59 protein-coding genes and 6 pseudogenes (2 of these 65 cut by a window edge) are annotated in these 54,683 nt (G+C 63.2%); 24 read left to right on the top strand and 41 right to left on the bottom strand.

Annotated features, from left to right (window positions below; all coding sequences use genetic code 11):
- From ACZ1G0_RS12165 to ACZ1G0_RS12185, 5 genes are all read right to left on the bottom strand, one after another.
- A protein-coding gene (locus ACZ1G0_RS12165) for a type I glyceraldehyde-3-phosphate dehydrogenase (protein WP_472737177.1) crosses the window boundary here: on the bottom strand, positions 1-328 show its 5' end (the start). The gene continues 671 nt to the left of window position 1, outside the view; only the first 328 of its 999 coding nucleotides appear in the window; the start codon lies at positions 326-328; its stop codon lies beyond the left edge, outside the window.
- A gap of 3 nt (positions 329-331) precedes the next feature.
- Complete coding sequence (locus tag ACZ1G0_RS12170) at positions 332-1,015, bottom strand: nitroreductase family protein (protein WP_472737178.1); 684 nt, start codon at positions 1,013-1,015, stop codon at positions 332-334.
- A gap of 61 nt (positions 1,016-1,076) precedes the next feature.
- Positions 1,077-1,241 carry a hypothetical protein gene (locus ACZ1G0_RS12175; RefSeq protein WP_472737179.1) on the bottom strand — a complete coding sequence of 55 codons (165 nt, stop codon included), beginning with the start codon at positions 1,239-1,241 and terminating at the stop codon, positions 1,077-1,079.
- Positions 1,242-1,313: 72 nt separating this feature from the next.
- On the bottom strand, positions 1,314-1,565 hold the full coding sequence (locus ACZ1G0_RS12180; RefSeq protein WP_472737180.1) for a hypothetical protein: 252 nt from the start codon (positions 1,563-1,565) through the stop codon (positions 1,314-1,316).
- Positions 1,566-1,636: 71 nt separating this feature from the next.
- A complete protein-coding gene (locus ACZ1G0_RS12185) occupies positions 1,637-2,413 on the bottom strand; it encodes an SDR family oxidoreductase (protein WP_472737181.1) in 777 nt (258 codons plus the stop codon).
- Positions 2,414-2,555: 142 nt separating this feature from the next.
- Between ACZ1G0_RS12185 and ACZ1G0_RS12190 the strand changes: the two genes are divergently transcribed.
- From ACZ1G0_RS12190 to ACZ1G0_RS12235, 10 genes and pseudogenes are all read left to right on the top strand, one after another.
- Complete coding sequence (locus ACZ1G0_RS12190; RefSeq protein ID WP_472737182.1) at positions 2,556-2,936, top strand: hypothetical protein; 381 nt, start codon at positions 2,556-2,558, stop codon at positions 2,934-2,936.
- Positions 2,909-3,559 carry a Hint domain-containing protein gene (locus ACZ1G0_RS12195; RefSeq protein ID WP_472737183.1) on the top strand — a complete coding sequence of 217 codons (651 nt, stop codon included), beginning with the start codon at positions 2,909-2,911 and terminating at the stop codon, positions 3,557-3,559. Before ACZ1G0_RS12190 ends, ACZ1G0_RS12195 begins: the two co-directional genes overlap by 28 nt.
- A gap of 75 nt (positions 3,560-3,634) precedes the next feature.
- Positions 3,635-4,246: a hypothetical protein gene (locus tag ACZ1G0_RS12200; protein WP_472737184.1), complete on the top strand. Its 612-nt coding sequence runs from the start codon at positions 3,635-3,637 to the stop codon at positions 4,244-4,246.
- A 12-nt stretch (positions 4,247-4,258) separates the two neighbouring features.
- Positions 4,259-4,900, top strand: a complete 642-nt coding sequence (locus ACZ1G0_RS12205; RefSeq protein ID WP_472737185.1) for a hypothetical protein — start codon at positions 4,259-4,261, stop codon at positions 4,898-4,900.
- A gap of 23 nt (positions 4,901-4,923) precedes the next feature.
- Positions 4,924-5,529, top strand: a complete 606-nt coding sequence (locus ACZ1G0_RS12210) for a hypothetical protein (RefSeq protein ID WP_472737186.1) — start codon at positions 4,924-4,926, stop codon at positions 5,527-5,529.
- Between the two features lie 35 nt (positions 5,530-5,564).
- Positions 5,565-5,699 (top strand): hypothetical protein, encoded by a 135-nt coding sequence (locus ACZ1G0_RS12215; protein ID WP_472737187.1) that lies wholly within the window; start codon positions 5,565-5,567, stop codon positions 5,697-5,699.
- A 321-nt stretch (positions 5,700-6,020) separates the two neighbouring features.
- Positions 6,021-7,630, top strand: a pseudogene (locus ACZ1G0_RS12220) (peptide chain release factor 3).
- Entirely contained in the window at positions 7,627-7,794 is a 168-nt protein-coding gene (locus tag ACZ1G0_RS12225; protein WP_472737188.1) for a hypothetical protein, read from the top strand. Before ACZ1G0_RS12220 ends, ACZ1G0_RS12225 begins: the two are co-directional and overlap by 4 nt.
- Positions 7,795-7,871: 77 nt before the next feature.
- The gene (locus ACZ1G0_RS12230; RefSeq protein ID WP_472737189.1) at positions 7,872-8,312 is read left to right on the top strand and encodes a hypothetical protein; all 441 of its coding nucleotides are present in this window, start codon (positions 7,872-7,874) and stop codon (positions 8,310-8,312) included.
- 153 nt (positions 8,313-8,465) lie between these two features.
- Entirely contained in the window at positions 8,466-9,917 is a 1,452-nt protein-coding gene (locus tag ACZ1G0_RS12235) for a DEAD/DEAH box helicase (RefSeq protein ID WP_472737190.1), read from the top strand.
- A 114-nt stretch (positions 9,918-10,031) separates the two neighbouring features.
- Here the strand turns inward: ACZ1G0_RS12235 and ACZ1G0_RS12240 are convergent, their stop codons facing one another.
- The 25 genes and pseudogenes from ACZ1G0_RS12240 to ACZ1G0_RS12360 all read right to left on the bottom strand — a co-directional run bounded on the left by ACZ1G0_RS12240 (position 10,032) and on the right by ACZ1G0_RS12360 (position 31,546).
- Positions 10,032-11,705 (bottom strand): ribonuclease J, encoded by a 1,674-nt coding sequence (locus ACZ1G0_RS12240; RefSeq protein ID WP_472737191.1) that lies wholly within the window; start codon positions 11,703-11,705, stop codon positions 10,032-10,034.
- Complete coding sequence (locus ACZ1G0_RS12245) at positions 11,705-12,481, bottom strand: type III pantothenate kinase (RefSeq protein WP_472737192.1); 777 nt, start codon at positions 12,479-12,481, stop codon at positions 11,705-11,707. Before ACZ1G0_RS12245 ends, ACZ1G0_RS12240 begins: the two co-directional genes overlap by 1 nt.
- Before the next feature lie 11 nt (positions 12,482-12,492).
- Positions 12,493-13,227: a biotin--[acetyl-CoA-carboxylase] ligase gene (locus ACZ1G0_RS12250; RefSeq protein ID WP_472737193.1), complete on the bottom strand. Its 735-nt coding sequence runs from the start codon at positions 13,225-13,227 to the stop codon at positions 12,493-12,495.
- Entirely contained in the window at positions 13,228-14,664 is a 1,437-nt protein-coding gene (gene nuoN, locus ACZ1G0_RS12255) for an NADH-quinone oxidoreductase subunit NuoN (RefSeq protein ID WP_472737194.1), read from the bottom strand.
- A 12-nt stretch (positions 14,665-14,676) separates the two neighbouring features.
- Positions 14,677-16,221: an NADH-quinone oxidoreductase subunit M gene (locus ACZ1G0_RS12260; RefSeq protein ID WP_472737195.1), complete on the bottom strand. Its 1,545-nt coding sequence runs from the start codon at positions 16,219-16,221 to the stop codon at positions 14,677-14,679.
- Positions 16,221-18,307 (bottom strand): annotated as a pseudogene (gene nuoL, locus ACZ1G0_RS12265) (NADH-quinone oxidoreductase subunit L). The gene ACZ1G0_RS12260 and the pseudogene nuoL overlap by 1 nt, the downstream one beginning before the upstream one ends.
- Before the next feature lie 4 nt (positions 18,308-18,311).
- On the bottom strand, positions 18,312-18,617 hold the full coding sequence (gene nuoK / locus ACZ1G0_RS12270; RefSeq protein WP_472737196.1) for an NADH-quinone oxidoreductase subunit NuoK: 306 nt from the start codon (positions 18,615-18,617) through the stop codon (positions 18,312-18,314).
- A 96-nt stretch (positions 18,618-18,713) separates the two neighbouring features.
- Positions 18,714-19,169, bottom strand: a complete 456-nt coding sequence (locus ACZ1G0_RS12275; RefSeq protein ID WP_472737197.1) for a hypothetical protein — start codon at positions 19,167-19,169, stop codon at positions 18,714-18,716.
- Between the two features lie 2 nt (positions 19,170-19,171).
- Positions 19,172-19,786: an NADH-quinone oxidoreductase subunit J gene (locus ACZ1G0_RS12280; protein WP_472737198.1), complete on the bottom strand. Its 615-nt coding sequence runs from the start codon at positions 19,784-19,786 to the stop codon at positions 19,172-19,174.
- Positions 19,783-20,190 carry a carboxymuconolactone decarboxylase family protein gene (locus ACZ1G0_RS12285; RefSeq protein WP_472737199.1) on the bottom strand — a complete coding sequence of 136 codons (408 nt, stop codon included), beginning with the start codon at positions 20,188-20,190 and terminating at the stop codon, positions 19,783-19,785. The genes ACZ1G0_RS12280 and ACZ1G0_RS12285 overlap by 4 nt, the downstream gene beginning before the upstream one ends.
- Positions 20,187-20,681 (bottom strand): NADH-quinone oxidoreductase subunit NuoI, encoded by a 495-nt coding sequence (gene nuoI, locus ACZ1G0_RS12290; RefSeq protein WP_472737200.1) that lies wholly within the window; start codon positions 20,679-20,681, stop codon positions 20,187-20,189. Before nuoI ends, ACZ1G0_RS12285 begins: the two co-directional genes overlap by 4 nt.
- 1 nt (position 20,682) lies before the next feature.
- Positions 20,683-21,719 (bottom strand): annotated as a pseudogene (gene nuoH, locus ACZ1G0_RS12295) (NADH-quinone oxidoreductase subunit NuoH).
- Between the two features lie 15 nt (positions 21,720-21,734).
- Positions 21,735-22,133, bottom strand: coding sequence for a hypothetical protein (locus ACZ1G0_RS12300; RefSeq protein ID WP_472737201.1), 399 nt, complete (start codon positions 22,131-22,133; stop codon positions 21,735-21,737).
- A gap of 3 nt (positions 22,134-22,136) precedes the next feature.
- Positions 22,137-24,116, bottom strand: coding sequence for an NADH-quinone oxidoreductase subunit NuoG (gene nuoG / locus ACZ1G0_RS12305; protein WP_472737810.1), 1,980 nt, complete (start codon positions 24,114-24,116; stop codon positions 22,137-22,139).
- 65 nt (positions 24,117-24,181) lie between these two features.
- Positions 24,182-24,553: a hypothetical protein gene (locus tag ACZ1G0_RS12310; protein WP_472737202.1), complete on the bottom strand. Its 372-nt coding sequence runs from the start codon at positions 24,551-24,553 to the stop codon at positions 24,182-24,184.
- The gene (locus ACZ1G0_RS12315; protein WP_472737203.1) at positions 24,550-24,957 is read right to left on the bottom strand and encodes a DUF5333 family protein; all 408 of its coding nucleotides are present in this window, start codon (positions 24,955-24,957) and stop codon (positions 24,550-24,552) included. The genes ACZ1G0_RS12310 and ACZ1G0_RS12315 overlap by 4 nt, the downstream gene beginning before the upstream one ends.
- The gene (locus tag ACZ1G0_RS12320) at positions 24,954-25,364 is read right to left on the bottom strand and encodes an MAPEG family protein (RefSeq protein ID WP_472737204.1); all 411 of its coding nucleotides are present in this window, start codon (positions 25,362-25,364) and stop codon (positions 24,954-24,956) included. Before ACZ1G0_RS12320 ends, ACZ1G0_RS12315 begins: the two co-directional genes overlap by 4 nt.
- The gene (gene nuoF, locus ACZ1G0_RS12325; RefSeq protein ID WP_472737205.1) at positions 25,361-26,659 is read right to left on the bottom strand and encodes an NADH-quinone oxidoreductase subunit NuoF; all 1,299 of its coding nucleotides are present in this window, start codon (positions 26,657-26,659) and stop codon (positions 25,361-25,363) included. Before nuoF ends, ACZ1G0_RS12320 begins: the two co-directional genes overlap by 4 nt.
- A gap of 6 nt (positions 26,660-26,665) precedes the next feature.
- Positions 26,666-26,890, bottom strand: a complete 225-nt coding sequence (locus ACZ1G0_RS12330; protein WP_472737206.1) for a DUF5337 family protein — start codon at positions 26,888-26,890, stop codon at positions 26,666-26,668.
- Entirely contained in the window at positions 26,890-27,588 is a 699-nt protein-coding gene (locus ACZ1G0_RS12335) for an NADH:ubiquinone oxidoreductase (RefSeq protein WP_472737207.1), read from the bottom strand. Before ACZ1G0_RS12335 ends, ACZ1G0_RS12330 begins: the two co-directional genes overlap by 1 nt.
- Positions 27,589-27,618: 30 nt before the next feature.
- Entirely contained in the window at positions 27,619-28,716 is a 1,098-nt protein-coding gene (gene nuoE / locus ACZ1G0_RS12340; RefSeq protein WP_472737208.1) for an NADH-quinone oxidoreductase subunit NuoE, read from the bottom strand.
- A 65-nt stretch (positions 28,717-28,781) separates the two neighbouring features.
- Positions 28,782-29,993: an NADH-quinone oxidoreductase subunit D gene (locus tag ACZ1G0_RS12345; RefSeq protein ID WP_472737209.1), complete on the bottom strand. Its 1,212-nt coding sequence runs from the start codon at positions 29,991-29,993 to the stop codon at positions 28,782-28,784.
- A gap of 58 nt (positions 29,994-30,051) precedes the next feature.
- Complete coding sequence (locus ACZ1G0_RS12350) at positions 30,052-30,660, bottom strand: NADH-quinone oxidoreductase subunit C (protein ID WP_472737210.1); 609 nt, start codon at positions 30,658-30,660, stop codon at positions 30,052-30,054.
- Positions 30,657-31,190, bottom strand: a complete 534-nt coding sequence (locus tag ACZ1G0_RS12355; protein ID WP_472737211.1) for a NuoB/complex I 20 kDa subunit family protein — start codon at positions 31,188-31,190, stop codon at positions 30,657-30,659. The genes ACZ1G0_RS12350 and ACZ1G0_RS12355 overlap by 4 nt, the downstream gene beginning before the upstream one ends.
- Entirely contained in the window at positions 31,181-31,546 is a 366-nt protein-coding gene (locus ACZ1G0_RS12360; RefSeq protein WP_472737212.1) for an NADH-quinone oxidoreductase subunit A, read from the bottom strand. The genes ACZ1G0_RS12355 and ACZ1G0_RS12360 overlap by 10 nt, the downstream gene beginning before the upstream one ends.
- Before the next feature lie 279 nt (positions 31,547-31,825).
- Between ACZ1G0_RS12360 and ACZ1G0_RS12365 the strand changes: the two genes are divergently transcribed.
- Entirely contained in the window at positions 31,826-32,422 is a 597-nt protein-coding gene (locus tag ACZ1G0_RS12365) for a hypothetical protein (protein WP_472737213.1), read from the top strand.
- A 293-nt stretch (positions 32,423-32,715) separates the two neighbouring features.
- On the opposite strand, the gene ACZ1G0_RS12370 is transcribed toward ACZ1G0_RS12365, so the two are convergent.
- The 9 genes and pseudogenes from ACZ1G0_RS12370 to ACZ1G0_RS12410 form a co-directional block, all read right to left on the bottom strand.
- Positions 32,716-33,501, bottom strand: coding sequence for a crotonase/enoyl-CoA hydratase family protein (locus ACZ1G0_RS12370; protein ID WP_472737214.1), 786 nt, complete (start codon positions 33,499-33,501; stop codon positions 32,716-32,718).
- Positions 33,494-34,141 (bottom strand): glutathione S-transferase family protein, encoded by a 648-nt coding sequence (locus ACZ1G0_RS12375; RefSeq protein WP_472737215.1) that lies wholly within the window; start codon positions 34,139-34,141, stop codon positions 33,494-33,496. Before ACZ1G0_RS12375 ends, ACZ1G0_RS12370 begins: the two co-directional genes overlap by 8 nt.
- Positions 34,138-36,042 (bottom strand): acetyl/propionyl/methylcrotonyl-CoA carboxylase subunit alpha, encoded by a 1,905-nt coding sequence (locus tag ACZ1G0_RS12380; protein WP_472737216.1) that lies wholly within the window; start codon positions 36,040-36,042, stop codon positions 34,138-34,140. Before ACZ1G0_RS12380 ends, ACZ1G0_RS12375 begins: the two co-directional genes overlap by 4 nt.
- 71 nt (positions 36,043-36,113) lie before the next feature.
- A pseudogene (locus ACZ1G0_RS12385) lies at positions 36,114-37,721 on the bottom strand (carboxyl transferase domain-containing protein).
- Positions 37,699-38,022 carry a hypothetical protein gene (locus ACZ1G0_RS12390; RefSeq protein WP_472737217.1) on the bottom strand — a complete coding sequence of 108 codons (324 nt, stop codon included), beginning with the start codon at positions 38,020-38,022 and terminating at the stop codon, positions 37,699-37,701. The pseudogene ACZ1G0_RS12385 and the gene ACZ1G0_RS12390 overlap by 23 nt, the downstream one beginning before the upstream one ends.
- The gene (locus ACZ1G0_RS12395) at positions 38,023-38,541 is read right to left on the bottom strand and encodes a hypothetical protein (RefSeq protein ID WP_472737218.1); all 519 of its coding nucleotides are present in this window, start codon (positions 38,539-38,541) and stop codon (positions 38,023-38,025) included. It lies immediately after the preceding gene.
- A gap of 87 nt (positions 38,542-38,628) precedes the next feature.
- The gene (locus tag ACZ1G0_RS12400) at positions 38,629-39,792 is read right to left on the bottom strand and encodes an isovaleryl-CoA dehydrogenase (protein ID WP_472737219.1); all 1,164 of its coding nucleotides are present in this window, start codon (positions 39,790-39,792) and stop codon (positions 38,629-38,631) included.
- Positions 39,793-39,846: 54 nt separating this feature from the next.
- Positions 39,847-41,051 (bottom strand): annotated as a pseudogene (locus ACZ1G0_RS12405) (DegT/DnrJ/EryC1/StrS family aminotransferase).
- Between the two features lie 54 nt (positions 41,052-41,105).
- Positions 41,106-41,771: an HAD-IA family hydrolase gene (locus tag ACZ1G0_RS12410; RefSeq protein ID WP_472737220.1), complete on the bottom strand. Its 666-nt coding sequence runs from the start codon at positions 41,769-41,771 to the stop codon at positions 41,106-41,108.
- A 136-nt stretch (positions 41,772-41,907) separates the two neighbouring features.
- Between ACZ1G0_RS12410 and glmU the strand changes: the two genes are divergently transcribed.
- The 10 genes and pseudogenes from glmU (at position 41,908) to ACZ1G0_RS12460 (ending at position 49,899) form a co-directional block, all read left to right on the top strand.
- Positions 41,908-43,254, top strand: coding sequence for a bifunctional UDP-N-acetylglucosamine diphosphorylase/glucosamine-1-phosphate N-acetyltransferase GlmU (gene glmU, locus ACZ1G0_RS12415; RefSeq protein ID WP_472737221.1), 1,347 nt, complete (start codon positions 41,908-41,910; stop codon positions 43,252-43,254).
- 2 nt (positions 43,255-43,256) lie between these two features.
- Positions 43,257-45,071 (top strand): glutamine--fructose-6-phosphate transaminase (isomerizing), encoded by a 1,815-nt coding sequence (glmS, locus tag ACZ1G0_RS12420; protein WP_472737222.1) that lies wholly within the window; start codon positions 43,257-43,259, stop codon positions 45,069-45,071.
- The gene (locus ACZ1G0_RS12425) at positions 45,068-45,805 is read left to right on the top strand and encodes a DNA alkylation repair protein (protein WP_472737223.1); all 738 of its coding nucleotides are present in this window, start codon (positions 45,068-45,070) and stop codon (positions 45,803-45,805) included. The genes glmS and ACZ1G0_RS12425 overlap by 4 nt, the downstream gene beginning before the upstream one ends.
- A 75-nt stretch (positions 45,806-45,880) precedes the next feature.
- Entirely contained in the window at positions 45,881-46,333 is a 453-nt protein-coding gene (locus ACZ1G0_RS12430; RefSeq protein WP_472737224.1) for a hypothetical protein, read from the top strand.
- 5 nt (positions 46,334-46,338) lie between these two features.
- Entirely contained in the window at positions 46,339-46,806 is a 468-nt protein-coding gene (locus ACZ1G0_RS12435; protein ID WP_472737225.1) for a hypothetical protein, read from the top strand.
- A 5-nt stretch (positions 46,807-46,811) separates the two neighbouring features.
- Entirely contained in the window at positions 46,812-47,297 is a 486-nt protein-coding gene (locus ACZ1G0_RS12440; protein WP_472737226.1) for a hypothetical protein, read from the top strand.
- Positions 47,298-47,303: 6 nt separating this feature from the next.
- On the top strand, positions 47,304-47,741 hold the full coding sequence (locus tag ACZ1G0_RS12445) for a hypothetical protein (RefSeq protein WP_472737227.1): 438 nt from the start codon (positions 47,304-47,306) through the stop codon (positions 47,739-47,741).
- The gene (locus ACZ1G0_RS12450) at positions 47,738-47,971 is read left to right on the top strand and encodes a hypothetical protein (RefSeq protein ID WP_472737228.1); all 234 of its coding nucleotides are present in this window, start codon (positions 47,738-47,740) and stop codon (positions 47,969-47,971) included. Before ACZ1G0_RS12445 ends, ACZ1G0_RS12450 begins: the two co-directional genes overlap by 4 nt.
- Positions 47,972-48,107: 136 nt before the next feature.
- On the top strand, positions 48,108-48,542 hold the full coding sequence (locus tag ACZ1G0_RS12455; RefSeq protein ID WP_472737229.1) for a hypothetical protein: 435 nt from the start codon (positions 48,108-48,110) through the stop codon (positions 48,540-48,542).
- A gap of 119 nt (positions 48,543-48,661) precedes the next feature.
- Positions 48,662-49,899, top strand: a pseudogene (locus ACZ1G0_RS12460) (aspartate kinase).
- Positions 49,900-50,027: 128 nt separating this feature from the next.
- Here the strand turns inward: ACZ1G0_RS12460 and ACZ1G0_RS12465 are convergent.
- Both ACZ1G0_RS12465 and ACZ1G0_RS12470 read right to left on the bottom strand, forming a co-directional pair.
- A complete protein-coding gene (locus ACZ1G0_RS12465; RefSeq protein WP_472737230.1) occupies positions 50,028-50,435 on the bottom strand; it encodes an EamA family transporter in 408 nt (135 codons plus the stop codon).
- Positions 50,408-50,884 carry an EamA family transporter gene (locus ACZ1G0_RS12470; RefSeq protein WP_472737231.1) on the bottom strand — a complete coding sequence of 159 codons (477 nt, stop codon included), beginning with the start codon at positions 50,882-50,884 and terminating at the stop codon, positions 50,408-50,410. The genes ACZ1G0_RS12465 and ACZ1G0_RS12470 overlap by 28 nt, the downstream gene beginning before the upstream one ends.
- Positions 50,885-50,959: 75 nt before the next feature.
- Here ACZ1G0_RS12470 and ptsP point away from each other — a divergent pair, with 75 nt between their 5' ends.
- The 3 genes from ptsP to ACZ1G0_RS12485 form a co-directional block, all read left to right on the top strand.
- Complete coding sequence (gene ptsP, locus ACZ1G0_RS12475) at positions 50,960-53,203, top strand: phosphoenolpyruvate--protein phosphotransferase (RefSeq protein ID WP_472737232.1); 2,244 nt, start codon at positions 50,960-50,962, stop codon at positions 53,201-53,203.
- Positions 53,204-53,429: 226 nt separating this feature from the next.
- Positions 53,430-54,293 carry an MBL fold metallo-hydrolase gene (locus ACZ1G0_RS12480; protein ID WP_472737233.1) on the top strand — a complete coding sequence of 288 codons (864 nt, stop codon included), beginning with the start codon at positions 53,430-53,432 and terminating at the stop codon, positions 54,291-54,293.
- A gap of 11 nt (positions 54,294-54,304) precedes the next feature.
- Positions 54,305-54,683: the 5' portion of a YeeE/YedE family protein gene (locus tag ACZ1G0_RS12485; protein WP_472737234.1), read on the top strand. It continues 44 nt past the right edge of the window; the window shows 379 of its 423 coding nt (coding positions 1-379); it begins with the start codon at positions 54,305-54,307; its stop codon lies off the right edge, out of view.

Below are 54,683 nucleotides of genomic sequence, written 5' to 3' on the forward strand. Positions count from 1 at the left end.
CCACCTCGCCCCGGGTGTCGGCGCGGCCGGTACACTCCATCACCAGATCCACACCGCCCAGACGCAAGGTGCGGATATCGGGGGTGCGGTGGAAGGGGATGGACACGCCGTCCACGATCAAGACCCCCTCGCCAACCTCGACCGTGCCGGGCCACGGGCCAAAGACGCTGTCGAATTCGAACAGATAGGCGCAGGTGTCCAAGGGGGCGATGTCGTTGATGCCCGCGATCTGCAAGGCCGCGCCCCGGCGCAGCATGGCGCGCAGGATCGACCGGCCAATGCGGCCAAACCCATTGATAAAGACGCGCGCGGGCACCGGATCAGCCATGGGTCAATCCAGGACTGTCATGATCTCGGACAGGGGTTTTTTCATCTTGGCCACCTTGGGCACCTGGGCGTCTTTGGCCGCGTGGCCCGTGGCGACGATCATGATCGGCTTTTCGTGATCGGGCCTGCCGCAAATCTCGGTCAGGAATTTCATCGGGTTGGGCGTATGGGTCAGGGTCGCCAGCCCCGCGTGATGCAGCGCCGCGATCAAGAAGCCCGAGGCGATGCCGACGCTTTCGGGCACGTAGTAGTTCTTGTAGCGACTGCCGTCCGCGTTCACCCCGTAGCGTTGGGCGAAGACCACGATCAGCCACGGCGCATCCTCCAGGTGCGGTTTGTCGGCGTCGGTGCCAAGGGGGGCCAGCGCATCCAGCCATTCCTGATTGCCGCCGTCGTAGAACTTACGCTCCTCCTCCTCGGCGGCGGCGCGGATGCGGGCCTTAAGGTCGGCGCTGGAGATGGCGGTGAAGTGCCACGGCTGGTGGTTCGCACCAGAGGGCGCGCGACCGGCGGTGGCAATGGCGTGTTCGATCACCTCGACCGGGATCGGGGCCGTGTCGAATTCGCGGATCGTGCGGCGGGTCTTCATCCGCTCGAAAAAGGCCGCCGCTTGGGCCTGCATTTCCGCATCGCTCAGGGTCGGGGTTTCTGCCCCGCCGTCATATTCCAGCTTTTCGTGTGCGAACATGGCGCCCCCCTTGAAACGTGTTACGCCATGGTGCCGGGGCCTGCGCCCCGGTTCAAGGCGCTTAGCGCAGATACAGGATCATCAGCACGGGGATGATCATCGCCGCCCAAAGGGAAAAGAACATCGCCGCCTTGGCCGCCCGGGGGGCCAGACCGCCCGCACCGGGGTCATCTTGGCCGGATTCGCTGGCGGGGACGATGCCCGCCGCCAGTTTCATTTGTGTCATAAGATCAGGATAAACCATTGTGCCCTCGTGCTGGATGCTGCTGCCCCTAACATGGCACAAAATGTCGCACCGTCAACGCAGATAGAACACCATGACCACCGGGGCCACCATGGCGAACCAGATGGTGAACCACTTGGCCGCGCGCGAGACCTTGCCGAACATGCCGTTGCCCAAGGCCCCCTCGCCATAGTTCATGGCCGCTGCCATCACGGCATATCCTTGCGCTTCGCGGCGGCGCTGCTCCGCCTCGTAGGCGGCGCGGGCTTGGGACACGCGGGTGTCGGTTGCGGTGTCTGCGAGGGTTGTGTGGCCTTGGTCGTACATGGTCGTTCTCCCGTTGAATACAGGCGTAAGGTGGGGCGCTGTGACGATCCGTCCAGTGCGCCCCAACTTGGTCAGATTGTCGCGTTTGTCGCACCCCCATCCAGAAGCACGTTTTGACCCACCATAAAGCCCGCGTGTTGCGAACAGATGAACGCGCAGGTGGCCCCGAATTCGGCCGCCGTGCCGTAGCGGCGGGCGGGGATCGTGGCCTCGCGCTGTGCCTTGGCCTCCTCCATGGAGATGCCTTGGGCCTGTGTCACGCCCGTATCCAAGGCCACCGCCCGGTCCGTGGCGTGGATACCCGGCAGCAGGTTGTTGATCGTCACACCATGGGGGGCGACCTGTCGCGCCGTGCCCGCCACGTACCCCGTCAGCCCCGTGCGCGCGGCGTTGGACAGGCCCAGCACCGGGATCGGCGCCTTGACCGATTGACTGGTGATGTTGACCACCCGGCCCCATCCCCGGTCCATCATCCCGGGCAGCAGCGCCTTCATCAAGGCAATCGGCGTCAGCATGTTGGCATCAAGCGCGGCGATGAAATCATCGCGGGTCCAGTCCGACCACATACCCGGGGGCGGCCCACCTGCGTTGGTGACCAGAATGTCCACCTCGCCTGCGGCGGCCAGCACCGCTGCGCGCCCCTCTTCGGTGGTGATGTCGGCCACAACGGCCGTGACGTTCACACCATGGGCCCGCAGGGCGGTGGCCGTCTCCTCCAAGGCCTCGGCCCCGCGCCCGTTGATCACCAGATCCACACCCGCCTGTGCCAACGCCTCGGCGCAGCCGCGCCCCAACCCCTTGGAGCTGGCGCACACCAGCGCCCGCTTGCCTTTTATCCCCAGATCCATGTCACTCTCCCATGTTATTTCCCAAGACCTAGCAAACCTGACCGGGGCGGCAATGGCCCGCGCGCGGAAGGATCGAAACAATGCCACGTATTTTTTCCCGATTGGCCGTGATTTCGCCACGAAGGAGTGCCATATACGACCCATGACCGATGCGGGCGCACATTCCCTGACACAGCAATGCCAGATTTTTCGGGCCGACCATTTCTGTGTCGAGGTCGGGGCCTATATCGGCGACCCCCTTGGCCTGCCCGATCAGGTCAACACCGGCGATCTGTTCACCCTGTCGCGCAGCGCCGTGGCGATGGATCTGATCCTGACCCCCAACCCCAAGCAGGGCACCCCCCGCCGTGTCAGCCCCGCCAGCAGCTTTGGCACACCGGGCGCGCCCGTGCAGATCATCGCACGCCACACGCTCATGGGCGACCGGGGCAGCAGCGTCGAGGTGCTGGTCCTGCAAGTCGGGGGGAACGGGCGATCCTGCCCCTTGGCCCCTTGGTGCGCGGCGATGAATACACCCTTCTGACCTCGGCCCTGGTCGAGGATACGGGCGTTCTGGCCAACGTCACATCCGTCAGTTTCACGCGCGGCACCCATGTGACCATGGGCAACGGGTTGCAGGTCCCGGTGGAGCAGCTGACCGTGGGCGACAAACTGTTGACCCGGGACCACGGCCCCCAGCCCATCCGCTGGATCGGTTGCCAGACCGTGCGCGCCGAGGGGCACCGCGCGCCCGTCGTCATCACCAAGGGCGCGCTGAACAACGCCGGCGATCTGGTGCTGTCGCCGGATCACCGCCTGTTTATCTATCAACGCCACGATGCCATCGGCGCAGGCCGGGCCGAGGTGCTGGTCCGCGCCCGCCACCTTGTGAACGACGAAACGATCTTTGTGCGCGAGGGCGGGCATGTGGATTATTTCCACCTGCTGTTTGACCATCACGAGATTATTTATGTCGAGGGGATACAGGCCGAAAGCCTGCTGGTCAGCCCCGACGTGGTGGCCGGGTTTGACGAGGATCTGGCCCATGACCTGACGCGCTCTGCCGCCGATCTGAACCAGACACCGACGCGCGGTGCCGAACCCTCCGCCCGCGACCTTGCGGGGCTGGACGCCGCCGAACTGCTCAAACGCGCCTCCAGCCGTTAGATCTTCTCACTTCCGCCCCAAAAAAGGCAAATTCTTTCGACAATCTTGCGGTGACAAGTGAACCGCGAGGCGACCATGACACGTTTTCTAGAATCGGACTCGGGCGCGGTGACCGTTGACTGGGTCGTTCTGACCGGCGCTCTCGTGGGCCTTGGTCTGGCTACGATGTCCGTCGTGTCGGGCGGTGTGGAAGACGCGGCCAATGACGTCGATGGCCAATTGCGGGACAACACCATCATTCGGGCAAGCTTTGCCAAAGCCCCCAGCATGGAGGCGGCCATCACCGCTTATCGCGCGCATCAGGGGCTTGCGACAGAGCCAGCGCACTACAACAAGCATCTGGACACCATTCAGGCGAACATCGACACGTTAGATGATGCGGCACTTGGCGCAGAATACGAGCGTTACAGCACTTCGCGCACCAGTGCGCAGGCGATCAGTGCCGCCATGGACGCCCTCGCCCTAGACCCGAACATGACCTACGCCGACCTGTCCCAAGCCATCACAGACGCAGGCGGGACCGACATCATCGGCGAGGCCTATTTCAACGCACGCGTCGCCCAATACGGGGGCGATATGGAACAAGTGCGTGGACACTACGACCACTACGCGCCCGTCATGGACGCCTTTGCCTATCGCTATGAAGACGAACTGAAACGCCGCGGCATCCTTCCGCCCGGCCAATAAGGGGAGAACCCCATGAGCAGTACGTTTGTGAAATCTGAAACAGGTGCCGTCACCGTGGACTGGGTCGTACTGACCGGCGCCCTCGTGGGCCTTGACCTGGCCACCACGTCCGTTGTCTCGGGCGGTGTGGCCACGCTTTCACGCACGATGGACAACCGCATGGAAGGCGGCGCGATCATTCAGACCAATTTCAACCCCGCCCGCGCGATTGACCAGGCATTTGAAAGCCTTGCTGGCATTGGCGCCTATAACCACTCCACCACGGCCACCTCGGTCCGGGTGGGCAATGACCTGGGCAGCATCAGCGGCGACAGCGCCCTGCTGATCGACCTGGGCGAGACCTCCTGGCACTGGGGCCCCGGCAACCACGGCGGGGCGACTATGCTGCTCGATACCGCAGAGCTTGAGGTCGGCGGCACCTACAAAGTCAGCTATTGGGCCCGCAGCGATGGCGCAGAGGTTGACATGGCGCTGAACAATTGGGGCTCGGGTGGCCCCACCAGCCTCAATCACACCGTCACCCTTACAGGCGAGTGGCAGTATTTCACCCATGAGGCAGAGCTGGATGTGGTCCGTGACCGCGTCTTCCTCCAAGGCCTAGAGGGCGGCGCGACCGTGGCCTTCGATGACCTCCAAATCGAACGGGTCGACTGACCCGCTGTTGAAAGGACGAGCAAATGTCATTCTTAAATTCAGATACGGGCGCGGTCACTGTCGACTGGGTCGTGCTGACCGCCGCCCTTGTGGGCCTGGGCCTGGCCACCATGTCCGTGGTGTCCAGCGGGGTCGAAGACCTCGCCGGCGACACCCGGGCCGAGCTAACCACCAGCTTTGTACCAACAAGCTTTGCCCAGCGCACACACACTGATCAATTCCGCAGCGTGATGGGCGCGATGGAGGCTGGCTACACCTGGCGCAGCGGGCGGAGCTACCACGAAACCCTGGACATGTGGGCCCGGATGCGCAGCGAAGACACCCTTGCTGACTTGGAAAGCCTCCATGCTGGACAGGCTCCCGCCGTGCTTGATGCCGAAAACCGCCTTGCAGCGCTCCAGGCGCTCGATCCAAATACAGTGACAACAGCTGAACTGGCGTCTGCGATGAAATGGGGCCAAACCGCAGAAGACATGCAAGCCATCATCGACAATCGCTCTTTCGGTGGCCTCGCCGAAGTGGACTCGACACCCGCGGCCTACCACCATTGGGCGCAAGAGCAGGCGAAACTACTTATCGCCCGCAACGAGATCACCGAACATTACCTGGAAAGGGCGCGCGCGGAATGACCACATTCATCAAATCCTAATCCGGCGCCGTCACCGTGGACTGGGTGGTCTTGACCGCCGCTGTCGTGGGCCTTGGCCTTGCGGCCATGTCTGTTATGTCCAACGGGGTGGAGGACTTGAGCACGGATATCGACACCCAGTTGTCGAAGGACGGTTTGATCCTGACCTAGGCAATTACGAAGTCTTCGCCTATGCGGGATCGAACTACGCCAATGCACAACAAGCGTCTTGGAATCTAGATACCGAAGAAAAGCGTAACGCACTGTCGCAACAATTGGCCACCGCAGCTCTGACCCAAACAGTCACCCTCGCGTAGGCTCAGGACGAAGCCAATCAGCGCGGGCTTAGCTACTGACGCAAACGCACAGCGCAGACGCACGCGAAACGGCGACCTGCTCCAATTCATGCACGGGTCGCGGCCGTTTCGTGCGGGAACATGCACGAGTCGTGCCCCGCTTGTCTGACCCCATTTTGCAGCCTATACGGCGGTTATGTTAGACAACGCGCCTGTATTGCCCCCCGAAATCGACCGCCGCCGGACCTTTGCGATCATCTCGCACCCGGATGCCGGTAAGACCACACTTACGGAAAAGTTCCTGCTGTACGGGGGCGCGATCCAAATGGCCGGTCAAGTGCGCGCCAAGGGCGAGGCGCGGCGCACCCGGTCGGACTTTATGAAGATGGAGCAGGACCGGGGTATTTCGGTTTCCGCCTCGGCCATGTCATTTGATTTTTCCAATGGTTCCAGAGACTTCCGGTTCAATCTGGTGGACACGCCGGGCCACTCCGACTTCTCCGAAGATACCTATCGCACCCTGACGGCGGTGGACGCGGCGGTCATGGTGATCGACGGGGCCAAGGGGGTCGAGAGCCAGACCCAAAAGCTGTTCGAGGTGTGCCGCCTGCGCGACCTGCCGATCCTGACCTTTTGTAACAAGATGGACCGCGAAAGCCGCGATACCTTTGAGATCATTGACGAAATCCAGGAAAACCTGGCGATTGACGTGACCCCGGCCTCCTGGCCCATCGGGCGGGGGCGGGACTTCATCGGCTGCTACGACATCCTGCGCGATCGGCTGGACCTGATGGACCGCGCCGATCGGAACACGATTGCGGAAACCATTGAGATCAATGGCTTGGATGATCCGAAACTGGCCGAACACGTGCCCGCCGACCTGCTGGAGGTCTTTCTGGAAGAAATCGAGATGGCGCGCGAATTGCTGCCAAAACTGGACCCGCAAGCGCTCCTGGATGGGACCATGACCCCCATCTGGTTCGGGTCTGCGATCAACTCCTTCGGGGTGCGCGAACTGATGAAGGGCATCGCCGAATACGGCCCCCACCTCAACCCCAGGCCGCCAGCCCCCGGCAAATCTCGCCGGATGAGAAGAAGGTTTCTGGCTTTGTTTTCAAGGTTCAAGCCAACATGGACCCCAAGCACCGCGACCGCGTGGCGTTTGTCCGGCTGGCTTCGGGACACTTTCACAGGGGCATGAAGCTGACCCATGTGCGGTCGAAAAAACCCATGGCGATTTCCAACCCCGTTCTGTTTCTGGCCGCCGACCGCGAGCTGGCCGAAGAGGCCTGGGCCGGCGACATCATCGGCATCCCCAACCACGGGCAGTTGCGGATCGGGGATACCCTGACCGAAGGCGAGGCCTTGCGCGCCACTGGTATCCCCTCCTTCGCGCCGGAATTGCTGCAAGGGGTGCGCGCAGGCGACCCGATGAAGGCCAAGCACCTTGAAAAGGCCCTGATGCAGTTCGCCGAGGAAGGGGCCGCAAAGGTCTTCAAGCCCGAGATATCAAGCGGTTTCATCGTGGGCGTCGTGGGCGCGTTGCAGTTCGAAGTGCTCGCCAGCCGGATCGAATTGGAATACGGCCTGCCCGTCCGGTTCGAACAATCGCAGTTTTCCTCCGCCCGCTGGGTCCACGGCCCCAAGGACGCGGTGGACAAGCTGATCGCCGCCAACAAACAGCACATCGCCCGCGACAACGACGGTGACGTGGTGTTTTTGACGCGCCTTCAGTGGGATATCGACCGGGTTGTCAGGGATTATCCAGATGTTACCCTATCCGCGACGAAGGAGATGATGGTATGACCAACGACCGCGACTTGGACGACATCTGGATGATGCGCTTTTGGGGCACCGTGCGAAAGGGGGCCTTTGTCGGCGCGCTGGTCATGATGACCGCCTTGGCCGCCTTGATGGCGAACACGGTCATTGACGCCCGCACCGCGCCTGCGTCGGAACAAACCCGCTGATCCCCCGGCCCCTGCCGCCACATTGTTGACAATTTTCTACGGTTTTCGTTCATACGGATCAGCCAATGGAGACGAGCATGAAACGCAGCACCACCGCGATCGGATTGACACTTGCCGCCGTTCAGGGCCTGACCGCCACCGCCGCCGCGGCAGACGCCAGTTGGGACCTGCTGCGCGGGGTCGAGGTCGAAGAGATCGTCGGCGACAACTCCTACGAGGTGCGCAAGATCTTTCCGGCAGCCATCGAAAACGGCGTGGAACAATTTGATATCTCTGGATATGTTGTGGGCCTTTGGCAGGAGGGTCAGGTCGAAGAGTTCATCTTGATCTCTGACATGGGTTTCTGCCCCTTCTGCGGCGACCCGGAACACGGCACCGCGCTGCCGGTGGTTTTGGACGTGCCCGCTGACGGTCTGGAGGAAGGCCAGCGCATCACCCTGCGCGGCGCGCTGGAACCCGTGACCGACCCCGAAACCACACAATCGGCCCGGCTGACGGCGGCGCGCATCCTGCGCTGAACCGCTCGATTGACCCTAGGCACTTTATCCGCTACGCCCCGTGGTACTTGCACAAAGGCAGGGCACCGATGACGGGACGCGCGGAAACCATTGCGTCCCAACACTTCGCGCGACACGGCAATGGGGCCAAGACCGCGCCGTAACGGGACACATATGACCACTTTTTCCGACCTCAATCTGGACCCCAAGGTCCTAAAGGCCATCGACACCGCTGGCTACACCCACCCCACCCCGATTCAAGAAGGCGCGATTCCCCCTGCCCTGGAAGGCAAGGATGTGCTGGGCATTGCGCAGACAGGCACCGGCAAGACTGCATCCTTCACCCTGCCCATGATCACGCTGCTGGGCAAAGGCCGCGCACGGGCACGGATGCCCCGGTCGCTGGTCCTGTGCCCGACCCGTGAACTGGCCGCACAAGTTGCGGAAAACTTTGACATCTACGCCAAGGGCAGCCGCCTGAAAAAGGCCCTGCTGATCGGCGGCGTGTCCTTCAAGGAACAAGACCAGCTGATCGACCGGGGTGTCGATGTCCTGATCGCCACACCGGGCCGCCTGCTGGACCATTTCGAACGGGGCAAGCTGTTGCTGACCGGGGTCGAGATCATGGTGGTGGACGAGGCGGACCGGATGCTGGACATGGGGTTCATCCCCGATATCGAACGCATCTTCCAGATGACGCCCTTTACCCGCCAGACCCTGTTCTTCAGCGCCACCATGGCGCCCGAGATTGAGCGGATCACCTCCACCTTCCTGTCCGCTCCCGTGAAGATCGAGGTGGCGCGTCAGAACTCCACCTCCGACACGATCACGCAAGTGCTGGTCCAACACGATGCGCGCCGCCGCGACGTGGCGTTCAAGGACAAACGCGAGATCCTGCGCGCCATCATCGAGGCCGAGGGCGAGAAATGCCGCAATGCGATCATCTTCTGCAACCGCAAGGTGGATGTGGATGTGGTGGCCAAGTCCCTGAAAAAGCACGGCTATAACGCTGAACCGATCCACGGCGATCTGGACCAGTCCCACCGGATGCGCACCTTGGATGGGTTCCGCGATGGGTCCTTGCGGTTCCTTGTGGCCTCTGACGTGGCGGCCCGTGGTCTCGATATCCCCAACGTGTCCCACGTGTTCAACTTCGACGTGCCCAGCCATGCCGAGGATTACGTGCACCGCATCGGGCGCACCGGGCGTGCGGGCAAGCTGGGGACCGCCTTCACCATCGCTGTGCCTGCGGATGACAAGTACCTGACCGCCATCGAGGCGCTGGTGGAACAGCCCATTCCGCGCGGTGAAAACCCGTGGAAAGGCCCGGAAAAGCGCACCACCACCCGGCGCAAGAAAACCGACGACGCCCCCAAGGCGGACGCGGCGGCCACAGCGCCTGCACCGGCCGAGGAGGCCCCCGCCGAAAAACCCGCCCGCGAAGAGCGCGCGCCGCGCAACGACACCGAGGGCGGCAGCCGGTCCCGTTCTGCGCGCGGTGGACGGTCCAGAGGGGGCCGTGGCCGCGATCAGGGGCGCAACGACACGCCCGTCGGATTGGGCGACCACATGCCCGATTTCATCGCCATGAGTTTTGAGGAACGCCGGGAGCAAGCCGCCTCCTGAGGCGCGGACACCGAAGACACAAGAAAAGGCCCGGTATGCACACCATACCGGGCCTTTTTCATTGCCCTACGGACAGTGTTAAGTCTGCGCCGACGTCATTGGTCCGCAAGGGCCCTATTCGGCAATCAGGCGCGTGACCAAAACGGTGACTTCGGGCTTTTTGCCCAGCTGCTCGTTGCAGACCATCCGGACGTGACGCTTGACGGTTTCCTCGATCTTGTCGTCATCCCGCGCGATCTTGCGGGTCACACGGCCCAAAGCCTCTGCCAATTCTTCCTCGATCAGATCAACCATGGGCGCGCCGCGTTTGCCCTTTTCGGCCAGGCCGCGCAGATCGACCCACGCGTCCTCCAGCACCTCGTCGTCGTCTTCCACCACCACGGCCACGACCACGTGACCGTTCAGGGCCATCTTCAAGCGATCGCGGACCACGCCGTCGAACTGCCCCACATGGGCCGCGCCATCCAGATAAACGCGGCCTGTGTCCACATGGCCCACCACCGTGGGGGCATTGCCGGACAGGTCGACCATGGTGCCATTGGGCGCCAGAACACCCACACGGCCATTGGCATTGGCCAGCTTGGTGTGTTCGCGCAGGTGGCGGTGTTCGCCGTGCATGGGGACAACCAGTTGCGGGTTCACAATCTCGGTAATCTTTTCCAGATCAGGCCGGTTGGCGTGGCCGGAGACATGGTAAAGGCCATCGGCATCGGTCACCACGTCCACCCCCATTTCCGAAAAGTTGTTCATGATCTGGGCAACGCCCTTTTCATTGCCCGGAATGGTCTTGGACGAGAACAGGAAGGTATCGCCTTCTTTCAACTCGATCCCCAGAAACTTGCCCCGGGACAGCTGTGCGCTGGCGGCGCGGCGTTCGCCCTGGGATCCCGTGGCCAGCACCAGCAGGTTTTCGCGCGGGATGTTCTTGGCATCCTCTGGCGAGACCACGGCGGGGAAATCCGTCAGGATCCCCTCTTGGATGGCGGCCTCGGTCATACGCTTCATGGCGCGGCCCAGCAGAACGATAGAGCGGCCCGCAGCATGCCCCGCCTCTGCGATGGTTTTCAGCCGCGCGATGTTGGAAGCAAAGGTGGTGGCCACGACCATGCCGGGTTGTTCCGCGATCAGCTTGGTAATCTCGGGGCCCACGGTGATCTCGGACCGGCCCGCATGGGGGCTGAACACATTGGTACTGTCACAGACCAGCGCGCGGACACCCGACTTGGACACTTCGGCCCATAGGTCTGGATCGAACGCCTCGCCCACCACGGGGTTTTCGTCCAACTTGAAATCGCCCGTGTGGATCACGCGGCCCTCGGGGCTGTCGATGATCAGGCTGCCGCTTTCGGGGATGGAGTGGCTGATGGGCAGGAAACTGACCGTGAAGGGGCCGGCCTGCACCGTTTCGGGGTAGGTTTCGACAACATTCACGTTCTTGGGGTCCTGGCCCTGTTCCTGCATCTTGCGCCGCGCGATGTTGGCGGTGAAGGGGCGGCAGTACACAGGCGCGCCAAGGTGGCGGTACATGTGGCCGATGCCGCCCACGTGGTCCTCGTGGGCGTGGGTGATGAACACGGCGTCCAGCCGGTCGGCGCGGTCGGCCAGCCAGGACACATCAGGCAGGATCACATCCACCCCGGGCGTGCTGTCCATGTCCGGGAAGGCGATCCCGATGTCCACCAGGATGAAACGCTCTTTCCCCTCGGGGCCATAGCCATAGAGGTAGGCATTCATTCCGATTTCCCCGGCTCCACCAAGGGGCAGGTAGATCAGGCGGTCATTAGGCATCAGGTTTCCAGTACTCGGTTGTAGGCGTGGATCACGGTCAGCCCGTGAATGGTCAGGTCTTCTTCAAAATGGTCAAATAGCGCCTCTGCCGCTTGGAACAACGGCGCGAGGCCCCCTGTGGCGATGACGCGCATCGGGCGGCCATGCTCGGCCCGGATCTGGGCGGTGATTTCCTTGATCAATCCCACATAGCCCCAGAATACGCCAGACTGCATACAGGCCACCGTATTGGTGCCGATGATCTTGCTGGGCTGGCTGATGTCCACGTGGGGCAAGGCGGCGGCGGCGCGGTGCAGCGCCTCTAGGGACAGGTTGACGCCCGGGGCAATCACGCCGCCGATATAGGCGCCATCGTGGTCCACCACGTCAAAGGTCGTCGCGGTGCCAAAGTCCACCACGATCAGGTCGCCCCCGTGGCGATCAAACCCGGCAACCGTGTTCACAAGGCGGTCCGGGCCCACGGCGGTGCCGGGGTCCACGCGGACCTCGACCGGCAGGGCACAGCCCGGTTTGCCCACCACCAGCGGGCGGCAGTCAAAGTAACGGTCGCACAGCACGCGCAGGTTGAACACCACGCGCGGCACAGTAGAGGAGATGATGGCATCGGTGATTGTGGCCTTGATCCCGCTGAGGTCAATCAGGGTGTTCAGCCAGACGAAATACTCGTCCGCCGTGCGCTGGTGACGGGTGGACGTGCGCCATTGCCCGATCAGGGTCGCCCCATCCCAGATCGAAAACACGGTGTTCGTGTTGCCGCAGTCCATGGCCAAAAGCATCCCCGGCCCCCTTAGAAAAACACATCGCCCGCAGTGATGACCTGCGGGCCTTGGGCGGTGCGTAGCACCAGATTGCCCTGTTCGTCTACATCTTGGAACGTGCCGCGATGGGTGTCGCGCATGGTGCGGGCGGTGATGACCTCGCCCAGTTTGGCGGCCCGGGCCAGCCAGGCAGTGCGGATGGGGGCAAAGCCTTGGGTGGTAAACTGCCCTTCGTAGTGGGCAAAGGCGGGGGCAAGGGCGTCGAGGAAATCCTCGGGCGTGACCTGCGCGCCGATGTCCGACAGGGCGACGGGGGGCAGCGCGCCTGCCTCTACCTCGCCCCTTGCGGGGGCGGCGGCAAGGTTGACGCCGATCCCGATGATCAGCGTCCCCGCCGGCCCGGTTTCCAACAGGATGCCCGCGACCTTGCCACCGTTCAGCAGCACATCATTGGGCCATTTGAGCGCGAAGCCATGGGTTCGGCCCGTCACGGTGACAAAGGCATCGTGCAGGGCAAGGGCGGCAATGAAACTGCGCAGGGCGAAGCCCGCCATGTCCCCATGGGGACGGTACACCAGAGAAGCGGCGAAATTGCCCGGGGGCGTGGACCACGCCCTGCCCCGCCTGCCCTTGCCTGCGGTCTGATCCAGCGCACAAATCCAGGTCGGCCCTGCGATCTGCGGCGCACGGCGCGCGGCCTCTTGGGACGTGCTGTCGATGGTGGGCAGGACCACGCGGTCCACACCCACGGGCCAAGCCATCATCTAGCGGACCAACGCCTCGGACGCGATGGCGGCCATGCCCTCGATCCCGAACAGGTTCACAACGCCCAGCACCATGGCCGCAGCACACACCGCCATGACGGCCCATTGCACCGTCGGCATCACGTTGTCCAACGGGTCACCATCGGACCCGAAGTACATGAAGAAGACGATGCGCAGGTAGTAGAACGCCCCGATCACAGACGCGATCACCCCAAGCACGGCCAGCCAGACAAGGCCCGCGTCCACCGCCGCTTGCAGCACGTACAGCTTGCCGAAGAAGCCGACCATGGGCGGGATGCCCGCAAGGCTGAACATCAGGACCAGCATGCACAGGGCCGCCGTGGGGTTGGATTTGGACAGCATGTTGAGGGACGAGATCTCTGTCACTTCTTCGCCGTTGCGGGTCATGCACAGGATGAAGGCAAAGGTGCCGATGTTCATGGTCACGTAGATCGCCATGTAGATCAGCATCGCCTGCACACCGCCCGCCGTACCGGCGGCCAGCCCCATCAGCGCGAAGCCCATATGCGCAATGGAGGAATAGGCCATCAGACGTTTGATGTCCTTTTGGCCAATGGCCGCAATAGCCCCAAGGAACATGGACACCACAGACAGCAGGGCCACGATCTGTTGCCAGTCCCCGACCACACCGCCAAAGGCATCGTGCACGACGCGGGCGAACAGGCCCATGGCCGCGACCTTGGGGGCCGTGGCAAAGAAGGCCGTGATCGGCGTGGGCGACCCTTCGTAAACGTCAGGGGTCCACATGTGGAACGGCGCAGCCGAGACCTTGAACGCCAGACCGGCGGACATGAAGACCAGACCGAACAGCAGGCCTAGGCCGATCTCCCCCTCGGCGGCTGCGATGATGCCTGCAAAGTTGGTTGTGCCCGCGAAGCCATAGGTCAGAGACGCGCCATAAAGCAGCAGGCCCGAGGACAGCGCGCCCAGCACAAAGTACTTCAGCCCCGCTTCGGTGGACCGAGTGCTGTCCCGGCGCAAGGACGCCACGACGTAAAGTGCGAGGGATTGCAGCTCTAGCCCCATGTACAGGGACATCAGATCCCCGGCAGAAACCATCATCATCATCCCCACCACGGCCAGCGCGATCAGCAGGGGATATTCGAATTTCAGGATGCCGTTCTTGGTCATGTAGTCTTGGGACAGGATCAGGATCGCCGCCGCCGACAGCAGGATCACCACCTTGGCAAAGCGGGCAAAGGCGTCGTCCACGAACATGCCGTTGAACGCCACGCTGGTGCCCGACCCGGACACGCCGATCCAGAAGGCCAATCCGGTGAACAGGGCCGCCGTGGCCCACAAAAGCGTGCCCGCTAACCCGTCCTTGGACGTGTAGACCGCCACCAACAGCGCGCCCATCGCCCAAAGCGACAGGATGATTTCGGGCATAATGACAGAGAGGTCGCCTGCTTGCATCGGACCGGCTCCTTAATGGGCTGCGTGCATCACAGCCAAGGGGCTGTCTGCAACGGCTAGGGTGTATTGGTTCACGAGCGCCTCGACCGAGGGCCCGATGATATCAAGAATGGGGGCGGGGTAGACGCCCAGCACCAGTGTGGCGATGACCAGTGGCGCAAAGATCGCACGTTCCCGGCGGGTCATGTCGGTGATGGATTTCAGGCTCTCCTTGATCAGGTCGCCCCAAACCACCCGGCGATATAGCCACAGGGCATAGGCCGCCGACAGGATCACACCCGTGGTGGCGATGGCCGCAATCCACGTGTTCACTTGGAACAGGCCCATCAGCACAAGGAATTCGCCCACAAACCCAGAGGTGCCCGGCAGACCGACGTTGGCCATGGTGAACAACATGAACACCGCCGCATAGGCCGGCATGCGGTTCACAAGGCCCCCGTAGGCGTCAATCTCGCGGGTGTGCATCCGGTCGTAGATCACGCCCACACATAGGAACAACGCGCCCGAGACAAAGCCGTGGCTGATCATCTGGAAAATCGCACCGTCAATGCCCTGTTGGTTGGCGGCAAAGATACCGGCGGTGACATACCCCATGTGGGCGACCGAACTGTAGGCGATCAGTTTCTTCATGTCTTCCTGCATCAGCGCGACCAAAGACGTGTAGACAATCGCAATCACCGACAGCCACATCACAAGCGGGGCCAACAGGTCGGACGCAACAGGGAACATGGGCAGCGAGAACCGCAGGAACCCATAGCCCCCCATCTTCAGCAGGATGGCCGCCAGAACCACCGATCCGGCGGTGGGGGCCTGCACGTGGGCATCGGGCAACCAAGTGTGCACCGGCCACATGGGCATTTTTACCGCAAAGGACGCGAAGAAGGCGAACCACAGCAGCGTCTGCATCCCGCCAATGATGCTGAAGCCCAGAACCGACACGCTGTCCGTGCTGAAGTTATGGGCCATCAGCGTCGGGATATCCGTGGTGCCCGCGTCCAGATACATGGCCACCATGGCCACCAGCATCAGGACAGACCCCAACAGGGTATACAGGAAGAACTTGAACGACGCATAAATGCGGTTCGCCCCGCCCCAGATGCCAATGATCAGGAACATCGGGATCAGACCAGCCTCGAAGAACAGGTAGAACAGGATCAGGTCCAGCGCCGAGAAGACGCCGATCATCAGCGTTTCAAGGATCAAAAGCGCGATCATGTAGTCCTTGACCCGGTGCGTCACATCCCAGCACGCGGCAATCACCAGCGGCATCAGGAAGGTCGTCAGCATGATGAACAGGATCGAAATGCCGTCCACGCCCATCTTGTAGTTCAGGCCCAACAGCCACTCGCGCTCTTCCACGAACTGAAAGCCGGTGTTGCTGGGGTCGAAGCCCGCCAGCAGGAACAACGAGATCAGGAAGGTGATCGAGGTCGCCCCAAAGGCCAGCCACTTGGCGTTCTTTTGGGCCGCAGCGTCGTCGCCGCGCAGGAACAGCGCCATGATCAGCGCCGCAACCATGGGCGCGAACGTCACGATGGAGAGAAGATTGCTTTCCATTAGTTCGCCCCTCCGACGAGCGTCATGTAGGTGATAAGCACCACGATCCCGATGACCATGGCAAAGGCATAAGTGTAGATGTAACCGGACTGGACCCGTCCGGCGAGGCGGGTGAAGAAGGGGATGACCCCCATGGCCAACCCGTTGATCCCACCGTCAATCACTGCCGTATCGCCCTTTTTCCAAAGGAAACGACCGATGGCCTTGGAGGAGCGGACGAACAGGATGTCGTAGACCTCGTCAAAGTACCATTTGTTCAGCAGGAACAGATACAGGGGGCGCAGGTTCTCGGCCCAGACGCCCGGCAGATGCGGGGATTTGATGTAGGCGACCCATGCGCCAAGGAACCCAAGGACCATGGCCACAAAGGGGGCCAGCTTGACCCAGACCGGCACCTTGTGGGCGTCGTCGATCAGGGTGTTGCCCTCGCCCACGTAGATCGCGCCCTCGCCCGGGATTTGGACCGGACGGTCATAGGCGTGATCGTCGCCCGCGGCATAGGCCGGGGCCACAAGTCCGATGGGTGTGACGGCGTGTTGTTCGGCGTGCGAGATGCCGAAGTACTTGTCCACCTTTTCCTGACTGCCGAAGAAGCCGCCGTAAAACACCATGCCCGAGAAGATCGCGCCCACGGCCAGAACGGCCAACGGAACGGTCATCACGGCCGGGGATTCATGGGCGTGATCGTGGGTGTGTTTGTTGCCCCGCGCCTCGCCGTAGAAGGTCAGGAACATCAGACGCCAGCTGTAGAAACTGGTCATCAACGCCGCGACCACCAGCATCCAGAAGGCATAGCCGCCAGCGGTGCCCGCATACGCGCTTTCGATGATCGCATCCTTGGACACAAACCCGGCAAACCCCACGGGGAAGCCCACATACAGCAGCGGGATGCCTACACCCGTAATCGCCAGCGTGCCGATCATCATCGCCCAGAACGTGTAGGGGATCTTTTTGCGCAAGCCACCATAGTTCCGCATGTCTTGTTCATGGTGCATCGCGTGGATCACCGACCCTGCCCCAAGGAACAGCATCGCCTTGAAAAACGCATGGGTCAGCAGGTGGAACATGGCGACCGAATAGACGCCGAGGCCCGCCGCCACGAACATATAACCCAGCTGGGAACAGGTCGAATAGGCAATGACGCGTTTGATATCGTTCTGCACCAGACCCACCGTGGCGGCAAAGAAGGCCGTGGTCGCCCCAAGGAAGACCACAAAGGCCATGGCCGCATCGGCAAATTCCATCAGCGGCGACATCCGGCACACAAGGAAAACGCCCGCCGTCACCATGGTCGCGGCGTGGATCAGGGCGGACACGGGCGTGGGCCCCTCCATCGCGTCGGGCAGCCAGGTGTGCAGGAACAATTGCGCCGATTTGCCCATGGCCCCCACGAACAGCAGGAAGGCAATCAGGTTCGCCGCGTTCCACGTGGTCCATAGGAAGGTGATCTCGGTCTCTGCAATCGTGGGGGCGGCGGCAAAGATATCGTCGAAGTTGATGCTGTCGGTCAGCAGGAACAGCCCGAAGATGCCAAGGGCAAAGCCAAAGTCGCCCACACGGTTGACGATAAACGCCTTCATGGCCGCCGCGCTGGCGCTTGGTTTTTCCAGTAGAACCCGATCAAAAGGTAGGACGCGACGCCCACCCCTTCCCAGCCGAAGAACATCTGCACAAGGTTGTCAGAGGTCACCAGCATCAGCATCGCAAAGGTGAAGAACGACAGGTAGGCAAAGAAGCGCGGCTTGTAGGTCTCGCCCTCTTTCCACTGGGGGTCGTGATCCATGTAGCCGAAGGAATACAGATGCACGAGGGCCGACACCGTGGTGATCACGATCAGCATGGTGGCCGTCAGGCGGTCCATGCGAATGGCCCAATCCGTGGACAGGCTGCCGCTTTCAATCCAGCGCAGGATGTTGGTCGTCTCGGTCACGCCGTCATGGGTCAGGAACACGATCCACGACAGAAAGGCCGCAACGAACAGCCCCCCCGTGGCGACCCACATGGCGGCGGTTTCACCGATGAATTTCCAGCCGAACCCACAAATCAGCGCGCAGACGAGGGGCAAAAAGAGGATGAGGATTTCCATGTGATCAGCCCTTCATCACGTTGACGTCTTCAACCGCGATGGTGCCACGGTTGCGGAAGAAACAGACGAGGATGGCAAGGCCAATCGCGGCCTCGGCGGCGGCAACGGTCAGGACGAACAAGGTAAACACCTGCCCCGTCAGGTCCCCCAGAAAGGCCGAAAAGGCGACAAGGTTGATATTTACCGCCAGCAGCATCAGCTCGATGCTCATCAGAATGATGATCACGTTCTTTCGGTTCAAAAACAGTCCGAAAATCCCGATCACAAACAGGGCGGCTGCCACTGTCAGGTAGTGTTCCAGTCCGATCATTGTCGTCCCTCCGGGGCGGTTGCCCCATCGTCTTTGGACCCTTGAGGCCCGGTTATTGCGTGCGCCCAAATTTTCGTACAGAAAATTTGAATGCGCTTAGTTCAAAGCGAAGGGCGTCTGAGCCCCCCGCAGGTCTGGATAGGCCGCGGCACAGCCACAGGGCTGCTGATCCACGGTCTCGATACGGGTGTCCTCGCCCACCGTCGCCAGATCATCGGCAAGGGCGGCAAGGGAAAACAGGGCCGGCGCCCGGCGGGCATGGCGATCAAACACCGCGCGGCCTGCGTCGATCCGGTCAAACAGGCGGTCCTTGATATTCTCTTCGCGCAGACGGCTGGTCAGAACGGCACCGGTTTCGCAATGGGCCACCTTGAGGTCGGTGTAGACGCCCTCCTGGCTCCACCACTCGACCCAAGCCACGTGGGACCCGCCCAAATCACGGTGCATCGCCTCGCCCCCATGGGACACATGGGTCGTGCGATTGCACGCCTCCAGCGTCAGGGCCGAGGCCGGAGAGGCCACCGCAAGGGATATGAGCGCGCATCGGATCACGGCTACAGCCCCTGCCCCGGTTTGACGTCCTTGATTTCCATCGTCCTGGCCGGGTCGCGCCACATCTGTTGCATCACGTTCTGGCGCTTGACGTCGGACCGGTGGCGCAGGGTCAGCACGATCGCACCGATCATCGCCACCAGCAGGATCAGGCCCGAAAGTTGGAACAGCAGGAAGTAATCGTCGTACAACACCAAACCCAAGGCGGCGGTGTTCTCGACCTCGCCGGGCTGGATCTCGCCCAGGTTGGCCGCAACGGTCAGCCCATCCGTGACCTGCCAGACCCCAAAGGCCATGGACAGTTGCATCAACAGAACCACGCCGATCAATCCGGCCAACGGGATGTAGCGGGCCATTTCAGCCTTCAACGCCTCGAAGTCGATGTCCAGCATCATCACCACGAACAGGAACAGCACCGCCACCGCGCCCACGTAGACGATGATCAACAGCATCGCCACAAACTCTGCCCCCAACAGGACAAACAGGCCCGCCGTGGACAGGAACGTCAGGATCAACCACAGGACCGAATGGACGGGGTTGCGCGCCACCACGACAAACAACCCGGCGGTCACAACGATGATCGAAAAGAAATAGAAGGTGATTTCTGCGAGTGTCATGTCGCCTCTCCGTCCGGTTCGTCCAGAACTTGGGTCGCAAGCTCCATCGCTTTGTTCATGGCGGGCACACCGCCAAACATCGCCATCATGCCAATGCACTCGGCGATCTCTTGATGACTGGCCCCGGCCTCGCGCAGATGACGCACGGTCAGACGCACCTGCGCCTCGGCCTGCGCGCCGTGGATGGTCAGACCGGCCAAGGTCAAAAGCAGCTTGGTCTTGGCGTCCAACCCCTCGGGGCTGGCCCCCTTGCCCAAGGTCGCCTCCATCATTTCGGCGGGCATGGTGGGCCAGAGTTTTTCAAACCCTTGGGGCGTGAAATGCTCTAGCGCCGGGTTCATCGCCTTGGCCATGGCCTGGGATTGTTCCAGAAAGGCCGCAAAGGGGTTCTTGGGATCAATCATCGGTAGGGCGCGTCCATCTCTAGGTTTTTGGCGATCTGCGCCTCCCACCGCTCCCCGTTGTCGAGCAGTTTGTCCTTGTCGTAGAACAGCTCTTCGCGGGTCTCGGTGGCGAATTCGAAATTGGGGCCTTCGACGATGGCGTCCACGGGGCAGGCCTCTTGGCAGAACCCGCAATAGATGCACTTGGTCATGTCGATATCATAGCGCGTTGTACGGCGGCTGCCGTCCTCGCGCGGTTCTGCATCAATGGTGATGGCCTGCGCGGGGCACACAGCCTCGCACAGCTTGCACGCGATGCAGCGTTCCTCGCCATTGGGATAGCGGCGCAGGGCATGTTCGCCCCGAAACCGTGGCGACAAGGGCCCCTTTTCGTGGGGGTAGTTCACCGTCGCCTTGGGGGCAAAGAAATACTTCATCCCCAATTTGAAGCCCTGCCAGATATCCTGCAGAAAGAAATACTTAACCGCGCGTCCGTAGTCGATCTGGCTCATATTACGCTCCCATCGCGAACCGGGCCCAGAAGGCCCCGAACACTTCGAATTTGGCAAGGAATGCTACGATCACGACCCAGGCCAGCGACAGGGGCAGGAAGACTTTCCAGCCGATGCGCATCAGTTGGTCGTAGCGGTAGCGGGGCACGATGGCCTTCACCATCGCAAACAGGAAGAAGAAGAACGCCATCTTCAGCACCATCCACCATGGCCCATCGGCCACGCCGGGGATGGGCGACAGCCAGCCGCCAAAGAACAGCAGGGTCATCAGGGCGCACATCAGGAAGATGGCAAGGTATTCCCCAGCCATGAACAGCAGGAACGGGGTAGAGGAGTATTCGACCTGGTAGCCCGCCACCAGTTCCGACTCCGCCTCGGGCAGGTCGAAGGGGGGCGGTTGGTTTCAGCCAAGGCGCTGATGAAGAACAGGAACACCATGGGGAAGTGCGCCAGCCAGAACCAGCCAAAGATGCCATAGCCCGTGTCCTGCGCGGCCACGATCTGGCCGAAGTTCAGGGACCCCGCCGAGATGATCACCCCGATGATGATCAACCCGATGGACACTTCGTAGGAAATCATCTGTGCCGCTGACCGCAGGGAGCCGAGGAAGGGGTATTTCGAGTTCGACGCCCAGCCGCCCATGATCACGCCGTAAACCTCAAGGCTGCCGATGGCGAAGATATAGAGCACGGCGACGTTGATGTCGGCGACAGCCCAGCCTTCGTTGAACGGAATCACCGCCCAGGAAATCAGCGCCAGAACAAATGCCAGCATCGGGGCCAGCATGAACACCGTGCGGTCGGCGCCTGCCGGGATCACGATTTCCTTGAACACGTATTTCAGGAAATCCGCGATAATCTGCAGCAGACCCCAGGGCCCCACCACGTTGGGGCCGCGCCGCATCTGGACCGCAGCCCAGATCTTGCGGTCCCCATAAACCAGGAAAATCAAGGAGATCATCACAAATGCAACCACGCCCAGCACTTGCGCTAGGATGATCAGGGCGATGCCCCCGGGTGTGTTCAAAAAATCGGCCATGGTCGTGTCGCGTCCCTATACCGTCGGTATGCCTTGTTCGATGCAGTGGGCGAGCGTGACTTCGGCGTCGATCGTTCGTAGCCCACGGGGCAGGTCTGGCGAGATGGTGTAAACCGCATCCCCCGTCCAAACGCCACCCTCATTGTATACCTGTGTGCGCACATGCCGCGCAAAGCCGTAGCCCCGGATCCGCGCGTATTGCGCAGCGGCGCATTCGGCGTAATCGGCCACATCCGCATTGGTGCGGGCCCCTTGCATTTGTACGATGAAATTCACCAGGTCGTCGTCCAGTAGTCTTGTGTCCAACCCCATGTAGACGGGCTGGAAGTAGTCTTGCGTTGCGGGCGGGGGCGTCGGGGTGCAGGCGGTCAGAACCAACACCCCGGCAAGCGCCACGTGGCGCCCCCGTCCCATGATTTACTCCGCCGCCAAGGGCGTCTCGGCCCGGGCGCGCGCGTTGGCGGACAGCTCCGCCATCAGCTGGCTTGCGCGGGCGATGGGGTTGGTCAGGTAAAAATCCTTGATCGTCGGCAGGAAGTCTGCGGTGCCAAGGGTGTCTTGGGCCAGGGCCTCCCCCTCGTTGGCGGGCACCTCGTCAATGCGGGCCAGATGGGGGTGCGCCTTGATCAACGCGGTGCGCAGGGCAGCAAGGCTGTCGAAGGGCAGGGCCGTGCCCATTTCGCCTGACAGCGCCCGCAGGATCGCCCAGTTTTCCTTGGCCTCGCCGGGGGCAAAGCCTGCGCGCATGGCCAGTTGCGGCCGGCCTTCGGTGTTCACGAACAGGCCGTTTTCCTCGGTATAGGCGGCGGCGGGCAGGATCACATCGGCCCGGTGCGCGCCCCGGTCCCCGTGGGACCCTTGGTAGATCACGAACGCACCGGGGGCGATTTCGACCTCGTCCGCGCCCAGGGAATAGATCACGTCTGCCCCGTCCATGGCGGCCATACCGCCTTGGGTGGTGGCATCCACATCCATGGCCCCGACCCGCGCTGCCGCGGAATGCAGGACCAACATCTTGGCTCCCAGGGATTGCGCCTTGGCCAGCACCGCCAGCCCATCCGCCTCGCGCAGGGCCCCTTGGCCGACGATCACCAGATCGAATGAACCGGCCTTGGCCAGCGCCGCACGATCCGTGCCCAGATGGGTGTGGTCATAGGTCAGATCCGCCGCGGGGCCGACCAGCGACACATCGGTGCCATTGATCCACGCCTTGCGGATGCGGGCGTTCAGGACCGGCGCCTCGATCGCGGGGTTGCTGCCCACCAACAGGATGGTCTTGGCATCCTCGATATCCTCGATGGTGGCGGTGCCCACATAGGCCGCGCGGTTGCCCGCAGGCAGGCGGGCGTTGTCGGTGCGACATTCCACAGAACCGCCCTGCCCTTCGATCAACTGTTTCAGGGCATAGACCGCCTCGACCGGGGCCAGATCACCGATCAGACCCATGGGGGCCTTGGCCCCGGACAGGGCCTTGGCCGCCAGACCAAGCGCCTCGGGCCACGTGGAAGGCCGCAACTTGCCGTTTTCGCGGACGTACGGTTTATCCAGACGCTGGCGGCGCAGGCCATCCCACACGAACCGCGTCTTGTCGGAAATCCATTCCTCGTTCACGCCATCGTGGTTGCGGGGCAGGAAGCGCATGACTTCGCGCCCCTTGGTGTCCACCCGGATGTTGGACCCAAGCGCGTCCATCACGTCGATGCTTTCGGTCTTGGTCAATTCCCAAGGCCGCGCGGTAAAGGCATAGGGTTTGCTGACCAGCGCCCCCACGGGGCACAGGTCAATGATGTTGCCCTGCAGGTTGGAATTCAGCGTCTCGCCCAGATAGGACGTGATTTCGGCGTCTTCGCCGCGTCCCGTTTGGCCCATCTGGGTGATGCCCGCGACCTCGGTCGTGAAGCGCACGCAGCGGGTGCAGGAAATGCAGCGGGTCATATGGGTCTCGACCAAGGGGCCAAGGTCCAGATCGACCGTGGCGCGCTTGGGCTCGCGGAAGCGGCTGAAGTCCACCCCGTAGGCCATGGCCTGGTCCTGCAGGTCACATTCGCCGCCCTGATCGCAGATCGGGCAGTCCAGCGGGTGGTTGATCAGCAAAAACTCCATCACCCCCTCGCGGGCCTTCTTGACCATGGGGGAGTTCGTCTTGACCACAGGCGGCTGCCCTTCGGGACCCGGGCGCAGGTCCTTGACCTGCATCGCGCAGCTGGCGGCGGGTTTCGGCGGGCCGCCCACCACCTCGACCAGACACATGCGGCAGTTGCCCGCGATGGACAGGCGTTCGTGATAACAGAACCGAGGCACCTCGATCCCCGCCTCTTCGCAGGCTTGGATCAGGGTCATCGCGCCGGGCACTTCCACTTCGTGCCCGTCGATCATGATCTTGCGCAGGTCGCTCATCGCGTCTCTCCACTTGGTCGTGCCGGGGTCTGTCCCGGCGGTGGTCATTCGGTCCCGAGGGGGCGCTACCGCTTCGTGCAGCGGCCCGCAAGGGTCAGTGTGTCGTCATCGGCGACCGTCACGGCCTCCGGGTCTTGGTCGGGGCCGGTGGTCCAGTCCGTATCGGATGCGCCGTAGGCCCCGATGCAATACTTGGTGGCCTCGAACCGCCCGGCCTCCAGGGCGGCGGGGATGTTCTGGCTGGCCTGTCGCACGGTCACGGTAAAGGCCCGGCGGTCGTCACGGTCCGCTTGCAGGCGCGCGCGGAAATAGATGTCGGCAAAGGTGACGCGATCGGACCGCAGGCCCGCGCCCAGGCTGGTGCCAAACAAGCCCTGCCCCGTGCCACAGGCGGACACGATCAGGCATAGGCCAAGAGCGGCAGTCAAACGGATCATTCTGTCACCTCGATCAGCAGGGCCCCAATGGCCGTCCCAGCCGCCATTTCGGCGCGGCCCGCGGCGCAGACCACCGCTTGCTCGGACCCATCGGCCAGATCATGCTTGGCCATGAAATCCGCCTGCATCTGCGCCATCTGCGGGGCCGGGTCGATCATGCGTGCCTCCAAGTTGTCGGGGGTAAACCCATCTTCTGTGAGACGAACCAACACATCCTCGGTCCGTTCCATGATCCGGGGCGGATTGATCGACAGGGCATCACAATGCACCGCAAGGGTCTGGGCCGTGGTCGTTTCCATCACCGTTTCGACAAAGTAGTCGGGCGCGGGCACCTTGTCCTCGGCCAATGCGGGCAGGCAGGACGCAGCAAAGATCAACGCGGGGATCAAGATGGCGCGGATCATAGGATCGCCCCCGTGACCGCAACACCGATCAACCCGAGGCAGGCAAACATGCCCACTGCGAAACAGGCCGACCGCGCGCCCTCGTTCACTGTGGCGATATGCACATAGGCCATGGCCAGACGCGCCACCAGAAACACAGAGGCCAGCACGTTCACCGCCATGGGTGACGCCCCCACCAGCACCGCCACAAGGGTCGCGCCCATGAAGGGTCCTGCATTGTCCACGGCATTGGCGAACGCCCGTTCCGACCGGTACCAGCGGTTGGCATAGTCGCGCTTGGGCTTGCCACATTCCGCGCGCGCGTCGGGCGTGCGACCGCGCGTCGAGGTCAGCCCCAACACAAGGATCAGCAACCCATACAGCGCCACCGCCGCAAGGGCGTGGCCATATGCGTCTGCGTCGATCATTCAGCCGCCACAGGGATGGTACGCCCGGCCTTCTGGGCCTTGATCCGTTCCTCGATCTCGGGGCGGAAGTTGCGGATAAGCCCCTGTATCGGCCACGCCGCCGCGTCCCCAAGGGCGCAGATCGTGTGACCCTCGACCTGTTTGGTCACGTCCCACAGCATGTCGATCTCGGCCTCGTCGGCCTCGCCGCGCACCAGACGGTCCATCACGCGCATCATCCAGCCCGTGCCCTCGCGGCAGGGGGTGCACTGGCCGCAGGATTCGTGCTTGTAGAACTTGGACAGACGCCAGATCGCCTTGATGATGTCGGTGGACTTGTCCATCACGATCACCGCCGCCGTGCCAAGCCCAGACCCCAGATCATTGCGCAGGTAGTCGAAATCCATGATCGCGTCCTGCATGTTCTCGCCGCGCACGCAGGGCACAGACGACCCGCCGGGGATCACGGCCAGCAGGTTGTCCCAACCGCCCCGGATGCCGCCGCAGTGCCGCTCGATCAACTCTTCAAAAGAGATGCTCATGGCCTCTTCGACCACACAAGGCCGGTTCACATGGCCAGAGATCGCAAACAGCTTGGTGCCCGCGTTGTTGGGGCGACCAAACTGGCTGAACCAATCGGCCCCGCGCCGCAGGATCGTGGGCACAACGGCGATGGATTCCACATTGTTCACCGTGGTCGGACAGCCATAGAGCCCCGCGCCCGCCGGGAACGGCGGCTTCATCCGCGGCATCCCCTTCTTGCCCTCAAGGCTTTCGAGCAGCGCGGTCTCTTCGCCGCAGATATAGGCGCCCGCGCCGTGGTGCAGGTAGATGTCGAAATCCCAACCCGACTTGCAGGCGTTCTTGCCCACCAGACCGGCGGCATAGGCCTCGTCAATCGCAGCCTGCAGCGCCTCTTTCTCGCGGATGTATTCGCCGCGAATGTAGATGTAGCACGCGTGCGCCTGCATGGCGAAGGACGCGATCAGGCACCCTTCGATCAGGGTGTGGGGATCATGGCGCATGATCTCCCGGTCCTTGCAGGTGCCCGGCTCGGATTCGTCGGCGTTGACCACCAGATAGGACGGACGCCCATCGCTTTCCTTGGGCATGAAGGACCACTTCAGACCCGTGGGAAACCCGGCGCCACCTCGGCCCCGCAGGCCAGAGGCCTTCATGATCTCGACGATCTTGTCGCGGCCCAGACCGATCAGGTCCTTGGTGCCATCCCAATGGCCCCGCGCCTGCGCGCCGGCCAGAGTGCGGTCGTGCATCCCGTAGATGTTCGTAAAGATCCGGTCCTGATCTTGCAGCATGGTCGTTCAGTCCTCATTGCGCTGGCGCGTGCGCCAGATGCCAAATCCTATAATCAGCGCCCAAGCGAACGCCGCGAGTGCCGCCATGTCGATCAGCAACAGGTAGCGGGTCGTAATCGCCCCTGTGCTGCCGAAATACTGCGCCCCCATCCAGATCAGCATCGTGGCGACAATCACAATGGCGATCAGTTGGCCCTGTTTGGCCTGTGGGTCGGGGGCGCGCTTGTTCATCAGCCCTTCTTACCGGACTTCTTCGAAAACTCCGTCTCGCCACCGGCGGCGAGGATCTTGGCCTGTGCGACCCATTCGTCACGGGTCACACGCCCCTTGAATCCCTCAAGGTTCTGATCCACCCAGGCCACCTCGTCGGCACTCCAGCCTGCGATCTGGTCGAAATGGTAGAACCCAAGGCTGTTGCACAGCTTTTCCAGCTTTGGCCCCACGCCCTTGATCAGCTTCAGGTCATCGGCCTTGCCATCGCGCGCGGCCTCCAACGCCTCGGGGCGGGTGCCCTCGCCCTCAGGTTCGGGGGCAGGTTCGGCCGCAGGCGCGGCAGGCGTTTCCGCAGCCGGTTCAGGGGCTGCAACAGGCGCAGGTGGCGGTGCGGCGGGGGCCTCGGCCACAGGCGCGGCCGCAACCGGTGCCGCAGCAGCAGGCGCCGCCGCCTTGGGTGCTTCTGCTTTGGGCGCTTCGGCCTTGGGCGCGGGCGCGTTGATCGGCTGCACCTCGGACAGGGGTGTCAGCGGGCGACAGACCATCACGGTCAACACCACGCCCAACAGGGCGAACCCGAGAAACGCCATGAACACCGCCTGCAAAAAGGTCCAGCCCCCAAGGGACATCAACATCACAAGGATCACGGCGCCAAACAGCGCGGCTATCCCCCAGCAGACGACAGTGCAAAAGGCACTGCTTTGGTTATTGTTCATCGGATCACTCCCCATATTCAGTTGACGTCCCTAGTAGACGTCCCCCTTTTTAGCACGGGTCGCGAACTCTGTCTCCCCACCGGCGGCGAGGGTCTTGGCCTGCTCCACCCAAGTGTCCCGGGTCACGCGGCCCTTGAACCCTTCGAGGTTCTGATCCACCCACGCCACCTCGTCGGCGGTCCACTTGGCGATCTGGTCAAAGTGGTAGAAGCCCAGCGAATGGCACAGCTTTTCCAGCTTGGGGCCGATGCCCTTGATCAGCTTCAGATCATCCGGCTGGCCGCCGCGCGCCTCGGTCAGCGCCTCGGGCTTGGTGCCTTCGCTCGCGGGCGCTGCGGCGGGTGTCGCGGCAGGCTTGGGGTCAGGCTTGGCAGCGGGTTTCGCGGCGGGTTTCGCGCCCGTGTTCGCGGCGGGCTTCGACCCGGCAATCCACGGGGTCAACAGGGGCACTTCGGTCCCGTCGATCCGCTTTACCGTGTCCCCGATATCCTTGGCCAGCTGCACCGACGCGTTGTAGGTCGGCTTGCCCGCGTCGTATTCCTTCAGGCTGGTCAAACCGCCCAAGGGTTCCGCGGCATAGCGGCCGTTTTGGGGGCCCGGTGTGGGCACCTCGCCCGCGCGCAACTGATCAAGGATCTTGCCAAACCCCTCGGCGGTCAGATCCTCGTAGTAGTCCTTGCCGATCTGGGCCATGGGCGCGTTGGAACAGGACCCCAGACACTCCACCTCTTCCCAAGACAGCTTGCCATCCTCGGACAGCACATGGGGCTGGGCCGCGATCTTGTCCTTGCACACGGCAATCAGATCCTCGGCCCCGCAGATCATGCACGACAGGGTGCCGCAGACCTGAATATGCGCAACGCTGCCCACGGGCTGCAGCTGGAACATGAAGTAGAACGTGGCCACCTCGAGCGCGCGGATGTAGGCCATGTCCAGCATGCTTGCCACGTATTCGATGGCGGGCCGGGTCAACCAGCCCTCCTGTTCTTGCGCGCGCCAGAGCAGCGGAATGATGGCAGAGGCCTGCCGCCCCTCGGGGTACTTGGCAATCTGCCCCTCGGCCCAGGCCTGGTTGGCGGGCGTGAAGGCAAAGCTGTCGGGTTGGTCTTTGTGGAGGCGGCGGAGCATATCGTGTGTGTCCCTTAGGTCGTTCGGGGGCCAGTGGCCCCCTAGGGTCGTGTGTCGTGGCGGCGCTAGCGGTCAATCTCTCCGAACACCACGTCCATGGTGCCGATGATGGCGGCGACGTCGGCCAGCTGGTGGCCGCTGGCCACGTGGTCCATGGCTTGCAGGTGCAGATACCCCGGCGCGCGGATTTTGCTGCGGTAGGGTTTGTTGGTGCCGTCGGCCACAAGGTACACGCCGAACTCGCCCTTGGGGGCCTCGACGGCGGCGTAGACTTCGCCGGCGGGGACGTGGAACCCTTCGGTGTAGAGCTTGAAGTGGTGGATCAGGCTTTCCATCGAGGTCTTCATGTCCGCCCGTTTCGGCGGCGTCATCTTGCCCCGGGCCATCACATCGCCCGTGGCTTCGCGCAGCTTGGCAATCGCCTGATGGATGATCTTCACACTTTCGCGCATTTCCTGCATCCGGCACAGATACCGGTCATAGCAGTCGCCCGCCTTGCCCGTGGGGATGCCGAATTCGAACTCGTCGTAACATTCATAGGGCTGGGCGCGGCGCAGGTCCCACGCCATGCCGGAGCCGCGCGCCATCACACCGGAGAAGCCCCAGTCCAGCACCTCTTCCTGACTGACGATGGCGATATCCACGTTGCGCTGTTTGAAGATGCGGTTTTCCGTCAGCAGCCCGTCGATATCGTCCAGAACGCGGGGGAAGTCGTGGGCCCATGCCTCGATATCGTCGATCAGGTCGTCGGGCAGATCTTGATGCACCCCGCCGGGGCGGAAATACGCCGCGTGCAGACGCGCGCCACAGGCCCGCTCGTAAAACACCATCAGCTTTTCACGTTCCTCGAAGCCCCACAGGGGCGGCGTCAGCGCGCCCACGTCCATAGCCTGGGTCGTGACGTTCAGGATATGGCTGAGGATGCGGCCAATTTCGGAATACAGCACCCGGATCAACTGCCCCCGGCGGGGCACCTCGGTGCCGGTCAGCCGTTCAATGGCCAGACACCAGGCGTGTTCCTGATTCATCGGGGCCACATAGTCCAGCCGGTCGAAGTACGGCAGGTTCTGCAGATACGTCCGGCTTTCCATCAGCTTTTCGGTGCCACGGTGCAGCAGGCCGATGTGCGGGTCGCAGCGTTCCACGATCTCGCCGTCCAGTTCCAACACCAGACGCAGCACGCCGTGGGCCGCCGGGTGCTGGGGCCCGAAGTTGATGTTGAAATTGCGGATCTTCTGTTCGCCTGTCAGGGCGTCGTCGAATTTGGAGCCGTCCATCATTGTCTCACCTCGCTGGCCACGGGCTCAAATTTTCGTACGAAAATTTGCACACCGCTCATGCCTTCTCCTCGCTCTTCTCATCCCCGGGCAGCACATATTGCGCGCCTTCCCACGGGGACATGAAGTCGAACTGGCGGTATTCCTGCGTCAACGACACAGGTTCATAGACCACGCGCTTTTGCACCTCGTCATAGCGCACCTCGGTATAGCCCGTGGTGGGGAAGTCCTTGCGCAAGGGATACCCGCGGAAGCCATAATCCGTCAGGATGCGGCGCAGGTCCGGGTGGCCGGAAAACAGGATCCCGAACATGTCGAACACTTCGCGTTCGAACCAATTGGCCGCCGGGAACGCCTCGGTGATCGAGGGGATGATCTCATCCTCCCGGATCCAGGCCTTCACCCGGATGCGGTGGTTCTGGTGCATGGACAAAAAGTGATAGACCACGGCGAACCGCTGGCTTTCGCCCGGGTAATCCACCGCCGTGATATCCACCAAGGTGCGGAAATTGCAGGTGCCGTCGGTTTTCAGAAACGCCACAAAGGACGCCACGGATTGCGGCGCGACCTCTACGGTCAACTCTCCGTTCACAACGGTGCTTTCGATCACGGCATCGGCTTGCTTGTGCTCGATATGGGCTTTGAGGTCGTGCAATGGGCTGGTCATCGAACAATGGTCCCCGTGCGGCGAATTTTGCGTTGCAGTTGCAACAGACCATACAACAGCGCCTCGGCCGTGGGCGGGCAGCCGGGCACATACAGGTCCACCGGCACGATCCGGTCACAGCCGCGCACCACGGAATAGCTGTAGTGGTAATAACCGCCACCATTGGCGCAGGACCCCATGGACAGAACATAGCGCGGCTCTGGCATCTGGTCATAGACCTTGCGCAGGGCGGGTGCCATCTTGTTGGTCAGGGTGCCCGCCACGATCATCAGGTCGGACTGGCGCGGGGAAGCGCGGGGCGCGGTGCCGAACCGTTCCATGTCATAGCGCGGCATGGCGGTGTGCATCATTTCCACGGCGCAACAGGCCAGACCGAAGGTCATCCAGTGCAGGGACCCGGTCCGCGCCCAGTTGATGATGTCCTCGGTCGAGGTCACGAGGAACCCCTTGTCCTGCAATTCCTGATTGATCAGGGCCGTGGCTTGTTCCTTGTCAGGGCCCGCTTGATAGGCGTTGGTCGCTACTCCCATTCGAGTGCTCCTTTCTTCCATTCATAGGCAAAGCCGACGGTCAGCACCGCCAAAAACACCATCATCGACCAGAACGCGGTCATCGAGATGTCGCCAAAGGCCACGGCCCATGGGAACAAAAACGCGATTTCCAGATCGAAGATGATGAACAGGATCGACACCAGATAGAACCGCACATCGAATTTCATCCGCGCGTCGTCAAAGGCGTTGAAGCCACATTCGTAGGCCGACAGCTTTTCGGCATCGGGGTTCTGCACGGCCACAACCGCAGCGGCCAGCAACAGCACAAGGCCAAGGCCGATGGCCACGCCCAGAAAGACGAGGATCGGTAAGTATTCAGAGAGCAGCGCGTCCATGAGGGGCCTCCTGTAGGTTGGCTGGGGCGCGTCGACGGGTCGTTCGACGGTGCTTCGCTCGGGTCGTGTCTTACGCCTGTGTGCCGTGGGGGTCAATTGTGACCCAAGGCCAGCAGACGTCCATTTCCTTAACCTATACTGAATCCATCGGTTCCCGAGGGGTGGCAGGCTGACGCAGGGCGCGGCATGTGTAGATTTTTCCCAACCAATCCGCCCGATTGCCAAACTTGCGCCACACTGGGCCGTTAGGTCTGTCTCGATTCTAACCGAGGGCGCGCCATGGGCCATTTTCTGACATCCGAATCCGGTGCCATTTCCGTGGACTGGGTTGTCCTGACGGCCGCCTTCGTCGGACTTGGCATTGCCACCATGGGCATTGTCGGCAACGGGTTGGAGGATATGTCGGGTGATCTGCAGGGCAAACTTGTGGACAACACGATGATCCAGACCAGCCTGACGGACCCCGTCGATTTTGGCGCAATGCTGTCGGGGTATGTGCAGTACAGCTTTCTGTCCCAGGAGCAGCTTGAAAAACACGTCGCAACGCACGCCGCCGCGATGACCGGTAAGGACCCGGAATTGAAAGCCGACCGGACCAAGCGGTCTTATCAGGCAGAGGTCTGGCAGTTGATGCACGCCGAAGCCAGCCGTCAACAAGCCGATCCCACATTCGAAGGCTACAATGTCGAGGCCCTGTACAAGGCCGCCAACGACGCCACTCGGAACCACCTGAGCCAAGCGAACGTCGCAAGTTGGGCCAGCAAGTTCGGCCCCGATCTGGACGTCTACTTTCTGCTGAACGAGAAATTCAACGACGTCTATGTGCAGGACTACACCTTGGAGTTGCAACGCCGGGGCGTGTTGCCTGCGGGCTAGAAAACACCTTGTCCGGTGCGCGGGTCCGGTGGTGTGGCGGCGGCAGCGTCAGGTCGCCAAACCGCCTCCGTCCCGTGTCGGCCCGCGGTGGACGTGTCGTCCCCGTGATGGCCGGACCCCGCCACATGTGTGAACGAAGGGTTAACAACCGCCAAGCCCGTCCGCCCGGTCAATCCACCTGGTCAAAGGGGCCACCTGCTGCAGACCATGCACGGGTTTTGCGCGACCCGTGCGGGATCGTGCACGAGTCGGTGCCCGCTGTTTTCCACGGCGAGACCTCCCTGAGATGTGCCCTAAACTGGGGCCCACTTGGGCGCGCGCTTCTCAAAGAAGGCCGCCAATCCTTCCCGCGCCTCGGGGGTTTCCCATTGATCCGCCAGCGCGGTGACGGTCATGTCGATCACCGCATCGTCAATCACCGGCCCCAACCGTCGCGCCAGCGCCTTGGCCGCAGCAACCGCACCGGGCGCGCACGACAGGTAGGGGGCCACTTGAGCCTCGATCGCGGCGTCCAATTCTTGTTCTTTTACAGTACCTTGCAGCAAACCCAAGGTCACAGCCTCGGCCCCGTCGAACCGGCGGGCGGACATGAACACCCGCCGCGCGCGCCCCTCGCCCATACGCGCAATGACATAGGGGCTGATGGTGGCGGGGGTCAGGCCAAGGCGGGTTTCGGTCAGGCCGAACGTGGCCCCCTCCACCCCGATGGCCACGTCACAGACGCTGATCATACCGACCCCGCCCCCAAACGCTTGGCCCTGAATCCGCCCGATCAAGGGCTTGGGCAAGGTGTTCAGCGCCTGCAACATCTGGGCCAATTTGCGCGCCTCGGCCATACGGGTGGTACGATCCGCCTCCATCTGGGCCTGCATCCACGCCAGATCACCGCCCGCACAAAACGACTTCCCCGCTCCGGTCAGGACCACCACACGCACGGAGGGATCCGCGCCAAGGTCGCGGGCCGCCTCTGTCAGCTCCGCAATTGTCTGGGCGCTTAACACATTGTGTTTGCTGGGATTATTCAGCGTCAGAGTGCAAACCCCGCGCGCGTCCGTGGTCAGGGTGATGGTCTCAGGCATCGGGCACCTCGTAGAAACCCCGGGCGTACAGCCGGGCCTGTCCCGCCTGCGGCAAGGATTTGTCAAAGGCGGGCCGGTCGGTGATCCGGTCCCACCACCCGCGCAACGCAGGCCGGTCCCCGATCCGGGTGAAGTGGCGCGCCATGTAGACCGCCTGCCCCACCGAGATGTCCGCCGCCGAAAAATCGCCCGCCAGATACGCGCGATCCGACAGGTGCCGGTCCAGCGTGTCGTAGCATTTGCCGATCCGCGCCGCCTCCAGCTTCATGACGATTGGACTGCGCATGTGATCCTCGTAAAGGGCGATGTACTGCTGGGTCAGGGCGGCGGCGTGCTGGCTGATCGTTTCCGAAAAATGCAGCCAGGTCAGCCAGTTGGCCCATTCAGGATCGTCCGGCGTAGGCGCCAGTGCGCCGAACCTGTGGCACAAGACCTGGGTGATTGCCCCCGTTTCCCAAAGGCACGCCCCGTCCCATTCCAGCGCGGGCACCCGCCCGCTGGGGTTCAGGGCAAGGTAGTCGGCAGAGCGGAGCGATTTGTCGAAAGGCCAGACCTGCACCTCGAACTCCGCCCCCAATTCGTGCAGCAACCACAGCGTCCGCATGGACCGGGATTGGGGCACGTGGTGCAGGCGGATCATGCCTCGTCCTCCATCACAACCAGCGGCGCCCCGGCGGTGACTTGATCCCCTGCCGCCACCAGAACTTGGGCCAGCGTCCCATCGCGGGGTGCGGTCAGGGCGTGTTCCATCTTCATGGCCTCCAGCACCAGCAGCGCCTCACCTGCCATCACGTGCTGGCCCGAGGCCACTGCGACCGATTTCACCACCCCCGGCATGGGGGCCGAGATTGTGCCAGAGGCCGCGGCATCCGCGCCCTGAACGTCCAAAGGATCAACGATATCAAAGCTATAGGTGTTGCCCCAGAACACATGTACGGCACCCGGCGTCGTGACCACCTCTGCCCCCGTGCGTGCGCCATCCACGGACCAGCCACCGTTCCACATCACCTGATGCACCACCTCGCCCACGCCCACGCGCCATGTGCCATGGCCCAAAGCCTCGACCCAGGTCCCTGGGTCCGTGGCCGCACGCCTGCGCAAGGGCTGCCACAGGGGGGCGGGTGCGTCGCGGGGATAGTCGGCCACGGCAGCCAGCGCCCGGGTCCGGGTGCAGGGTTCTGGGGCCTGCGCCAGCTGATCCACATCGCGATCAATGATGCCGGTGTCCACGGTGCCAGCCACGAAATCCGGGTGCGCGTTCAGGCGGCGCAGGAAGGCAAGGTTGGTCACCGTGCCTGCCACCTGCGTCTGGGCCAAAGCCGCCTCCATCTTTTGCACCGCTGCGGCGCGGGTCGGGGCGTGGACGATTAGCTTGGCGATCATAGGATCGTACCACGGGCTGATCTCGTCACCCGCGCGCACCCCTGTGTCGGCGCGCGCCACATCGGCAAAGCGCAGGTGCGACAGGGTGCCAGTGGCGGGAAGGAACCCCGCAGGCACGTCCTCGGCATAGAGGCGCGCCTCGATGGCGTGGCCGGTGATTTTCAGGTCCTGTTGCTGCGCCGGCAGCCCCTCGCCGGCGGCGACGCGCAGCTGCCATTCCACGAGATCCACGCCCGTAATCGCCTCGGTCACCGGGTGTTCCACTTGCAGGCGGGTGTTCATTTCCATGAAGTAAAAGCGGTCCGCGTGCAGGCCGTCGCTGGCATCCACGATGAACTCGACCGTGCCAGCCCCCGCATAGCCGATCGCCTCGGCCGCGCGCACGGCGGCTTGGCCCATCTGTGCACGCATCTCGGAGGTCATGCCGGGGGCCGGAGCCTCCTCTATCACCTTTTGGTGGCGGCGTTGCAGAGAGCAGTCGCGCTCGAACAGATGCAATGCCCGGGTCCCGTCGCCAAAGACCTGCACTTCGATATGACGCGGGGTGGCCACGTATTTCTCGATCAGGACATGGCCGTTGCCAAAGGCCTTTTGCGCCTCGCTGACCGCGGCCTCCAGGGCGGGGGCGAAGTCCTCGGCCCGGTCCACGCGGCGCATCCCCTTGCCGCCGCCGCCCGCCACCGCCTTGATCAAGACCGGATAGCCGATCTGCGCGGCTTGGGACGCAAGGTGGTCCGCCCCCTGTTCAGCGCCCTGGTAGCCCGGCACGATGGGCACACCCGCCTGCGCCATCAGATCCTTGGCCGCATCCTTCAGGCCCATGGCCCGGATCGCCTTGGCAGAGGGGCCGATGAAGGTCAGGCCCGCCGCCTCCACCGCCTCCACAAACTCCGGGTTTTCCGACAAAAAGCCGTAGCCCGGGTGGATCGCCTGCGCGCCCGTATCCAGCGCCGCCGTGATGATGGCGTCCCCGCGCAGGTAGCTGTCCGCAGGGGCCGCGCCGCCAAGGCTGACCGCCTGATCTGCCATGGCCAAGTGGCGCGCCATGGCGTCGACGTCCGAATGTACGGCCACCGTTGCCACCCCCATCCGGCGGCAAGTGTCGATGATCCGACAGGCGATCTCGCCCCGGTTGGCGATGAGGATCTTGGCGAACATCACTGCGCCTCCGCCTTCATTGGGACCAAAATACCACGGGGGAGGCCGAAGGCCGGGGGCAGAGCCCCCTGCTACATACGAAACAGGCCAAAACGGGTCTCCTCGATTGGGGCATTCAGGCAGGCGCGTAAGGACAGGGCAAGCACATCGCGCGACCGGCGCGGGTCGATGATCCCGTCGTCCCACAGGCGCGCCGAGGCATAGAGGGGGTGGGATTGTTCCTCGAACATCTCGATGGTGGGCTGTTTGAACGCGGCTTCCTCCTCCGACGACCAGGTGCCGCCTGCCCGCTCGATCCCGTCGCGCCTGACGGTGGCCAGCACCCCTGCGGCCTGTTCACCGCCCATCACGCTGATCCGGCTGGTGGGCCAAGTCCACAGGAACCGGGGCTGATAGGCGCGCCCGGCCATCCCGTAGTTGCCCGCGCCGAAGGATCCGCCAACGATCATGGTGATCTTGGGCACAGAGGTGCTGGCCACGGCCGTCACCATCTTGGCCCCGTGGCGCGCGATGCCCTCGTTTTCGTACTTTTGCCCAACCATGAAGCCAGTGATGTTCTGCAGGAAAATCAGCGGGATCTTGCGGCTGCTGCAAAGCTCGACAAAGTGCGCGCCCTTTTGTGCGGCCTCGGAAAACAGCACACCGTTGTTTGCGACAATCCCGCAGTCCATCCCTTCGATCTTGGCAAAGCCCGTGACCAGCGTTTCGCCGAAGCGGGCCTTGAATTCGTCAAAATCCGACCCGTCCACGATCCGGGCAATGACCTCTCGGATGTCGTAGGGCGTGCGCAGGTTGGCGGGGGCCACGTCGAGCATGCCTTCGGGGTCAAAGGCGGGCGGGTCAAACGGTAGGGTGGGACTTGTCCCACCGCCCCCCAGCGATCCCACCGCTTGACGCGCAAGGGCCAGCGCGTGGGCGTCATCCTCGGCCAGATAATCAGCCACCCCGGACAGGCGGGTGTGCACGTCGCCGCCGCCCAGATCCTCGGCGCTGACGACCTCGCCAGTGGCGGCCTTGACCAAGGGGGCCGGCCAGAAAGATCGTGCCTTGGTCCCGCACAATGATCGTCACATCCGACATGGCGGGCACATAGGCCCCCCGGCTGTGCAGGACCCCATGACCACGGCGATCTGGGCGATGCCCTTCGCGCTCATCCGGGCTTGGTTGTAGAAGATCCGGCCAAAGTGGTCGCGGTCCGGAAAGACCTCGTCCTGATTGGGCAGGTTCGCCCCGCCGCTGTCCACAAGGTAGATACAGGGCAGGTGGTTTTCCTCGGCGATTTCCTGGGCCCGCAGGTGCAGTTTGACGGTTATCGGATAATAGGTGCCGCCTTTCACAGTGGCGTCGTTGCATACCACCATGACCTGCCGCCCGTGGACCACGCCGACCCCCGCAATCGCTCCGCCCCCCGGCGCCGCCCCGCCGTACATGCCGTGGGCCGCCGTCGCGCCGACCTCTAGGAAGGATGACCCGGGATCCAGCAGGTTCGCCACCCGGTCCCGGGGCAGCATTTTGCCGCGCGACAGGTGCCGGGCACGGGATTTTTCGCCGCCCCCTTCGGCAGCCAACGCGACGGCGTCGGCGACCGCTTGCAGCGCCTCAAGGTGGGCGGCGCGGTTGGCGGGGTCAGGCCGGGCGGTGGAGCGTAGTTTCATCTCAGGTCTCCGGAGCTTGGCCATCGCGGGCCTGATAGGCCAGTTGGCCGGATCGTGTCACGCCGTACAGGAAGGCGGGCACCGCGTCAGGGCTGCACCGCACCTCGATCCAGATGTTGGGCTGCGCGCCCGGCACGGCAAGGCAATCGGTCAGTGCCCCCTGGATGCTCTCGATCCTTTGCACGTCCGCAAGGTATTGGGCCGCGTAGAAATCAATCACATCCGTTTCGGTCAGGTTGGCCCGCTGGATCCCCAGTTTCACGGCGTGGAACCCAAAGAAGGCCACCAGAAAGCCAAACGGTACAAACCAGAACCAGCGCGGCATTCAACGCGCCCCAAGGTCGGTGACCTGCCGCAACAACACCTCAAACCGGCCCACGTCGAACAGGGCACGGGCCAGGTCGCATCGGGCGGCATCCGGTCGCGTGATCAGTGTGCGTGTTGTCGGGAAGTCGCACCCCTGCGAGGGTGACCACGTGGCGGGATCAGACAGGCGGCGGGTCACCAGTGGGGACAGATCCGCCTCTGGCAATGTCTGCGCGACCGCACTTGCGGCGACCAATGCCTGCGCACTTTCGCGCTGGAACCGTTGGGTCAGGGCCTGGGTACAAGCCGCCGTATCGTCGCCGGTGGTGCAGGTGTTGACGGCCTCGGTCCGACACATCTCTGTCGTCAGGCTGATCGGACTGGTGGTGACTTTGGCCGGGCACGACCCGAGGCTGTCGCAGGTTTCATGGGGGAACCGCTTGCGCAGCTCGGACATGGCGCGGGCTTCGAAATCAGGGCCAAGGCATTGGTCCAGCGTCGCCAAAATCTCGACCGATCTATCCGAGCCGTCGGACACCCGATGTTGCAGGTCAGCGCCACTGGCCTGCGCCGAAAGGCACGCGCCCAAAACTCCCGCGATAAAAAGCGCCCTGATCCCCATGATCTATCCCATCGCCCCCATCATCTCGCGCCCCACAAGCATGCGGCGGATCTCCGACGTGCCGGCCCCGATCTCCATCAGCTTGGCGTCGCGGAACAAACGAGCCACTGGGGCGTCATTCATAAAGCCCGCGCCGCCCATGGCCTGCACCGCCTGATGCGCCTGCTTCATGGCCTCTTCGCTGGAATAAAGGACACACGCGGCAGCATCGGCGCGCGTCACCTCGCCCCGGTCACAGGCCTTGGCGACCTCGTAGACGTAGGCGCGGGCGGAATTCATCGCCGTATACATATCCGCGATCTTGCCCTGCATCAGTTGGAAGGACCCGATGGGTTGGCCGAACTGCTTGCGTTCGGCCAGATAGGGCATGATTTCGTCCAGACAGGCGGCCATGATCCCCGTGCCAATCCCGGCCAACACGACCCGTTCGTAGTCCAGCCCGCTCATCAAGACCGCAACGCCGCGCCCCTCTTCGCCCAGCACGTTGTCAAAGGGCACCTCGACATCCTCGAACACCAACTCGGCGGTGTTGGACCCGCGCATCCCCAGCTTGTCGAAATGCGCGCTGGTGCTGAAACCCGTCATCTCCCGCTCGATCAGGAAGGCGGTGATGCCTTTGCTGCCCGCCTCCGGGTCGGTCTTGGCATAGACCACCAGCGTGTCGGCGTCCGGGCCATTGGTGATCCAGTATTTCGTGCCGTTCAGACGGTAGTGATCGTTGCGTTTTTCGGCGCGCAGGGACATGGACACCACGTCCGATCCCGCGCCCGCCTCGGACATGGCCAGCGCGCCTACATGTTCGCCGCTGATCAGCTTGGGCAGGTATTTCGCCTTTTGCGCGGGCGTGCCGTTCAGCTTGATCTGGTTGACGCACAGGTTGGAATGGGCGCCGTAGGACAGGGACACACTGGCAGAGGCGCGGGCGATCTCTTCGACCGCGATGGTATGGGCCAGATAGGACATGCCCGCGCCGCCGTGTTCTTCATCCACGGTGATCCCAAGCAGGCCCAATTCGCCCATCTCGGCCCACAGTTCCGGCGGAAAGGCGTTGGTCGCGTCGATCTCGGCGGCCATGGGCTTGACCCGGTCTTGGGCCCAACGGTGCACCATGTCGCGCAAGGCGTTCACATCCTCGCCTAGATCGAATTGCATGAAACCTTGAAACATCGCATCTCCTCCCACCCCGAACCTTAGAGGACGGGGCCACAACGTCAAACAGGTCTATTCAGCGGCAGCCGGCACCAAGGCGCGCGCCTCGTCGGCAATGATGCTGGCGATCAATTGGCAGTCGGCCACGGTGAAGGTCAGGGGCACCCGCATGTCCAGCAGGCCTGCGAGGATGGCATCCGTGCGCGGCAGGTCCTGGGGCGTGACATAGCCCCAGTGGGTATGGCGGCTAGTAAAGGCGACGGGGTCGGCGGCGCCGAACCATTTCAGCTCTACCCCCGGTCCGCACAGGCCCGAGTGAAGGCCTGGATTTGCGGCGCAGAGGCCCCGGGTAGGCGGAACTGGAACGATGACCCAACGTAGGTTTCCTGCGGCGGGCGTGGGGCCACGTGGATGCCGGGCAAACCCGCCAGCCCCTCGGCCAGCGCGTCATAGCGGTCTTTCCAACGGGCGACTTGCGTAGCCAGATCCGCCAGTTGCGGTCGCAGGATCGCCGCGCGCAAGTTATCCATCCGGCCCGAGATGTTGGGCATCTCGATCCGAGCCCGCTCGAACGCCGCCATCGGGGGGCGCGCCGCGTGCCGTTCATACAGCATATAGCTGCCCGACATCAGGATCATCCGCGCCATCAGGTCGTCGTCGTCACTTACGATCAACCCGCCCTCACCGGAATTGATGTGCTTGTAGGTCTGCATGGAAAAGCACCCCACGGCCCCCCAGGTGCCCGAGGCTTTGCCTTTCCACGCCGCCCCCATGGTGTGGGCGCAATCCTCGATCACGCGGATGCCCATCCGGTCACACAGATCCATCAGGGCCTCCATGTCCACAAGATGCCCGCGCATGTGCGACAGCATCAGGATGCGCGCGCCGGAGGCCTCGGCCTTGACCGCCAAATCCTCTAGGTCGAGCACGAGGTCTTCAGTGATTTCGACCAACACAGGCTCCGCCCCGACAGACGCAATCGCGCCGGGCACGGGGGCCAAGGTAAAGGCGTTGGTCAGAACTCGGGTGCCCGGCCCGGCCCCAAGGGCACGCAAAGCGTTGCCCATGGCGTAGCCACCGGAGGCTACGGCCAGCGCGTATTTCGCACCGGTCTGGGCCGCGAATTCCTGTTCCAGCAGAGATGTCTCGCCCAACTCGCCGGGGGTCAGGTTGTAGCGGTGCAACCGCCCGTGGCGCATGACCTGCAAGGCGGCTTCGATCCCAGCTTCGGGTATGGGTTCCTGTTGCGTAAAATTGCCGTCAAAACGTGTGGTCATAGCGTGTCTCCCTGCCTTGCAGTTAGCGCCCTTGGCGTGCGTCGGTCAATCGGATCAAACGGCGGCCAGCACGTCCTCCAACTGCGCGTAATCATCCAGCAAGCCTTCGGGCCGCAGATCAACCACATCGCGCCCGTGGGGGCCAAAGGTCACAAGGATTGACGGTATCCCCGCCGCGCGTGCGGTGTCGCGGTCTGTCACGGTATCGCCCAGCAGGACGCAGTCGGAGGGATCGCCCCCGGCCCGGCGCACCGCTTCGCGCAAAGGTTCCGGGTCGGGTTTGCGGACAGACAGCGTGTCGGCCCCCACCAGCGCGTCGAACAGGTGCCGCGCCTCCAGTTCGGCCATCAATTGCTCGGCCAACCCCTCGGGCTTGTTGGTGCAAATGGCCACGGGGTGACCTGCGTCGCGCAGACGCTGCACCGCGTCCAGACAGCCCGGAAAGAACACCGTATGCCTAGAGATGTCCTGACCATAAGCTTCCAGCAGGATGGGATAGCCGCGCGTCACCTCGGCCTCTGCCATCCGACCTGCGCGGGTCAGGCCAAGGGTCAGCATCGCACGCCCCCCGCGCATGGCGGTGGCACGATCCTCGGCGCGGGTATGGTCTAGGGCGATTTCCCCGTGCCCCATGGCCGCAAAGGCCTTATTCGCCGCATTCAACAGATCACCACTTGTGTCGGCCAACGTGCCGTCCAGATCGAAAACAATCGTGCGCATGACGCCCCCTCGTAGTGCGGCGGCGGCTTCTCGCGCACCGGCGTTACAACATGTCGTGGTTTTTGACCGGTTCCGGTCTTTCCGCCGATGTATCCTACAGGTAGAACGCCGCAAACTCGAAGGAAAGGCCGTAGCTATGCCCACCGCCCTGATCGTTTTGGCCGCGGGCCAAGGCAGCCGGATGCAATCTGACCTGCCCAAGGTGCTGCACAAGGTGGCCCATGCCCCCCTGCTGGCCCACGCCATCGACAGCGCCGCACCGCTGGCGCCTGCCCGCACCGTGGTCGTTGCAGGTCACGGGGCAGAACGGGTCGAGGCGACCCTGACCGACATCGCCCCCGAGGCCACCGTCGTCCGCCAGACCGAGCAGTTGGGCACCGCCCATGCCGTCGCCCAAGCGCGCGCGGCGCTGACCGGGTTCGAGGGCGATGCAATTGTCCTTTATGGCGACACCCCCTTCGTCAGCCCCGAGACACTGCAGGCCATGTTGGACGCCCGCGCGGATGGGGCCGATGTGGTGGTCTTGGGTTTCGAGGCCGCAGATCCCGGCCGCTATGGCCGCCTGATCACGGACGGCGACAGGCTCGACCGCATCGTCGAGGCCAAGGACGCCACCGAAGCTGAACTGGCCGTAACCCTTTGCAACTCCGGCGTTTTGGCGGCGGATGCCCAGACCCTGTTCACCCTGATCGACCAGATCGGCAACGACAACGCGGCCGGTGAGTACTACCTGACGGACGTGCCGGGCCTCGCCCGCGCTGCCCGCATGTCGGCCCGTGTCGTGGTGTGCGACGAGGCGGAGACGATGGGCGTGAACACGCGCGGTGATCTGGCCGCGGCCGAGGCGGCGTTCCAGGCGCGCAAACGGGCCCAAGCGATGGTGGACGGCGTCACGCTGACCGCGCCCGACACCGTGCATTTTGCCCATGACACCCACCTTGGACGCGATGTGATCGTGGAACCGAACGTGGTCTTTGGCCCCGGCGTCACGGTCGAATCCGGTGCCACCATCCGCGCCTTCAGCCACCTTGAGGGGTGCCACGTGTCCGAAGCCTGCATCATCGGCCCCTACGCCCGCTTGCGCCCGGGCGCAGAGCTGGACCGGGGCGCGCGCATCGGCAACTTCGTCGAGATCAAAGAGGCGCAGATCGAGGCGGGCGCAAAGGTCAATCACCTGTCCTACATCGGGGACGCCCATGTGGGGGCAGAGGCGAATATCGGCGCAGGAACAATCACTTGCAACTATGACGGCGTGTTCAAACACCGCACCACCATCGGCGCGGGTGCGTTCATCGGCACCAACAGCGCGCTGGTCGCCCCCGTGACCATCGGCGCAGGCGCCATGACCGCCGCCGGATCGACCATCACTGCGGACGTGCCAGATGGCGCATTGGCCGTGGCGCGGGCGTCCCAGACCACGAAACCGGGGCTGGCCACGCGCATGCGCGACCGTCTTTTGAGCATTAAAAACAAAGGAAAATAACGATGTGTGGGATTGTTGGCATACTTGGAAATCACGAAGCCGCGCCGCTGCTGGTCGAGAGCCTGAAGCGGTTGGAATATCGCGGCTATGACAGTGCGGGCATTGCCACGGTGCACGAGGGGGCGCTGGACCGGCGGCGCGCCGTCGGCAAGCTGGTGAACCTGCAAGACCTGCTGGTCCACGAACCGCTGGCGGGCAAGGCCGGCATCGGCCACACGCGTTGGGCCACCCACGGGGCCCCGACGGTCGACAATTGCCACCCCCACCGGTCCGGTGGCGTGGCCGTGGTGCACAACGGGATCATCGAGAACTTTCAGGAATTGCGGGCAGATCTGGCCAAACATGGCATCGGCTATGTCACTGATACGGATACAGAAACCGTCGCCCTGCTGTGCGAACACCTGCTGGCGCAGGGCAAGACACCGCAACAGGCCGCGACCGAGACCATCGCGCGGCTGCACGGGGCCTATGCCTTGTGCTTCCTGTTCGACGGGCACGACGATCTGATGATCGCGGCGCGGCAGGGCTCTCCGCTGGCGATTGGGCATGGAGAGGGCGAGATGTTCGTCGGCTCCGACGCCATTGCCCTTGCGCCCATGACCGACCAGATCACCTACCTCGAAGAGGGCGATATGGCCGTCATAACACGGTCCGGCGCGCAGGTATTTGATGCCGACCGCACCCCCGTCAAACGCAAGGTCCGCACCATCCATACGGATACCGTGCAGGTGGACAAGGGGGGGCATAAGCACTTCATGTCAAAGGAAATTCACGAACAACCCAGCGTGATGTCCAACTGTCTGAACAACTACGCCGAGGGCAGCCAGATCGTGCCGCCGAACCCCGTTGACTTCACCCAGATGGACCGGCTGATCATGGTGGCCTGCGGCACGGCGCAGATCGCTTGTTCGGTGGCGAAATACTGGTTCGAGCAGATCGCCAAACTGCCCGTGGAGGTCGATATCGCCTCGGAATTCCGGTATCGTAACCCACCGATCCCAGCCAACACGGCCACGGTCTTTGTCAGCCAATCGGGTGAAACCGCCGACACGCTGGCCGCCCTGCGCTATACAAAAGGCAAGGCAAAACAAGTGGTTGCGGTGGTCAACGTGCCTGAATCCTCGATCGCGCGCGAGGCGGATGTGATCTGTCCGATCTTTGCGGGCACCGAAATCGGTGTGGCCTCGACCAAGGCCTTCACCAACCAGCTTACCGTATTGTTATCATTGGCAATTCTGGCCGCTCGTCAGCGGGGCGAGATCGACGAAGCCCGCGAGGCGGAGCTGGTGCGCAGCCTCAAGAACCTGCCCGGCCTGATGGCGGAGGCCCTGACCCTAGAGGACCGCACGGTGACCCTGGCGCGCAAGCTGGCAGAGGCCACGGATGTGCTGTTTCTGGGGCGCGGCCCGATGTTCCCACTGGCCCATGAAGGTGCGCTAAAACTCAAGGAAATCAGCTACATACACGCCGAGGCCTATGCCAGCGGCGAGCTGAAACATGGCCCCATCGCCCTTGTGGACAAGACCTTGCCCGTGGTGGTTCTGGCCCCCACGGACCACCTGTTCGACAAGACCATCAGCAACATGCAAGAGGTGATGGCCCGCAAGGGTAAGGTCCTGCTGATCACGGACCGCCAAGGTGCTGATATTGCTGGGAAAGACACGTGGCAAACCCTGGTCATGCCCGCCGTGGACCCGATCCTTGCGCCGATCCTCTATGCGATCCCGGTGCAATTGCTGTCCTATCACACGGCGGTGCAAAAAGGCACGGATGTGGATCAGCCGCGCAATTTGGCCAAGTCCGTCACGGTGGAATGAGCACCCCCGAAACCCACCCCGAAAGGCCCCCCGAAATCCCCCCCGAAAAACTCCGGGCGGCTTTGGCGCAGATCGAGGCGCAGGGGGACGCGGAGAAAGCCGCGCAAATGGCCGCCTATCACAAGGCTCCGCGCCGCTACCTCGGGGTGGCCAATCCGACGCTGGATGCGCTGGCGCGCGGGTGGCGGGCAGAGGCGGCGGATGCGACGGCGCGCGCGGCGCTGGCCGATGCCCTTTGGGCGACGGATATCTTCGAGGCGCGGATCGCGGCGGCCAAGCTGTTGACCCAGGCACGGATCAAACCGGACGACACATTGGCGTGGGACGTGCTGCAATCCTGGGTGCCGACCTTTGACAGCTGGGCCATTGCCGACGCCGCCAGTTCTGCCATCGCGCGGCGGCTGGTGGCCGATCCCTCCCGGCTGGATATCGTCGAGGGCTGGACCACCAGCGACCACATGTGGACCCGGCGCGCGGCCCTTGTGGCCACCCTGCCCTGGACCAAGCAGAACCACCCCAAGCCTGCAGAGCTGGCCGCCCGGGACCGCGTGCTTGGCTGGGCCGCGACCTATGTCGCCGACCCCGAATGGTTCATGCAAAAGGCCGTGGCATGGTGGGTCCGCGACCTGTCGCGCCACGACGCCCCGCGCGCCCGCGCCTTTCTGGACGCCCACGGCGACCGCATGAAACCCTTCGCCGTGCGCGAGGCCGCCCGGCACCTGCCGCCCGCATAGTTCCTTACGCCCGCCCCTTTTTCGCCGTTTTTGCCAAGCATGGTCTTGTTAACCTGTTTGGCAAGGAGCGTCAGAATGACATTTATACGCGAAGAAACCGGCGCCGTGACCGTCGATTGGGTCGTTTTGACCGCTGCGGTCGTGGGCCTTGGACTGGCAGCAATGGGCGTCGTAAGCGGCGGGATCGAGGACTTGTCCGGCGACACCGCCAGCGCGTTGGAAAACGATCGCATCATTCAAACCAATTTCAACGAGGCCCCGACCATAGTGGCTATGGGCATGGCCTCTGCGGGCGGCAGTAGCGTGGCCTGTTTGCCCGACGTCCCCTGCCCCCCGTCCGTATCCTATGTCACCTCCAGTTATTGGACCAGCGATGGTCGCCAGTGGACCCATACCATCAACAGCGTGGGCGGCACCGTCACCGAGGACGTCTGGAGGGATGAAACCGGTCGCGACGTTGCCGCCCATGAGGTGCCCGACATCCCGGAGGGCCTGCCGTTTTCCTTTGACGGCACTCTGGAAGAGTGATGAAGATGAATAATTTCCTTACAGAAGACACGGGCGCCGTGACCGTCGATTGGGTCGTTTTGACCGCCGCCCTTGTGGGCCTCGGATTGGCCGTTATGGGCGTTGTGAGCGACGGGGTCGAAGACCTGTCCGGCGACACCGCGAGCGCGTTGGAAAACGATCGCATCATTCAAACCAATTTCAACGAGGCCCCGACCATTGTGGCTCTGAGCCTCTGGGATGGTTCGATTACACTTGGAGAGTGTGCGGCAACCAAAACAGGCACAGGGGTCTGTACCCCTACGATCAAACGCTCGAACGACCGGTTCTGGACGAGCGATGGCACACTCTGGGTGCGCGAGACCGAACAGATCAACAGCGAAGTGCCAACCGTGACGTGGAAAGACCACACCGGACGCGAGGTCGCCGCCCATGAGGTGCCCGACATCCCAGAGGGCCTGCCGTTTTCCTTTGACGGCACTCTGGAGGAGTGATGAACATGTGTAATTTCCTTAAAGAAGACACGGGCGCCGTGACCGTCGATTGGGTCGTTTTGACCGCTGCTGTGGTGGGCCTTGGGTTGGCGGCCATGGGCGTGGTCAGCACCGGGGTCGAAGATGTATCGGAAGATATCGAAGCTCAGCTGAAATCCAACGACATCATCAAGACCAGCTTTCTGCCGCCCCCCTTCATCTTGCAAAGCGTCAGCGACGGCATTGGAAACCTGACCGAACAGGTTTGCGTGGATAACCCGGATTGGCAAACCAATGGCGGCTATCCCACGGAATGTAGCGACAAGTATTTCAACGCCTACTACTACAAGGCGACCGACGGCACCAAAGTCACCAAGAAGGTTCAAAAGGAATCGCAATGGGGCCAAGAGATCGAGGGCAGCGCAGTCTGGCTGGATGCCGAGGGCGAAGAACTGACCTACGTGCCGGAACAAGCGGCAAACTTTTTCGTAGACAACGGAATGGGAGGCTAGGCCCTAATGCATCCTACGAACATCTCCAACACCACTTTCTTGGGATCTGAAACCGGTGCCGTAACCGTCGATTGGGTCGTTTTGACCGCGGCTGTGGTTGGCCTTGGGTTGGCGGCCATGAGTGTCGTTAATACAGGCATCAAGGACACCACAACCGATATCGCATCGGCCCTGACCACGAAGACGATCATCAATACCACCTTTGATCCGGTGAAGCCGCAGGTTGTCGGGCGGAACTTCAACAAATACGCCCGGAACGAGCGGGACCGGACCACGAACCGCGTGCTGTGGCAGGAAAATTGCAGCGGCTATGACATGTCCGACGGGACTGAGTGGCGCAATTGTTCCAAGACATTCGCGGATGGCTCGCCCACGGAATACTATTGGTCCTCGACCGAGTTCGGCACGCTTCCGATTGATGCCGTGGAGATCCCCGGAACTTGACGGGCACGGTCCAGGCCTTGGGCGCGCGCGCCGTCGGTGTGAACTGGCTGGTGCTGGGCGTGGGTCTGGCCGGGTTGAAGATGGCGGCCCTTGGCGGGGCGGCCCCGCTGGTCCCCGATGCGGACACGCTGTTGCAGGTACGCGAGGCGCCTTTACCCGGCGCGCCACCCGCGTGGGTGGACGATCTGCCCGCAGGGTACAAATGGGGCTTGGCGGTGCAATCCGTCTAGCCCCCAAGACGCCTCCGGCGCGTATGCGGCACACCGGGACGGAACAAACGATAGATAAGAGAAACGGAAAATGAAGAATTTTTACACAGACGAAACAGGTGCCGTGACCGTGGATTAGGTTGTTCTGACCGCCGCCGTGGTCGGGCTGGGCTTGGCCGCGATGGGTGTGGTCAGCAACGGAATTGAAAACCTGTCGGATGATATCGACACGGAACTCAAACGCAATGACATCATTCAGACCGCCTTCGCCAATCCTGCGGCAATGATTGCAGGCTATTCACAGGTGCGCGGATACGCCCAAACCTTTACGGGCTTTTGCAGCTTTGACGCGTCCACCGGGAATGGCATTTGTACGCCCGGCTACTACCAGACATGCGGTTACATGGTCATGCAAGATGATAGCTCGATCCGGGTTTGTGTGAATGCGCCGTCTTGGGACACGCCGGCCTATGAGGGGTTCTTTGAAACGCTGGATGGCGAACGTATCGCGCCACCCGACAACCTTGACGATTTTTCCTCTTGGGGCAGTTACACGGGCAACGAAGACTTCTGGCTTCAACCCGAAGCATAAGGACGCCGCGCCCTGTGCCTGCGACCCAAGGCCCCGCCCCAAGGTTTAGAACGGGGGCGGGGCCTTGCGCATCTGCACCCCCTCCCCTAACACGCGTCCAAGCCAAAATGGGGGGACCCATGTCCAAACGTCTTGTGATGAAATTCGGCGGCACGTCTGTCGCCAACCTTGACCGGATCCGCCGGGCCGCGAAACGCGTGGGCGTCGAGGTGGCCAAGGGCTACGAGGTGATCGTGATCGTCTCGGCCATGTCCGGCAAAACCAACGAGCTTGTGGGTTGGGTCGGCGAAACCTCGCCCTTGTATGACGCCCGCGAATACGACGCCGTGGTGTCGTCGGGGGAAAACGTCACGGCCGGGTTGATGGCCCTGATCCTGCAGGACATGGACGTGCCCGCGCGCAGCTGGCAGGGCTGGCAAGTGCCGGTCCTGACCACCGAGGCCCATTCCAACGCCCGGATCGAGGAGATCCCCCCGCCAATCTGGACGCCAAGTTTGCCGAAGGCATGAAGGTCGCTGTCGTGGCAGGCTTCCAGGGCATTTCGCCCGAGGGGCGCATCACCACCCTGGGACGCGGCGGGTCCGACACAACCGCCGTGGCCTTTGCCGCGGCCTTTGGCGCGGAACGCTGTGACATCTACACGGATGTGGACGGGGTCTATACGACCGACCCGCGCATCACCTCCAAGGCGCGCAAGCTGGACCGCATCAGCTTTGAAGAGATGTTGGAACTTGCAAGCCTGGGGGCCAAGGTGTTGCAGACCCGGTCGGTCGAGCTGGCCATGCGGTACAAGGTGCGCCTGCGGGTGCTGAGCAGTTTTGAAGAACAATCGGATGACGCGGGCACCCTTGTGTGCGACGAGGAGGACATCATGGAAAGCAATGTTGTGGCCGGTGTGGCCTATTCCCGGGACGAGGCACAGATGACGCTGGTGTCCGTGGCCGACCGTCCCGGCGTCTCGGCGGCGATCTTTGGCCCCTTGGCCGAGGCCGGCGTGAACGTGGACATGATCGTGCAGAACATCTCGGAAGATGGGCGCACGGACATGACATTCTCCCTGCCCATCGACCAAGTCATGCGCGCCGAACGGGCCATGACCGAGGCCAAGGAAGTCGGGTCCATCAACTTCCATGGGCTGGTCAGCAACACCGAGGTCGCCAAGGTCTCCATCGTGGGCATCGGCATGCGGTCCCACGCAGGCGTCGCCGCCAAGATGTTCCAGACCCTGTCGGACGAAAACATCAACATCAAGGTGATCACCACCTCCGAAATCAAGGTCAGCGTGCTGATCGACCGCAAGTACATGGAACTGGCGGTCCAATCCCTGCACGACGCGTTCGAGCTGCAAAAAGCCTGAGTGCGCCACAGCTTAGCCCGGAACGCTGGCCCCACCCCTCCTCCTCATTGTTCCCCAAATACCCTCGGGGGAGGCGCGCAGCGCCGGGGGCAGCGCCCCCAAAACATCGCGTGCGGCGCAGCCGCCCTTTAGGCTGTGACCAGCACCGACATGCCCGCCATGATCACGACCGCCCAGCCCAGGCGGCGCTTCAACTGGCCCTCGCCCAACAACAGGCTGCCCGCCAGAACGCTCAGCAACACGCTGACCTCGCGCACGGGGGCCACGTAGGACACGGGCGTGAAGGTCAGGGCATAAAGCACCAGCATATAGGCCAGCGGGTTGAATGCCGCGATGATGATCACAGCGCCCCGGTGGTCGCGCCAGAACCGGGCCACGGCGGCGGTGTTGCGCGCGGCGATCGGGGCCATCAGCACCGTGCGCCCGATGCTGGAGGCATAGTCGATCAGAATGGGCGAGATCAGCAGGACCGACACGGCATAGGCGTCCCACGCCGTGTAGCTGCCGATCAGCAGCCCGGCCGACAGGCCAAACACCAGCGACGCAGGCGCGCGCTGTGCACCGGGCCGCACGCCCCCGTCAGCATCAGCACCCCGAATATGATCACCCCGGCCCCGAGGGCCATTTGCGGGGTCACCACCTCGCCCAGCAGCACAACGGCGAATGTGGTCGACAGGATCGGCCCCGTCGCCCGCGCCGTGGGGTACACCAACGACAGATCGCCGTGGCGATACCCGATCTGCAGCAAAACGAAATACGCCATGTGCAGGGCCACGCTGCCGACGATAAAGCCCCATTGCCACAGGTCAAACTCGGGCCGCGTGGTCACCACCACCCAGATCGCCACGGGCAGATACATCACCGCCGAGACGGCTGAGAACAGCCAGATCAACTCGGCCCCGCCGCCCAGCCGCTTGACGTGGAAATTCCATGTGGCATGGCAAAACGCAGCCGCAAGGACGAGGGCAAAGCCGAAAAGGGACATGGGGCAACCTTCATGTGCAACGCGCCCCTCGCTTTGGGACTGACCTTGGGGTACCTTAGGGTCAGGAGAACGCCAATGCCGACCACGACCACAGACACCGAATCCCGCAAGTTGTTGCGCAGTCTCAAGGCCGTGATGGCCGAGGATACCGGCGCGCAGGAACGTCTGGACCAGATCACTGGCATCTTGGCGGCCAGCCTTCGCACCGAGGTGTGCAGCATCTATCTGCATCTGGACCCCGAAACGCTGGAGTTGTGCGCGACCACCGGCCTGAATGCCGAGGCTGTGCACGTCACCCGCATGCGCGTGGGCGAAGGGCTGGTAGGCCGCGCCGCCAAAAACCGCGCAGCGATCAACACGGCCAAGGCCCCGGCGGAACCGGGCTATCGCTACATGCCCGAAACCGGCGAAGAAGTCTTCTCGGGCTTTTGTTCCGTGCCGATCCAGCGTTTGGGCGAAAATCTCGGCGTGCTGGTGGTCCAGTCGCGCGACGCGCGGCTTTACACCGACGACGAGGTCTATGCCCTTGAGGTCGTGGCCATGGTTTTGGCCGAGATGACGGAACTGGGTGCCTTTGTCGGCGAGGGCGAGGCGCTGAAGGCCCGCCATCAGGCGCAGCACATGTTCCGGGGGAGTGTCGCGCAGGAAGGGGCCAGCGAGGGCGTGGTCTTTCTGCACAACCCGCGCGTGGTTATCACTAACCCCGTCGCCGAAGACCCCCACGAAGAATTGCGCCGCCTGCACGAGGCGGTGGACGCCCTGCGCGTGAGTGTGGATGCCATGCTGAAAGGTGCGCGGGGGGACAAGGAACAGACAGAGGTGTTCGAGGCCTACCGGATGTTCGCCAATTCGCGCAGTTGGCTGCGCCGGATGGAGGAAGACATCGGCCTTGGTCTGAGCGCCGAGGCGGCGGTGGAAAAGGAACAATCCAACGCCCGCGCCCGCATGGCAACCGTGCCCGACCCCTACATCCGCGAACGCATGGCCGATCTGGACGACCTGTCCAACCGCCTGCTGCATAAGCTGACGGGACAAGGGCGCGCCGGGCTGGACACCCTGCCCGACAACGCCGTTCTGGTGGCCCGCAACATCGGCCCCGGCGAGTTGTTGGAATACGGGCGGTCCCTGCGCGGCGTGGTCTTGGAGGAAGGCAGCGTCGGCAGTCACGCGGCCATTGTCGCCCGCGCATGGGCCATCCCCCTGATCATCAACGCCAAGGGCATCACCACAGAGGCGCTTTCAGGCGATTCGATCCTTGTGGACGGCGAACAGGGGATCGTGCACCTGCGCCCCGACGACACCGTGCGGGCCGCCTTCCAGGACAAGTTGGCCATGGTGGCGCAGGCCCAGGAACGCTATGCCTCGATCCGCGACAAGCCTGCGATGACCCAATGCGGGCGCCACATCCCGCTGATGATGAATGCGGGCCTGATGGCGGACCTGCCCTCCCTGCCCACCTCGGGGGCCGAAGGGGTGGGCCTGTTCCGCACAGAGTTGCAATTCCTGACCCGCAACAAGGTGCCCCGTCGCGGCGAGTTGGCGGCGCTTTATGCCCGTGTGATGGATGCCGCGGGCGACAAGCGCGTGATCTTCCGCACCCTCGATATCGGGTCGGACAAGGTACTGCCTTACATGAAACCTCAGGACGAACCGAACCCCGCCCTGGGCTGGCGCGCGATCCGCGTGGGCTTGGACAAGAAGGGCGTCATGCGGATGCAGTTACAGGCGCTGTTGCGCGCAGCGAACGGGCGGCCCCTGTCGGTCATGTTCCCCTTCATCGCCCAGCTGGAGGAATTCGTCGAGGCGCGCGAGGCGCTGTTGCTGGAGATGCACCGGGAGCGGGGCCTGAAACACGAGGTGCCGTCGGATTTGAAGATCGGGGCGATGTTGGAAACCCCCTCCATGGCGTTTGCGCCCCGGCGGTTCTTCGAGCTGGCGGATTTCATATCCATCGGCGGCAACGACCTGAAACAGTTCTTCTTTGCCGCCGACCGCGAGAACGAGCGGGTGCGCAAACGCTATGACACCCTGAATGTCAGTTTCCTGACCCTGATCGAACAGATCGTGGATCGGTGCCGCGAGACGAACACCCCCGTCAGCTTTTGTGGCGAAGACGCAGGCCGACCGATCGAGGCGATGTGCCTTGTGGCGATGGGAGTGGATACCCTGTCCATGCGGCCCGCCAGCATCGGCCCGGTCAAACATCTGTTGCGGCGCACGGATCTGGACGAGGCCCGCGCGGTGATCGACGCCGCCCGCCTGAGCGGGGTGCAATCCGTGCGCGGGGCGGTGATGGATTGGCTGAACAGGGGCGGTTAGGCGCAGTAGGTCGCGGCTTCGTCCACCCACCATGCAACCAGGACAAACGCCGCGACCCATGGGAGGAGACCCCCTCAGGTCCCCTACCACCTTCAAAAGCTATCACGCTTATAGTCCCGAATCCTTGATCTCGATCAATCGCTGCGCCGCGGCACCGGTTTTGTTGGCTCTGGCGGTTTGCATACTGACCTCCTTTTACGCTTTAGTGAGAAAAAAGGAGCGTTCCATGACCCCCAACGTCCAAGCCTTTTTCGACGATGCCACCAATACCATCAGCTACATCGTGGCGGATCCCGGGGGGCAGGCCTGCGCCATTATCGACAGTGTGCTGGATTATGACGCAGCCGCCGGGCGGACAGCGACCGACAGCGCAGACAGGATCATCGCGGCCGTACAGGACCAGGGCCTGCGGGTGGAATGGATCCTTGAGACCCATGTGCACGCGGACCACCTGTCCGCCGCCCCCTACCTGCAACAGGCCTTGGGCGGCAATATCGGCATCGGGGCCGAGATCACGACCGTGCAGGACACCTTTGGCAAGGTGTTCAACGAAGGCACAGAGTTCCAGCGCGATGGCAGCCAGTTCGACGCCCTGCTGCGCGAGGGCGAAAGCCTGCACATCGGCCAGATGCGCGCCGATGTGATGCACACGCCGGGACATACGCCAGCCTGCCTGACCTATGTGATCGGGGACGCGGCCTTTGTGGGCGATACCCTGTTCATGCCCGATTTCGGGACCGCGCGTTGTGATTTTCCCGGCGGGTCGGCCAGCGATCTGTACCGCTCCATCCAGCGCATCCTGTCCTTGCCGGACGAGACCCGCATCTTCGTGGGCCACGACTACAAGGCCCCGGGGCGCGACGCCTACGCGTGGGAGACGACCGTGGCCGAACAAAAGGCCCTGAACGTGCACGTCGGGGCCGGACGCTCTATCGAGGCGTTCGTTGCCATGCGCGAGGACCGGGACGCGGAACTGGGCATGCCGCGCTTGATCCTGCCGTCGTTGCAGGTGAACATGCGCGCAGGACACATGCCGCCTGCGGACAAAGACGGCAAAGTGTATCTGAAAATCCCCGTGAACGGGGTGTAGGGGGCGTTATGATGGACTGGGTGTATGGGCTGGCTGGCGGGCTGATGATCGGCACGGCGGCGGCCTTCTATTTGTTGAACAACGGGCGGATCATGGGGGCCAGCGGCATCCTGGGGTCGGTGGTGGACCGGTCTGCCAAGGGCGGGGCCCTGTGGGAACGGCTGGCCTTTCTGCTGGGCCTGATCGCCGTCCCCGCTGTCGTGGTTTGGGCCACGGGCGCGCGGTCCACCTACCTGACAGACAGTTGGGCCGTGATTGTCGTCGCCGGGCTGCTGGTGGGGATCGGGACGCGGCTGGCCAACGGCTGCACCTCCGGGCACGGGGTGTGCGGGATCTCGCGCCTGTCGGTGCGCGGGATCGCGGCGACCCTGATCTATCTGCTGGCTGGGG

Source organism: Thalassobacter sp. HA4-2 (genome assembly GCF_055693705.1).

Bases quoted from the DNA above. Each gene is read 5' to 3' on its own strand.
- ACZ1G0_RS12170 (WP_472737178.1), bottom strand. From the start codon at position 1,015: ATGTTCGCACACGAAAAGCTGGAATATGACGGCGGGGCAGAAACCCCG.
- ACZ1G0_RS12175 (WP_472737179.1), bottom strand. From the start codon at position 1,241: ATGACACAAATGAAACTGGCGGCGGGCATCGTCCCCGCCAGCGAATCC.
- ACZ1G0_RS12180 (WP_472737180.1), bottom strand. From the start codon at position 1,565: ATGTACGACCAAGGCCACACAACCCTCGCAGACACCGCAACCGACACC.
- ACZ1G0_RS12185 (WP_472737181.1), bottom strand. From the start codon at position 2,413: ATGGATCTGGGGATAAAAGGCAAGCGGGCGCTGGTGTGCGCCAGCTCC.
- ACZ1G0_RS12190 (WP_472737182.1), top strand. From the start codon at position 2,556: ATGACCGATGCGGGCGCACATTCCCTGACACAGCAATGCCAGATTTTT.
- ACZ1G0_RS12200 (WP_472737184.1), top strand. From the start codon at position 3,635: ATGACACGTTTTCTAGAATCGGACTCGGGCGCGGTGACCGTTGACTGG.
- ACZ1G0_RS12205 (WP_472737185.1), top strand. From the start codon at position 4,259: ATGAGCAGTACGTTTGTGAAATCTGAAACAGGTGCCGTCACCGTGGAC.
- ACZ1G0_RS12210 (WP_472737186.1), top strand. From the start codon at position 4,924: ATGTCATTCTTAAATTCAGATACGGGCGCGGTCACTGTCGACTGGGTC.
- ACZ1G0_RS12225 (WP_472737188.1), top strand. From the start codon at position 7,627: ATGACCAACGACCGCGACTTGGACGACATCTGGATGATGCGCTTTTGG.
- ACZ1G0_RS12230 (WP_472737189.1), top strand. From the start codon at position 7,872: ATGAAACGCAGCACCACCGCGATCGGATTGACACTTGCCGCCGTTCAG.
- ACZ1G0_RS12235 (WP_472737190.1), top strand. From the start codon at position 8,466: ATGACCACTTTTTCCGACCTCAATCTGGACCCCAAGGTCCTAAAGGCC.
- ACZ1G0_RS12240 (WP_472737191.1), bottom strand. From the start codon at position 11,705: ATGCCTAATGACCGCCTGATCTACCTGCCCCTTGGTGGAGCCGGGGAA.
- ACZ1G0_RS12245 (WP_472737192.1), bottom strand. From the start codon at position 12,481: ATGCTTTTGGCCATGGACTGCGGCAACACGAACACCGTGTTTTCGATC.
- ACZ1G0_RS12250 (WP_472737193.1), bottom strand. From the start codon at position 13,227: ATGATGGCTTGGCCCGTGGGTGTGGACCGCGTGGTCCTGCCCACCATC.
- nuoN (WP_472737194.1), bottom strand. From the start codon at position 14,664: ATGCAAGCAGGCGACCTCTCTGTCATTATGCCCGAAATCATCCTGTCG.
- ACZ1G0_RS12260 (WP_472737195.1), bottom strand. From the start codon at position 16,221: ATGGAAAGCAATCTTCTCTCCATCGTGACGTTCGCGCCCATGGTTGCG.
- nuoK (WP_472737196.1), bottom strand. From the start codon at position 18,617: ATGATCGGACTGGAACACTACCTGACAGTGGCAGCCGCCCTGTTTGTG.
- ACZ1G0_RS12280 (WP_472737198.1), bottom strand. From the start codon at position 19,786: ATGACACTCGCAGAAATCACCTTCTATTTCTTTTCGATCATCGTTGTG.
- ACZ1G0_RS12285 (WP_472737199.1), bottom strand. From the start codon at position 20,190: ATGATTGATCCCAAGAACCCCTTTGCGGCCTTTCTGGAACAATCCCAG.
- nuoI (WP_472737200.1), bottom strand. From the start codon at position 20,681: ATGAGCCAGATCGACTACGGACGCGCGGTTAAGTATTTCTTTCTGCAG.
- ACZ1G0_RS12300 (WP_472737201.1), bottom strand. From the start codon at position 22,133: ATGGGACGGGGGCGCCACGTGGCGCTTGCCGGGGTGTTGGTTCTGACC.
- nuoG (WP_472737810.1), bottom strand. From the start codon at position 24,116: ATGAGCGACCTGCGCAAGATCATGATCGACGGGCACGAAGTGGAAGTG.
- ACZ1G0_RS12310 (WP_472737202.1), bottom strand. From the start codon at position 24,553: ATGATCCGTTTGACTGCCGCTCTTGGCCTATGCCTGATCGTGTCCGCC.
- ACZ1G0_RS12315 (WP_472737203.1), bottom strand. From the start codon at position 24,957: ATGATCCGCGCCATCTTGATCCCCGCGTTGATCTTTGCTGCGTCCTGC.
- ACZ1G0_RS12320 (WP_472737204.1), bottom strand. From the start codon at position 25,364: ATGATCGACGCAGACGCATATGGCCACGCCCTTGCGGCGGTGGCGCTG.
- nuoF (WP_472737205.1), bottom strand. From the start codon at position 26,659: ATGCTGCAAGATCAGGACCGGATCTTTACGAACATCTACGGGATGCAC.
- ACZ1G0_RS12330 (WP_472737206.1), bottom strand. From the start codon at position 26,890: ATGAACAAGCGCGCCCCCGACCCACAGGCCAAACAGGGCCAACTGATC.
- ACZ1G0_RS12335 (WP_472737207.1), bottom strand. From the start codon at position 27,588: ATGAACAATAACCAAAGCAGTGCCTTTTGCACTGTCGTCTGCTGGGGG.
- nuoE (WP_472737208.1), bottom strand. From the start codon at position 28,716: ATGCTCCGCCGCCTCCACAAAGACCAACCCGACAGCTTTGCCTTCACG.
- ACZ1G0_RS12345 (WP_472737209.1), bottom strand. From the start codon at position 29,993: ATGGACGGCTCCAAATTCGACGACGCCCTGACAGGCGAACAGAAGATC.
- ACZ1G0_RS12350 (WP_472737210.1), bottom strand. From the start codon at position 30,660: ATGACCAGCCCATTGCACGACCTCAAAGCCCATATCGAGCACAAGCAA.
- ACZ1G0_RS12355 (WP_472737211.1), bottom strand. From the start codon at position 31,190: ATGGGAGTAGCGACCAACGCCTATCAAGCGGGCCCTGACAAGGAACAA.
- ACZ1G0_RS12360 (WP_472737212.1), bottom strand. From the start codon at position 31,546: ATGGACGCGCTGCTCTCTGAATACTTACCGATCCTCGTCTTTCTGGGC.
- ACZ1G0_RS12365 (WP_472737213.1), top strand. From the start codon at position 31,826: ATGGGCCATTTTCTGACATCCGAATCCGGTGCCATTTCCGTGGACTGG.
- ACZ1G0_RS12370 (WP_472737214.1), bottom strand. From the start codon at position 33,501: ATGCCTGAGACCATCACCCTGACCACGGACGCGCGCGGGGTTTGCACT.
- ACZ1G0_RS12375 (WP_472737215.1), bottom strand. From the start codon at position 34,141: ATGATCCGCCTGCACCACGTGCCCCAATCCCGGTCCATGCGGACGCTG.
- ACZ1G0_RS12380 (WP_472737216.1), bottom strand. From the start codon at position 36,042: ATGTTCGCCAAGATCCTCATCGCCAACCGGGGCGAGATCGCCTGTCGG.
- ACZ1G0_RS12390 (WP_472737217.1), bottom strand. From the start codon at position 38,022: ATGCCGCGCTGGTTCTGGTTTGTACCGTTTGGCTTTCTGGTGGCCTTC.
- ACZ1G0_RS12400 (WP_472737219.1), bottom strand. From the start codon at position 39,792: ATGTTTCAAGGTTTCATGCAATTCGATCTAGGCGAGGATGTGAACGCC.
- ACZ1G0_RS12410 (WP_472737220.1), bottom strand. From the start codon at position 41,771: ATGCGCACGATTGTTTTCGATCTGGACGGCACGTTGGCCGACACAAGT.
- glmU (WP_472737221.1), top strand. From the start codon at position 41,908: ATGCCCACCGCCCTGATCGTTTTGGCCGCGGGCCAAGGCAGCCGGATG.
- glmS (WP_472737222.1), top strand. From the start codon at position 43,257: ATGTGTGGGATTGTTGGCATACTTGGAAATCACGAAGCCGCGCCGCTG.
- ACZ1G0_RS12425 (WP_472737223.1), top strand. From the start codon at position 45,068: ATGAGCACCCCCGAAACCCACCCCGAAAGGCCCCCCGAAATCCCCCCC.
- ACZ1G0_RS12430 (WP_472737224.1), top strand. From the start codon at position 45,881: ATGACATTTATACGCGAAGAAACCGGCGCCGTGACCGTCGATTGGGTC.
- ACZ1G0_RS12435 (WP_472737225.1), top strand. From the start codon at position 46,339: ATGAATAATTTCCTTACAGAAGACACGGGCGCCGTGACCGTCGATTGG.
- ACZ1G0_RS12440 (WP_472737226.1), top strand. From the start codon at position 46,812: ATGTGTAATTTCCTTAAAGAAGACACGGGCGCCGTGACCGTCGATTGG.
- ACZ1G0_RS12445 (WP_472737227.1), top strand. From the start codon at position 47,304: ATGCATCCTACGAACATCTCCAACACCACTTTCTTGGGATCTGAAACC.
- ACZ1G0_RS12470 (WP_472737231.1), bottom strand. From the start codon at position 50,884: ATGTCCCTTTTCGGCTTTGCCCTCGTCCTTGCGGCTGCGTTTTGCCAT.
- ptsP (WP_472737232.1), top strand. From the start codon at position 50,960: ATGCCGACCACGACCACAGACACCGAATCCCGCAAGTTGTTGCGCAGT.
- ACZ1G0_RS12480 (WP_472737233.1), top strand. From the start codon at position 53,430: ATGACCCCCAACGTCCAAGCCTTTTTCGACGATGCCACCAATACCATC.